45 protein-coding genes are annotated in these 57671 nt (G+C 63.2%); 33 read left to right on the top strand and 12 right to left on the bottom strand.

Features of this window, described 5'->3' with window-relative positions; translation table 11 throughout:
- Nucleotides 1-371 precede the first annotated feature (371 nt).
- The 3 genes from G1C97_RS02420 (at nt 372) to G1C97_RS02410 (ending at nt 7405) form a co-directional block, all read left to right on the top strand.
- Complete coding sequence (locus tag G1C97_RS02420) at nt 372-4550, top strand: InlB B-repeat-containing protein (protein WP_169240365.1); 4179 nt, start codon at nt 372-374, stop codon at nt 4548-4550.
- A 481-nt stretch (nt 4551-5031) separates the two neighbouring features.
- The gene (locus G1C97_RS02415) at nt 5032-6003 is read left to right on the top strand and encodes a class C sortase (RefSeq protein ID WP_169240364.1); all 972 of its coding nucleotides are present in this window, start codon (nt 5032-5034) and stop codon (nt 6001-6003) included.
- A 403-nt stretch (nt 6004-6406) separates the two neighbouring features.
- Nucleotides 6407-7405 (top strand): hypothetical protein, encoded by a 999-nt coding sequence (locus tag G1C97_RS02410; RefSeq protein WP_169240363.1) that lies wholly within the window; start codon nt 6407-6409, stop codon nt 7403-7405.
- A 916-nt stretch (nt 7406-8321) separates the two neighbouring features.
- Here G1C97_RS02410 and G1C97_RS02405 read toward each other — a convergent pair.
- The gene (locus G1C97_RS02405) at nt 8322-8939 is read right to left on the bottom strand and encodes a hypothetical protein (protein WP_169240362.1); all 618 of its coding nucleotides are present in this window, start codon (nt 8937-8939) and stop codon (nt 8322-8324) included.
- Nucleotides 8940-9179: 240 nt separating this feature from the next.
- Between G1C97_RS02405 and G1C97_RS02400 the strand changes: the two genes are divergently transcribed.
- Both G1C97_RS02400 and G1C97_RS02395 read left to right on the top strand, forming a co-directional pair.
- Nucleotides 9180-10244: a hypothetical protein gene (locus G1C97_RS02400; RefSeq protein WP_169240361.1), complete on the top strand. Its 1065-nt coding sequence runs from the start codon at nt 9180-9182 to the stop codon at nt 10242-10244.
- Between the two features lie 1302 nt (nt 10245-11546).
- Nucleotides 11547-11771: a hypothetical protein gene (locus G1C97_RS02395; RefSeq protein WP_169240360.1), complete on the top strand. Its 225-nt coding sequence runs from the start codon at nt 11547-11549 to the stop codon at nt 11769-11771.
- Between the two features lie 249 nt (nt 11772-12020).
- Here the strand turns inward: G1C97_RS02395 and G1C97_RS02390 are convergent, their stop codons facing one another.
- Entirely contained in the window at nt 12021-13037 is a 1017-nt protein-coding gene (locus G1C97_RS02390) for a hypothetical protein (RefSeq protein ID WP_169240359.1), read from the bottom strand.
- A 186-nt stretch (nt 13038-13223) separates the two neighbouring features.
- Here G1C97_RS02390 and G1C97_RS02385 point away from each other — a divergent pair, with 186 nt between their 5' ends.
- Nucleotides 13224-13448: a hypothetical protein gene (locus tag G1C97_RS02385; protein WP_169240358.1), complete on the top strand. Its 225-nt coding sequence runs from the start codon at nt 13224-13226 to the stop codon at nt 13446-13448.
- A 156-nt stretch (nt 13449-13604) separates the two neighbouring features.
- On the opposite strand, the gene G1C97_RS12075 is transcribed toward G1C97_RS02385, so the two are convergent.
- Nucleotides 13605-15737 carry a tyrosine-type recombinase/integrase gene (locus G1C97_RS12075; protein WP_205832495.1) on the bottom strand — a complete coding sequence of 711 codons (2133 nt, stop codon included), beginning with the start codon at nt 15735-15737 and terminating at the stop codon, nt 13605-13607.
- A 1564-nt stretch (nt 15738-17301) separates the two neighbouring features.
- Between G1C97_RS12075 and G1C97_RS02375 the strand changes: the two genes are divergently transcribed.
- The 4 genes from G1C97_RS02375 (at nt 17302) to G1C97_RS02360 (ending at nt 20149) form a co-directional block, all read left to right on the top strand.
- Nucleotides 17302-17676, top strand: coding sequence for a hypothetical protein (locus tag G1C97_RS02375; protein WP_169240357.1), 375 nt, complete (start codon nt 17302-17304; stop codon nt 17674-17676).
- 303 nt (nt 17677-17979) lie between these two features.
- On the top strand, nt 17980-19056 hold the full coding sequence (locus G1C97_RS02370; protein ID WP_169240356.1) for a hypothetical protein: 1077 nt from the start codon (nt 17980-17982) through the stop codon (nt 19054-19056).
- 345 nt (nt 19057-19401) lie between these two features.
- Complete coding sequence (locus tag G1C97_RS02365) at nt 19402-19584, top strand: hypothetical protein (protein WP_169240355.1); 183 nt, start codon at nt 19402-19404, stop codon at nt 19582-19584.
- 139 nt (nt 19585-19723) lie between these two features.
- Nucleotides 19724-20149, top strand: a complete 426-nt coding sequence (locus G1C97_RS02360) for a hypothetical protein (RefSeq protein WP_169240354.1) — start codon at nt 19724-19726, stop codon at nt 20147-20149.
- 104 nt (nt 20150-20253) lie between these two features.
- Here G1C97_RS02360 and G1C97_RS02355 read toward each other — a convergent pair whose 3' ends face one another.
- On the bottom strand, nt 20254-22155 hold the full coding sequence (locus G1C97_RS02355; protein ID WP_169240353.1) for a hypothetical protein: 1902 nt from the start codon (nt 22153-22155) through the stop codon (nt 20254-20256).
- 1263 nt (nt 22156-23418) lie between these two features.
- Between G1C97_RS02355 and G1C97_RS12205 the strand changes: the two genes are divergently transcribed.
- Nucleotides 23419-23601, top strand: coding sequence for a hypothetical protein (locus tag G1C97_RS12205; protein ID WP_240950983.1), 183 nt, complete (start codon nt 23419-23421; stop codon nt 23599-23601).
- A 156-nt stretch (nt 23602-23757) separates the two neighbouring features.
- On the opposite strand, the gene G1C97_RS02345 is transcribed toward G1C97_RS12205, so the two are convergent.
- The 4 genes from G1C97_RS02345 to G1C97_RS02330 all read right to left on the bottom strand — a co-directional run bounded on the left by G1C97_RS02345 (nt 23758) and on the right by G1C97_RS02330 (nt 26940).
- Nucleotides 23758-24564: an Abi family protein gene (locus tag G1C97_RS02345; RefSeq protein ID WP_169240352.1), complete on the bottom strand. Its 807-nt coding sequence runs from the start codon at nt 24562-24564 to the stop codon at nt 23758-23760.
- 85 nt (nt 24565-24649) lie between these two features.
- Nucleotides 24650-24805 carry a response regulator transcription factor gene (locus tag G1C97_RS12465; protein ID WP_169240586.1) on the bottom strand — a complete coding sequence of 52 codons (156 nt, stop codon included), beginning with the start codon at nt 24803-24805 and terminating at the stop codon, nt 24650-24652.
- Nucleotides 24806-25093: 288 nt separating this feature from the next.
- The gene (locus tag G1C97_RS02335; RefSeq protein ID WP_240950982.1) at nt 25094-26278 is read right to left on the bottom strand and encodes a histidine kinase; all 1185 of its coding nucleotides are present in this window, start codon (nt 26276-26278) and stop codon (nt 25094-25096) included.
- Nucleotides 26254-26940, bottom strand: a complete 687-nt coding sequence (locus G1C97_RS02330) for a response regulator transcription factor (protein WP_240950981.1) — start codon at nt 26938-26940, stop codon at nt 26254-26256. Before G1C97_RS02330 ends, G1C97_RS02335 begins: the two co-directional genes overlap by 25 nt.
- A 69-nt stretch (nt 26941-27009) precedes the next feature.
- Between G1C97_RS02330 and G1C97_RS02325 the strand changes: the two genes are divergently transcribed.
- The 7 genes from G1C97_RS02325 to G1C97_RS02295 all read left to right on the top strand — a co-directional run bounded on the left by G1C97_RS02325 (nt 27010) and on the right by G1C97_RS02295 (nt 37569).
- Nucleotides 27010-27606 (top strand): hypothetical protein, encoded by a 597-nt coding sequence (locus tag G1C97_RS02325; RefSeq protein ID WP_240950980.1) that lies wholly within the window; start codon nt 27010-27012, stop codon nt 27604-27606.
- Nucleotides 27603-28493, top strand: a complete 891-nt coding sequence (locus G1C97_RS02320) for an efflux RND transporter periplasmic adaptor subunit (RefSeq protein WP_169240351.1) — start codon at nt 27603-27605, stop codon at nt 28491-28493. Before G1C97_RS02325 ends, G1C97_RS02320 begins: the two co-directional genes overlap by 4 nt.
- Nucleotides 28490-29173 carry an ABC transporter ATP-binding protein gene (locus G1C97_RS02315; RefSeq protein ID WP_169240350.1) on the top strand — a complete coding sequence of 228 codons (684 nt, stop codon included), beginning with the start codon at nt 28490-28492 and terminating at the stop codon, nt 29171-29173. Before G1C97_RS02320 ends, G1C97_RS02315 begins: the two co-directional genes overlap by 4 nt.
- A complete protein-coding gene (locus G1C97_RS02310; protein ID WP_169240349.1) occupies nt 29170-30339 on the top strand; it encodes an ABC transporter permease in 1170 nt (389 codons plus the stop codon). Before G1C97_RS02315 ends, G1C97_RS02310 begins: the two co-directional genes overlap by 4 nt.
- Nucleotides 30340-31429: 1090 nt before the next feature.
- Nucleotides 31430-33049: a hypothetical protein gene (locus G1C97_RS02305; protein ID WP_169240348.1), complete on the top strand. Its 1620-nt coding sequence runs from the start codon at nt 31430-31432 to the stop codon at nt 33047-33049.
- A gap of 352 nt (nt 33050-33401) precedes the next feature.
- Entirely contained in the window at nt 33402-35252 is a 1851-nt protein-coding gene (locus G1C97_RS02300; protein WP_169240347.1) for a hypothetical protein, read from the top strand.
- Between the two features lie 679 nt (nt 35253-35931).
- Nucleotides 35932-37569, top strand: a complete 1638-nt coding sequence (locus G1C97_RS02295; RefSeq protein ID WP_169240346.1) for a DNA-methyltransferase — start codon at nt 35932-35934, stop codon at nt 37567-37569.
- 287 nt (nt 37570-37856) lie between these two features.
- Here G1C97_RS02295 and G1C97_RS02290 read toward each other — a convergent pair whose 3' ends face one another.
- A complete protein-coding gene (locus tag G1C97_RS02290; RefSeq protein WP_169240345.1) occupies nt 37857-39662 on the bottom strand; it encodes a hypothetical protein in 1806 nt (601 codons plus the stop codon).
- Nucleotides 39663-41243: 1581 nt separating this feature from the next.
- On the opposite strand from G1C97_RS02290, the gene G1C97_RS02285 reads away from it, so the two are divergent.
- From G1C97_RS02285 to G1C97_RS02270, 4 genes are all read left to right on the top strand, one after another.
- On the top strand, nt 41244-43541 hold the full coding sequence (locus tag G1C97_RS02285; protein ID WP_169240344.1) for a primase-helicase family protein: 2298 nt from the start codon (nt 41244-41246) through the stop codon (nt 43539-43541).
- 385 nt (nt 43542-43926) lie between these two features.
- Complete coding sequence (locus tag G1C97_RS02280) at nt 43927-44820, top strand: hypothetical protein (protein ID WP_169240343.1); 894 nt, start codon at nt 43927-43929, stop codon at nt 44818-44820.
- Between the two features lie 140 nt (nt 44821-44960).
- A complete protein-coding gene (locus tag G1C97_RS02275; RefSeq protein WP_335341323.1) occupies nt 44961-45095 on the top strand; it encodes a hypothetical protein in 135 nt (44 codons plus the stop codon).
- 168 nt (nt 45096-45263) lie between these two features.
- The gene (locus G1C97_RS02270) at nt 45264-45548 is read left to right on the top strand and encodes a hypothetical protein (RefSeq protein WP_169240342.1); all 285 of its coding nucleotides are present in this window, start codon (nt 45264-45266) and stop codon (nt 45546-45548) included.
- 26 nt (nt 45549-45574) lie between these two features.
- Here G1C97_RS02270 and G1C97_RS02265 read toward each other — a convergent pair whose 3' ends face one another.
- Both G1C97_RS02265 and G1C97_RS02260 read right to left on the bottom strand, forming a co-directional pair.
- The gene (locus G1C97_RS02265) at nt 45575-46777 is read right to left on the bottom strand and encodes a histidine kinase (protein WP_240950979.1); all 1203 of its coding nucleotides are present in this window, start codon (nt 46775-46777) and stop codon (nt 45575-45577) included.
- Complete coding sequence (locus G1C97_RS02260; protein ID WP_240950978.1) at nt 46753-47511, bottom strand: response regulator; 759 nt, start codon at nt 47509-47511, stop codon at nt 46753-46755. Before G1C97_RS02260 ends, G1C97_RS02265 begins: the two co-directional genes overlap by 25 nt.
- Before the next feature lie 88 nt (nt 47512-47599).
- Between G1C97_RS02260 and G1C97_RS12200 the strand changes: the two genes are divergently transcribed.
- The 11 genes from G1C97_RS12200 (at nt 47600) to G1C97_RS02205 (ending at nt 56517) form a co-directional block, all read left to right on the top strand.
- Nucleotides 47600-48079, top strand: a complete 480-nt coding sequence (locus G1C97_RS12200; RefSeq protein WP_240950977.1) for a hypothetical protein — start codon at nt 47600-47602, stop codon at nt 48077-48079.
- 11 nt (nt 48080-48090) lie between these two features.
- Complete coding sequence (locus tag G1C97_RS02250) at nt 48091-48576, top strand: hypothetical protein (RefSeq protein ID WP_240950976.1); 486 nt, start codon at nt 48091-48093, stop codon at nt 48574-48576.
- Between the two features lie 134 nt (nt 48577-48710).
- Nucleotides 48711-49844 carry a glycosyltransferase family 2 protein gene (locus G1C97_RS02245; RefSeq protein WP_240950975.1) on the top strand — a complete coding sequence of 378 codons (1134 nt, stop codon included), beginning with the start codon at nt 48711-48713 and terminating at the stop codon, nt 49842-49844.
- Complete coding sequence (locus G1C97_RS02240) at nt 49841-51535, top strand: glycosyltransferase family 39 protein (RefSeq protein ID WP_169240341.1); 1695 nt, start codon at nt 49841-49843, stop codon at nt 51533-51535. The genes G1C97_RS02245 and G1C97_RS02240 overlap by 4 nt, the downstream gene beginning before the upstream one ends.
- 191 nt (nt 51536-51726) lie before the next feature.
- Nucleotides 51727-52050: a hypothetical protein gene (locus tag G1C97_RS02235; protein WP_169240340.1), complete on the top strand. Its 324-nt coding sequence runs from the start codon at nt 51727-51729 to the stop codon at nt 52048-52050.
- Between the two features lie 87 nt (nt 52051-52137).
- On the top strand, nt 52138-52764 hold the full coding sequence (locus G1C97_RS02230) for an RNA polymerase sigma factor (protein ID WP_335341322.1): 627 nt from the start codon (nt 52138-52140) through the stop codon (nt 52762-52764).
- A 6-nt stretch (nt 52765-52770) separates the two neighbouring features.
- Entirely contained in the window at nt 52771-53598 is an 828-nt protein-coding gene (locus G1C97_RS02225; RefSeq protein ID WP_169240339.1) for a hypothetical protein, read from the top strand.
- Nucleotides 53599-53731: 133 nt separating this feature from the next.
- Nucleotides 53732-54358 carry a hypothetical protein gene (locus tag G1C97_RS02220; protein ID WP_169240338.1) on the top strand — a complete coding sequence of 209 codons (627 nt, stop codon included), beginning with the start codon at nt 53732-53734 and terminating at the stop codon, nt 54356-54358.
- Nucleotides 54301-55137, top strand: coding sequence for a murein hydrolase transporter LrgB (locus tag G1C97_RS02215; protein WP_335341321.1), 837 nt, complete (start codon nt 54301-54303; stop codon nt 55135-55137). The genes G1C97_RS02220 and G1C97_RS02215 overlap by 58 nt, the downstream gene beginning before the upstream one ends.
- A 52-nt stretch (nt 55138-55189) precedes the next feature.
- Nucleotides 55190-56065 carry an ABC transporter ATP-binding protein gene (locus G1C97_RS02210; protein WP_169240337.1) on the top strand — a complete coding sequence of 292 codons (876 nt, stop codon included), beginning with the start codon at nt 55190-55192 and terminating at the stop codon, nt 56063-56065.
- Between the two features lie 53 nt (nt 56066-56118).
- Nucleotides 56119-56517 carry a superoxide dismutase gene (locus tag G1C97_RS02205; RefSeq protein ID WP_169240336.1) on the top strand — a complete coding sequence of 133 codons (399 nt, stop codon included), beginning with the start codon at nt 56119-56121 and terminating at the stop codon, nt 56515-56517.
- A 58-nt stretch (nt 56518-56575) separates the two neighbouring features.
- Here the strand turns inward: G1C97_RS02205 and G1C97_RS02200 are convergent, their stop codons facing one another.
- A complete protein-coding gene (locus G1C97_RS02200; protein WP_169240335.1) occupies nt 56576-57385 on the bottom strand; it encodes a DNA-binding protein in 810 nt (269 codons plus the stop codon).
- Nucleotides 57386-57671 lie beyond the last annotated feature (286 nt).

Genomic DNA, 57671 nt, shown 5'->3' with positions numbered 1-57671 from the left:
ACTCCCAACCCGCAACAGGGCAGGAGGCCGGGGCTCCGCCCGTTCCAGAAGCAGCGGAACAAGAAGCACAAGGAACGGGCGCGGGTTCGGACGAACCGACGAACCCGCATGGAACGGAGCACGCCGACAAGGGATGGGGAGGAACGCGGCGCGGGTGGTCCGGGATTAACGCGAGAACATCCCGGACCACCCGCGCTGCTCCTCATTGGCCTTCTTCTTCTCGGTTGCGGAGATTCAGGACCACCCGCGTTGCTCCTCTCCCTCCCCACGGCTGTTGGTGTTGCCGTGGTGTTGTTGTTCCTTCTCCTCGATAGTGCGCGCTTGGGATTGGCCGCGATATGGGTTACGTGGGTCTAGTTGGAGGATTCCGTATGGTTGATTGGGGTGGGGCTCGTTCGGCCCCTGTTAGGTTCTTATTGGGTGCACTTGTCGTGCTGGGTCTTGTCTCGGCGTGCGCGTTGCCGGGGGTAATCCGTTCGGCGAGCGCGGATAACCCGGATTCGGGTATCTCGACGGCGTCTGTGGATTGCTCGCCGAACATCACCATGGGGGACGCCAACGCGCCGCTGACCGGCGGGGCGCTCGTCGCGAGTGATTACCGCGCTTGGGGAATGAATCCGGATGGTTCTGTTAATCAGGAGCTGAGCGGGTTCACCGGGAAGATCAAGTGGATGGTCGGGTCGAATCCGAACTCGGATGCCGGGGCCTTGCTCGCGACCGAGGATGGCGTGTACCGGTATGATGGCTCGGTGAACTCGAACGGTGGTAAGGTCGTTCCGGTTCTGGATGAGAACGGCAAGCCCATCACGAACGTGAAGGGTCTCGCTGGGTCCTGGCCGTCCCAATACGGCTCGGTGGTGTACACGACGGATAACCGGCTGTACCTGCAGAAGCCGAACCGTGGGGACGTTATGCGTATCACGGGTTGGAGCGGGACCATCAACAACGTCACGGGCGGCGAGGTCATCGATGACGTCGGGACCGGGGCGAGCAGCAAGCCTGCGGGGTTCATCCTCGGCACCACGGATGGCGCTTGGCTCATCAGCGCCGATGGGGTCCTGAAGAAGGTCAACGGCATCAGCGGCAATACCGTGGTGCATGGCGACTTCCCCCTCGCGGATGGGGCGGTGAGCGCCGCGCTCGTGAACGGCAAGCCGTACCGCGTGAATAGCGATGGTTCATCCTCCGCCGTGAAGGATAGCTCGAACGGCACGTACACGAACGTCATCGGGACGGGCTACCAGGGCACCGGCGATGCGGAGTCCGGGTACTTCGCTTGGGGCCCTGACTCCGGTCTGGTGTTCGGTTCCAAGCCTGGCTTCGAGGACCTTGTGGGTTCCTTGAAGGCGCCGACTGATTCCGACATCACTGACAAGACGATAGTCGGCGCCACCGGCACGAGCCCGTTCGTCGGCTTCCTCGTCCATGGGCACGACTGGGCGGACATCGTCAAGGTCCAGCTCAATAATGGCGTGCAGATATCGACCGAGCGGCTGAGGGGGCTCAGCGGCGAACTGTCCAGCTCAGCCGGCAACCTGCCCAGCATGGAGGGCACCACCGGCAGCAGTGGTTATGGCGGCAGCATCATCGCGGGTTCGGACGGAGCGTGGGTCATCGGAGCGGACGGCACAACGTACAAGGTCGACGCCGAGGGGTCGCTCACGGCCGCCCATAGCGCGTCGAACCCGAGGGCGAACAACTACGGGGCCCTCGTATACGGGGCGAAGGGCGCATGGTACGTGAAGCCGGACGGCTCCACCATCAAGCTCGCCATTCCCGAATCCTGCCCCGTGGTCCAGTTCCGCAACCCGGATGGTTCGACGGTGAAGGACACCGCCGGCGCCACGATCAAGGACCAGACGCTCCAGTCCGGGCAGACCGCCACCGAACCGGACCCAGCCCCCAAGGCGCCGACTCACAGTTCGTTCTCCTACTGGTCCCTGTACAAGGACGGCAAGGACCCGAACACCGGCAAGGATTCGAAGTACGACTTCTCCACGAAGGTCACGCAGGACGTGACGCTGTACGCGCAGTACGCCACGGACAAGGTTAGCGTGCAGTTCCGCAACACGGATGATTCGACCGTCACCGGGTCGGACGGGTCGGCGATACCCGACCAGTCCATCGATTACGGGTCCGCCGCCACGAAGCCGAGCGACCCGAAGCGTGATAACTACGTGTTCGGCGGCTGGTATACGGACAAGACGCTCACCACGAAGTACGACTTCACGGCGAAGGTCGAGCAGGACACCATCATCTACGCGAAGTGGACCGCGACGAAGAACTGGGCCGTGAAGTTCCGCAACGTCGACGCGAATGGCAACGAGACCAGCGTGGCCAACACGTCAGGGCCTATCCCGGACGAGAGCGTGGTGGATGGCGGAACCGCCACCAGACCATCGCCAGACCCGGACCCGGCCTCGGATAACAGGACCGGCTACGCGTTCGAGGGCTGGTACACGGACAAGGCGCTCACCACGAAGTACGACTTCACGACGAAGGTCACGCAGGACGTCACCATCTACGCGAAGTGGGCGGAATCGAAGCCGCACACCGTGAAGTACCGTTGGGTGGACGCGAAGGGCAACGAGCACACCATGCACGGATGCCTTACGGATACCGGGTCGGGTTGCGCATCCTTAACCACCACCATCGATGACCAGACCGTCAATGACGGTGACAAGGCGACGAAGCCCTATTATCCATCGGATGGAGCAGACGGCACGGACCAGGGGATAATGGCAAGCTATAAGTTCAACGGATGGTTCGCGGATAAGACCATGAAGAACCGGTACGACTTCGATGCGCCAGTCACGCAAGACATCACCATCTACGCGCAGTACGTGCTCGAAGACCCAGGCGAATGCACCCCGACCATAGTCAGCGCATCCGCCGCCAACGTGCAGAGCGGGACCGGCGTCATCGCCAGCAACAAGCAGGTATGGGTCGTCGGATGGGCCGGCCGCACCGATTCGGGCATGAAGCCGATACGCGAACTCACGGGCTTCACCGGGACCGTGCAACGAGTCATCGGTGCCGATGCGGATAGCGGCGTGCTCATCATCACGAGCGACGGCGTATGGGCTACGACCGGAACAAGCACGACCGCTACGCAGGTCAAGGACGCGAGTGGAACATCCCTGCCGTCACTGAAGGGCGTATCCGGCGCCTATCCCGCCACGCATGGCGTCCTCGCCTACACCAGTACCGACGCATGGTACGTCAAGGGAACATCCGCGACGAGAATACCCGGCATCAACGGCGCCATACTCAACGCGACCGGATGGGACGACGACGCGAACGGCGGCAACTACATCATCGACACAACCTCCGGCGCATGGATCGTCAACAACGCCCGTGCGACGGCTATCAGAGGAACGACGGGCGACATCCGCGACTCCGGACCCGCGCCGCTGACCGGTAACGATCGCAGCCTCGTCACGGGTTCCAACGGCGTATGGATAGTGCAGAGCGACGGGACGGCGACCCAGCTCAAGGGAGTGGCCGGCTCCGCGGACTATAAGGTGAACGGCCGCGGATACATGGGCGGGACCAACTACGGGTTCATCCTGTACGGCGGTTCGAACGCCACGCTCGTCGTAGACACGAACCCGGCGAACGACGCACTCGGCAACATATACAACACGCCCAAGTACGCCACGGTCACCGGCACAAGCGGCAACCTCATCGGCGCGGACGGTAACGGCCCGTTCTCGGACGGCCGCTCCGTGGTGTACGGGGGAAGCGCAACAAGCGGATACGCCTACATCATCGGAGGAAGCGGGGGAAGCACGTTCTCCGCCCCAACAGCGATAGTAAGCACGCTCTACACAAGCAGGAGCGGCCCGGTGACCGGCATCCAATCCGCCTCCCCATACCGTGACGGAGGAGTAATCACCACCAGTCGGACGAAGCACGACAGCTACACCAACACCGACTACACGACAAGTTCCGTCGGAATGTTCACCGGGTCCGGCGACTTCAGCTGGATGCCGGACATGTTCCTCCCCGCGAACGACAACAACATCTCGTCGGACGGCGGAACGCGCAAGGCCTGGTACATCAGCGGAGTCATATACGGCAGCTCCGGCGCGAAGCTGTTCTCCTCGGACCAGCAAGGCAACACTTCGGCCCCATCGGTAGTCCTGCCGAGCGAATGCGTGACGGTACAGTTCCGCAACACGGACGACACCACGCCGGTGGGCTCCGACAACCAGCCGATACCAGACCAGCAGGTCCACAAGGGCGGAACAGCCCACGACCCGTACCCCGAACCGGTGCTCGACAAGAACAAGTTCGAAGGCTGGTACACCGACAAGACGCTCACCACGAAGTTCGACTTCACCACCACCATCGACCACGACACCATCATCTACGCGAAGTGGAGCACCGAAGGCACCACCACCCCGCCGGTCCGCGTGCTCGCACAGACCGGCGGCGCGAGCCTGCTGCTGCTCCTACTCGCGGCAGCGGCGGCGATAACACTCCACAAGACGGCCAACACGCTCAGCAAGCCGCAGGCCGGGAAGGAGCCGCAACATAAGCAATAAGCCAACGCTCCCAACCGAGCACCAACAATCCACAACAAGGCTGGCCCCGACCGGAACAACACCGGCCGGGGCCAACCCGTTCAGAACGAACCAGCAACCCGACCACACGGACCACACAACCAAGAAGACGACAAGACAAGCAACGCGGGTGGTCCTAATTCTCCCGGCATAGGACCAACAACGGGGAAGGGAAGCAATAGGAACCGGCGCGGGTGGTCCGGGATTAACGCAACGAATAACCCGGACCACCCGCGCTGCGTCGTTGGCCTGCCCCGTGAAGCGTCGTGGGGCCGCGTCGAGCGTGTCTTGGGTCGGCTTCGTCGTATGCGCCGGGCCCACTACCTGTCCGTTGACTGTCTGCTTGGCCCGGTTCCCTCGCCGGTTAGATACCTCATGTATGAATGCGTGGCCCGCGCCGCATCTCGGGCCGGTGATTGTGAGTGATTGGCCCGGTGCCGGGCCTAGTTGATTGGAGGGGAACATGACTGTTGGTGCTGCTCGCGCCGGGAGCGTGGGCGTCGGGTCCGCGCGTCCCGGTGGCGTCTCGTGGGTGAGGTTCGTGTCGTGGCGCACGTGGCTCGTCATCCTGATCGGCGTGGTGATGCTCGTGATCGGCCTCGCGGTGGCGATATACCCGCCGCTCATGCAGACCATCAACGAGTCGAGGCAGGCGAGCGTGAGCCAGTCCGTGGAGGAGCACGTGCAGGGCTGGCCGTACCCGAAGGCGGAGGACATGTTCAAGGAGGCGCGGAAGTACAACGAGGACCTGTTCAAGTCCGGTCAGACGGAGCTCGGCACGGACGTGCGGGACGTGCTCGGGGCGTCCAGCGCCACCGCGGCGGATGACGACGACCCGCTCGCGAAGCGGTACGACGACGAGCTGAAGGCCGGTTCGGATGGCGTGATGGGCAGCATCGTCATCCCGAAGATCAGCGTGAACCTGCCCATCTACCACGGCACGAGCGACGAGTCCCTCCTCGCGGGGGCGGGGCACACGTTCGGCTCGTCCCTGCCGGTGGGCGGCGAATCCACGCACTCCATCATCGCCGCGCACCGCGCCCTGCCTGACAAGCTCATGTTCACGAGGCTGGATGAGATGAAGGTCGGCGACTTCTTCCAGGTGAAGGTCATGGGCGAGACCCTCAGCTACCGCGTCGACCACATCTGGGTCGTGAAGCCCGACGACTTCACGCATCTCAAGATCAAGGAGGGCGAGGACCGGGTCACGCTCGTCACCTGCACGCCATACAGCATCAACACGCACCGCCTCCTCGTCAGCGGCGTCCGGTACACGGCGGACAGCCCCAAGCCCGACTCCCAGAAGGATGACTGGGCGATGCTTGAGAAGCTCGCCCCCGTCCTCGCGACCCTCGCATGCCCCACGCTCCTCATCATCAGCTGGACCATACGACGCAAGCTCAACGACAGGCACCACGCGAAGCACAAGGCCTGACAAGCACAGGGGGAGCGCCACCGCGCAAGCAAGGAGGAAGAAGAACACGACGCGGGCGGGGGATGATTCCTCGCGAGGCCGAGGGGCAGGAGAAGAAGGACAATGAAGAAGCGGCGCGGGTGGTCCGGGATTATCATTAGAACAACCCGGACCACCCGCGTTCGTGTTCTCCATCTTCTTCGTTGCCTGGTTCCCCCGTCCGTCTTGTTGTGCGAGGCTTGTTGTGTGAGGGGCGCCTGCGCTTGGTTCTCATTCAGGGTGCGCCCGCGCCTCGTTCCTCCTTGCGCCTGGTTCCTCGTGCGTGGTGGTCGAACGTTCGTCCGATCATTGACGCATGACGAATGGCGAGGCGCGGCCGCCGAGGCGGGCGTTGGATTGGGAGCATGTTGCTCAGGAGCTCTGGTTGCCGGACATCTGGCAGTACTGGGTCACGGAGGACACCGTTCCGGGTTCCAGCGCGCCCGAGAGGTTGGAGCAGAACGCGGAGACCCAGTTGTACGCGAACGTCAATGACTGGGTGCGCGGGCACGCGCACATCCTGCTCCGTAGGGTCCTGAAGGCCATCTACAGGACCCGTGCCGATGCCATTCATTACAAGGGACCGGGGCACGTGTCCTGGGAGGCGTGCTTCATGGTTGACGTGCTCAGTACGGTGGACCGCCTCGCCGACCTTCCGCCGGTGGAACTCGACCAATCGGACGGGCTTGCCCTGCGCGGCATCAGGCAGTCCCTGCATGAGGGATGGGAGAAGATCCTGAGCGGGCACGGCCTGTGGAACGTTCCCCGCCTCCTCGACAGATGCGTGTACGCCGTGACGGACACGCACCCGAACCTGCGCTTCATCCTCACCGAGCCGCTGCTCAGGACGAACCCCGCGATAACCGACGAGAAGCTCCGCGAATGGTGCACCATCGACAACATTCGACGAATCTTCTACTACGCCTATCCCGAACTGGACGACGTGGGCTATTACCGGTACACGCCCGAGGAATGGCGCGACCCCGACTACGACGGGGAACTTATCCGCCCGATAACGTACCCGATGTTCGACGCGATAGCCAACGCCGTTGCGGCGGGCAGACGCCCCGAGGTCCCGCTGCTGGACCTCCTCGCACGTGAGGGGATACTCGTGCCGAAGCAACTCGACAACATCACCAAGTACGGGCAGGATGCGTTCGACGCGTACGGGTACCCGCTCGGAGATAACGAGGCCGTTGACCACTACCGGTCCGACCCATCGGAGCGGCGCCGCGAACAGGCGAAGCAGCAGCACGAGTACCGCGAGGCGGGCAAGGGCAGGAAGCCGCCACGCCGCAGGGCTCCAGGCGCGCTCCCCAAGGACGACCACAAGGGAAGGAAGCCCCGCAGGCCACCACGCCGGGGCAAGCCCACCGGAGCCTGACGGAAGAAGAACCACCAAGCGAAGCCGCAGGGAACCAATCACACGGACGAAGAACACGGCGCGGGTGGTCCGGGATAATCAGAACATTCCGGACCACCCGCGCCCGTCATATGCTCCTCTTCTTCTCCGTGTCCTCGCGTGTGACGCACGCTCGTCGCGTAGCTCCTCGGCTGGCGGTGTGTGGGCTTGCCAGGCCCCGCAATGTTCTGCTGTATCCGGATTCGACACTCGCGACCAGCAGGTGCTTGTGCTCCATGGTCATGATGGACGGTGGTCCCCGTGTTCCCTCCATTCCGATGCGTGGTACGCCCGGTGGCCGGGCAGGTGCGGATCCTGTTCTCCGGCGCCCATCCTGAGCCGGGCGGCTTCGCTACTCACTACACGCGCGGGCCACACTGACGCCCATGCCGGGACGGCGGGAATGCAACTACGGTCGACATGACGCGTCATAGCCATCATCCCTCATCCATCACTCAACGGAGCCGAGCGACAGGAAGCACACAGGCTGAATGGGGTCGGGGCGGGAACCCCGGAACCAAGCCAATCCGACGCAACACGCGCCGAACCAAGCACACGCACGACGGGCCGGAACCGGAGGGAACAACGGCTACGCGAGTGACGGTACAGGCGGTACAACGGAACCGGCACCATCAGGCGGACGGATGGCGAGCGCGTCGAGCGGATGGGCGCGCGGCTGGCCGAACCAAGTGGAGCGGGGAGGGGGGAGTGGAGGAGAAGGAATGACGCTGCGCGGGTGGTCCTGAATCTCCGCGAGGCCGGGGAACGGGGTCGGAAGGCCGGTGAGGGGCAACGCGGGTGGTCCGGGATATCGCCGGAACAACCCGGACCACCCGCGCCGCTTCTCGTTCCCTCGGCTTCTCACCACTGTGGTCCTGGTTGGAACGACGGGCCGTTCCTATGACCGTGCCTGCATGATGATGCGGTTCGGCGGTTGGATTGGCGGTTCGTAGTCGTCGGGGAGGCCGAGGGCGGCGAGCGCCTGTCGTGTTGTTGGTGGTGTGTGGTCGGTCTCTTCGCTGGCGTCGTTGCCGCTTGGCTGTGTGGCGGTGTCGGGTTGCGTGAGGGCTGCGAGGCCGTGTTCGTGGATGGCGAGCGCGGTGGCGGGGTCGAGGGAGCCGTTCCTGACTCGTTGGGCGAGTGCTTCCGGTTCGGTGTCGGTGAGGCTGGTTCTGGTGAGGCGTGAGTCCCTGTCCATGTTGCGGATGTCGCTGATGGTCATGTTGTTCCAGATGACGGGGTCCGGGGCGCCGGCGTTGTGGATGAGGCGGAGCGTGTGGTCGAGTGCCTGTCCGAGGCGTTCGTAGGTGTACTCGCTGATGATGCTGGCGTACGCCTTGTCGTACTCGCCGGTGTTGGGGTTCTTCGCGGTGAGGCCGGCGTCCCTGAGGGCGTCGTGGATGAGGAGCGCGAGGGCGGTTCCGCTTGGTGCGGAGCGGCGCATCACGTCGGCGTTCGTCTGGATGGTGCTTCTCAGCTCTCCCAGTCCTCGTCTTGTGTCGTTGCGGATGGTCATTGTCTGTTCCTTCCTGATTGGTTCTTGGCGGGTTCCTGTCCTGCCGGCTTGTTCCTGCTGGTTGCCTGTACCGCTTCGCGTGCGGCTTGTACCGTTCCCGCGTAGCGGGTCCGGATGGGCTGTGAGGGGTGGTGGGGCCGGCGGCTGGTGATATTCGGTTGTGTTGGTTGACCGGCGTGGCCGGTCGTGTCGTGCGTCGGCCCGTTCGGGTCGGCGCTTGTCGTTGCGGGGTGGTGCCTTATGGACGCCGGGTTGGATGTTCGCTCCGGGTTGGATGCGCTGAACGGTGAGGTTCGCCGGGGCGCGTTGGCGCTCGTCATGGAGCGTGGGCTTGGTGATTGGTTGGTGAGGCTCGCCCACCGGACGGTGGAGAAGCCCTCCGCCCGTGACGCCGAGCTGATCCGCGTGATGAATGGTTCGGACGACTTGGCGGAGCGTGAGGCGGCGTTCCGCGAGTACTACGCGGAGTGCCGTCCCCTGTACATGCGCCGCTCCGTGCCCGGCAACGGCAGGGGCAGACGCCCATGCGACGTGCTGCTCGCGTTCGACATCGCGGCCGGGCGTGAGCCGGCGCTGGTCGAGGCGGACCTGACGGACGGGGGCAAGTACTCGCGGGCCGCGACGCTGCGCGACCTCGGTCTGCTCACGCCCCGGCTGCTGGAGGAGTGGAGGCTCCTCGGCGGGGCGCGCCCGGCGGATTCGAGTGCGCCGGTCCATGGGCCGTACCGGCCGAGGCGCACGCAGGGCGGGGTCCCGACCGGCGTCACGTGGGACGAGGCCCCGGCCCCGGTTACGGTGACCGATGACATGCATGAGCGGGTCGGCGCGTTGAACATGGAGCTCGCCTCCTACGCCCGCGCCGCCCTGCTCGACGACGACCGGCTCGGCACCGACCTCGCCAAGGCGCTTGCCGGGACCGGCGGCCCGTCGGGTGCGGATGTGAGGGACTCCCCGCTCATCGACGACATGAACCACTCGCCGTTCATCTGGCAGCGCGAAGCCGCGTACCGCAAGTACGTGGACCGGCACCGCGCCCGGTTCGACGAGACCGCGGCGAGCATGAGGGGAACGAAGCGGAACCCACACGACAAGCTCGCCCTCTTCGACATCGCGACGCGGCGCGTGGACGCCATCGACGAATCGGACCCGGCCCGCAGCGAATACCTGCCCATGCTCGTGCGCCAGACGCTGCTCACCGGCGCGGAGGCGAGCGCGATACGCAGACGCGGCGACGCGTGCATCAGCCCGGCCGGCTGCATCGACCTGCCCACGGTGCGGAGCGGCTCACCGGCCCGCGCCAGGTGAGCCGTGGCCGGCGGCGGCTCAATCCGACAGTGTCTCCTCCCCGAAGGTGCTCGCACATTATCCTCAACGGCGGTCATCATCCATTCCAATCCCCGGCCCCAACGGCCGGACGTAACCTCGGCGGCCCTACTCCCGACTGGGAACCGGCCGCCATGACAAGACCCAAGCTACGCGAGGCGGGACGCACCGGCCACAGGCCCCGGAACCCCGATTATGAAGAACGTGTGAAGACGCGAACCACCAGCACCACAAGCACGCCAAGGCAAGCGAACAACGGGATAGGCGGGAACCACGGCGGCAAGGAGAAGCAATAAGAAGGAGAAGAAGAACGGACGCGGGTGGTCCGGGTTGTTCGCGATAATCCCGGACCACCCGCGCCGCTTCTTCATTCCTTATTATTAGGGGCCTTATTATTGGGTCCCTCGTGCCGGCTCCGATCGTCGACGGTGGATGTTGGAGGGTCGGGCGCGGAGGCATCGTCGCCGGTCCGCGCCCGTCCCCGTTCGAATGGGATCTAACCGCCGCACCTGGCCCGTAGGGATATTCGACTGTCGACCGAACCGCGAACTAGTCTTCCGCGCGGGGCGGCCTTCTCCACGCGGGCCCCGAGCCGGCATCAAGCCGGACCGGGGCCCCACGTGTCTGCGGAAGAGGCCGGGCCACGGGCCGGACCGGCCGACGATGACGATCACACCGGCGCGACGAGCAGGGCCGGCGCCCGTGGATGAACGGCGAAGATGAAGAAGAAGGACGACGGGGATGGCGCGGGTGGTCCGGGATTATCGGGTGCCGTGGTTCGATGGTCGGGCCGCGTCACGTGTCCGGAACGGGGGCGCCGGGGCGGTGTCGGGCGTGATTCGGGCGGGTTGACAGCGTGGTGGTGGGGCGTTATAATGCACGCACCCAATGAAGGGTAATTCGCAATCCAATCACGGGGAATCGTCGGCCGGATAATTAGCCGATAACATACCTTATGTGTGGTGTGCTATTATGTTCGGTTATGTTCGCTGAATCGAACATGCGAATCGGGGGAGCGGGACGCGTTTCCGACGTGCGACACGCCCGGGCGGAGGCCGAAAAGCGAAAATAAGCCAAGGGCATAACCAACCAATCACCATTGACAAAACAGCAGCTGAGTGCTACAAGCAACCCGCACGTGAGGGGTCGGATGAAGGACTATCCAGTGGACGGGCACCGGCCGCCGGCCGCTCCGCATCGGTAGCATCACACAAGCGGACCGACTGTGATGGGCAATCCGGCCCTCGGGCCGTTCGGTCATACGCATAGTGAATCTGGAGCGTGATGGTGATGACGATACGCAACGGCCACGGTCGATGGCACATCAACAGGGACGGGGACGCGAAGCGCTGCACGGCCACGAATGGTGACTGCCCCTACAAGCGGCACTACCCCGACGAGGCCAGCGCGATGCGCGAGGTCGAACGGCAGCAATGGGAGATACACAAGGACGACCCGCTCCACACGCTCAAGAAGCGGAACCGCAGGCCACGCACCACGACCCGCTGACCACACGGGCCGAACAAGCGACGATATGCAGACCACGCACCGGGAGCCGAGCGGGACCGGTGCCACGGCCAAGCAGCCGCTCACTCCTCTTCTCGAAACGGAAGAACGGAATCCAAAACGGGGCCGTGCCCCTGACCAAGCCATGAGTCAGGAGCACGGCCCCTACCTATCCACGGGGAACCGAAGACAAGAACAAGGGACCACCGGCGCTAAAGGAAAGATGAAGTCAGCGCGGGTGGTCCGGGATTTTCATAGGGTGGGGCCGGGTGCCGTTGGTGCGGTGCGCGTGGCCGTTCCGTGCTCGGGTTCCGTGGCTATGGTGGCCGGTCCGTCGTAATCCACGTTCACGGAACCATCGTCCCTGATGGCCATGCTCGTGTAGTCAAGCAGCGTCAGTGCTTCGCTCCGCTCCAGCGTGCGGGGGTGGAGGGTCGAGCCGTCGAGGGCCGCGAACCGTTGGATGGCACGGTCCGTGTTCGGGATGATTATCCCCATGGCACGCAGCACCGGCAGGTCCCCGTTCACGAGGGCCTCGCGCATCAGGTTCGACTCGGGGTCGCGCGCGACCGGGTTCAGCAATGAGCGGTACCCGGCTATCTGCTCCGCGTAGGTGCGGGCGGCGAATCGTTGGACACCGGTGCGGGGAACCGTATCCAATACCCCTTCACGGCTCAGTCGGAACCGCAGCTCACGGTCGGTCCAATCAGCATCATCCATCCACAGGGAACCGAGACGGTACGTGGAGAGGATGGCCGCGCTCGACTGGTCACGGGCAGCCGCGCGCAGGGTCAGAACCATGAGCCGGGCCGAGGCGCGCGTCAGCATCGACGCTTCAGGCCCGGCGTCGCTCAGCAGCACCTCCAGCAGGTCGGCACAGGCCATCGGCCCGTGAAGCGCGAGCCGGTCCATGAGCATCGACTCCGTGGGGGAGGGGCCGGCCGCGTAATCCGAGGGAACGAACCCCGCGTACCCCAGCGCGGCGACCACGGAACGGTAATGTCCATCACCGACCCAACGCTCCACACGGGCCGCGGCATCACGCATCACCAGCCCGCGCAGGTTCTGCAAACCCATCGTCACGCGCACGCGCGGCTTCGGCTTGCGACGATACGAGTAACGGGACCAATCCACCGGCCCCGCGGCGATAGAGGCATCAACGGCCTCGCGCAGCGTCGCGTAATGCTCACCGCACCGGCATGCTACCCAATCCGGCTCGCGGCACGGCTCCACACCGTTCGTCAACGGGTTCAGATGATACAAACGCACGACGGCCTCCTCGCAAAAGCGATCAGATCATCCCAGATCCACACGGGGACACGCCCGGGAAACCAAAAATAATCCCGGACCACCCGCGTAACGTGTTGATTCCTCCATACCGCGGCGGCCACAAGGGTTCGCGGTCGTGGATATGCGGGTGACTGCTGGTGCTCGTGCCGTTGGAGGGAGGCAGTCATGCGTGGTGGTGGAGTGTGGGGTGTCGTGCGCGACACGCTCATGGTGATAGCGGGCCTCGGCCTGCTCGTAGCGTTGTGGTCCATCTTCGGGAACCCCATCGAGGTGGTGAAGGCCGGTGCGAACTGGGTCATCTGGGCCGTGAACCAGGTGGCCGACCTCCTCACGGGCAGCGAATGGTTCGTGGATACCGTCACCACGGACCCCGCGGCCATGACCCCGTGATTGACCCAATAGGTAAGGAGTGCCGGGCGGTGCTGGTCACCGCTGGATGAATGGGAAAAGACAAAGGTTTGCGCGGGTGGTCCGGGATTATCGTTGACCACTGCGCGCTCGCTGGTGAGGGGCCGGGGTGATGGTTATCCCGGCCCCTTCATTGCGTCAGAACTCGAAGCCGGCTGATGGGATGGTGCTTTGTGCCTCGTCTATGAGGTGGATGTACGTCTCTATCGTGGTGGAGATGTCCTTGTGGCCGAGTTCCTTGCTGATGAGCGTGATGGGTACGCCGCTCGCGAGTCGTATGGACGCGCTGTAGTGACGCAGTGAGTGGTGGGTCCATCCGACGCGCGGGGCCTTCCATTCCTTGCCACCGACGACGGGCACGGTCATGCCGGTATACGTGTTGTGGTTCGGTGGCCATGGGTTGTACTTGGTCGCGAGTTCCATGCGCTGGCTCACGTAGTCCATGACGGGGTTCGTGAGGAGCTGCATGCGTTTCTGGTTCGTGTAGCCGCCGGTGCCGGGTATGAGCTTGCCGTGGCCGCTGGCCCTCCAATCCTCGCTCATGCCGACCTTCAGGCTGTCCGGGTCGTTCGTGGGCCGTCGGGTCGGGAACATGAGCAGCCTTGTGAATAGGGCAAGCTTCGCGGAGAGCGATCCGCCGGCGGCGCGGTTCAGGGTCGGTGTGTTCCACAGGTCGATGAGCCACTGGAGCATGCACCAGCCGAGCGGAGTGTAGCCCTCGGCCCAGGCGTAACCCACCTCCTCGCGCGTGGAGGACCAGAACGATTCGTCGTCCTGCGTCCTCGCGTGTGGTGCGAAGCGCTGCATGCCGTCCATACCCGCTATCTGCTCTCGTAGCGGCCTCGGGTCGTCCTCGTACTGCCACGATGGCAGGTAGTAGGGCATGTGGACCCAGCGGGTCTTGTCATCCATCTCGTTGTTCCACTTCGGCCGGCCGAGCCGGTAACCGGAACCGGCCTGCGTGTACTGCTCCTCGATGTGGATGGCACCGTACCAGCCCCTGCGGCTCTCCGGTGGTTGCCGGCCGTCGAACCTCAGCGCGTCATCCGTCTCCTCGTCCCAGTTCTGGATGTGCGCGTCCACGAAGAGGAACGCCGCCTGGTCGGGTGTGAGGACGTTGCCCACGCGAAGCGCTATCTGCTCACCGACGCGGGTACCGACGCCGGCCCCCATCGCGAGGAACGCGGTGAGCCTGCGGTACTGCCGTGCCACGTCCTCGTTCGCGCGTTGGTATGCCTCCTCGGTTCTGATGAGCGGCCCGGTGATGCGGGCTATCCGCTTATCCTCGGGAATCCCCATCCTCCAGATGTCATCCAGCGGGTTGCAGCCCGTGGGGCCGTCGAGCGGCTCGTTGGTCCAGCCGCTCGTGGTCTGCTTCTCACCGCTCACCGTGTCTATCCACGTGGTGTACTCCGGCACCTGGCCGGTCCCGCGTCCGGTGAGCAGCTCATGTGCCGCGTGTGCCGCCGCCTCGCGCTGGGTGCGCATGTCCATCTCCTCGTCAAGCGGGGTCACGTTCATCGTGGAGGCCGTGAGCGTGATGAGGCACGCCACCCAACGCGTGGAGGGCACGTCCTCCTTCTTCACGGTGACGTTCGTCGTGCTTTCCTCGCGACGGTAGTTCGTCACGACGGGCACTGGTTTCGCGTAATCGTCGCCGGTCCCCTCGATGCCGTACACGGAGTGCGCGTAGTCGAAGAGACGACGGACCTCGCTGCGCAGCCGCTTCTGAGCGGCCGGGCGTATGCCGGCCATGTCGATGCGCGCGAGGTCGCTCGGCACCACGTCGCGTATCTTCTTGTCACCGATGACGAGCCACACGCGGGTCATGGCCTGCCGCTTCTGGCTCGTGGTCCCGGACCCCCACTTCGGATGGTCGCCGGCCCTGACGTACTCCTCGTACACGTCCTTCACGAGCGGGTTCTTCGGGGTTCCGTGCACCGGCCCCTTGGGTTTCCGGTAGCCGAGCTTCTCCGACGCGGTGTTGTACGCGTCGTCCTCGGTGCCGCTGACCGTCGTGGAATGCTTCTTGCCGGCGGCGTCGATCCACCAGACCCTCCAGTACGGGTAGCTGCGCGTCGGTGGGTTGGCCCAGGCCTGCTGGCCGATGAGGGGCACGCGCTTGTTGTTCCTCCTGCCCGTGCCCCTGCGGGTCGTGGTCCTGCCCGGTTCGGTGGTCTGAACCGTGGCATCCGTGCCCGTCACCGGCTCCGCGTCGTCGCTGCCGCTCGTCCGTGCGGCAGTCGGCTTCTTGCCGCTCCTCATCCTCATCTCCGTGCTTCGTTGCCCCGGCTCCTCCGGGTTCTCCACTCCAGAGACTAAGCCCATCAGCGCGGCCCTGCCGATCGGGTTTTCCCCGTTCTTCTGCGTGCCCGTCACCGCGGCTCCCGGCTCCGCTGGCTCGGGTTCCGGTGCGGTGACTCCGGGCCGGGTTATACTGGTCCTAAAAACGGTAGGAATGATGATGTCGGCACTCTGCTGGTCGTGGTGCTTCGGCTCCGTGTCTTGCGGCATTTCTTGCTCCTCACCGGAACGACCGCGGATTTTGCGAAGTATTTTGCGAAATCGGGTCACGGTGGGGTTGGAAACGGCTTGTTTCCAAGCGTTGGGTTAACTCGACCCCCTTATGGTGGAGTTCAAGTTCAACGTGTCGAAGTGACTCGAATCGGCTTGATTTCAACGTTTCTCGCTATGCGAATCCTGTGCGAACGCACCTCAATCATACATCCTGTGTGACTTCGCATACGACATGAGGCGTGTCGCACCAAGGGGTCCCGCAAGGATTCGCACAGGAACTCCATGACAGGAAGGCCCGCCCGGAACCACACCGGGCGGGCCTTCGCATACCCGGCGGAACCCAACCGGCAGTAGGCGGGGAGGGGAACGTCGAAGTTCCGCCGCGACTACACGGAACCGCTCCTGTGCGAACTCGCTCCGACAGGCGAGGGGAACCCGCATCGGCGTGCCGGACGCCCGACAGGCGCGCCGTGCCGAACGGAACCGCGCGAGGCGCAGCCGCCACACCACGAAACCCAAGCGGCAGTAGAAGAGGGAGGACCAACGTCATGCACCGGGGCGCCACTCGGGCACGGAATCCGCCGACACCGCACGGCGCGGCTCCATGACCTTGTGCAAAGTCACACGGCCACGCTCCGTGCGACTTCGCACAGGAGAAGAACGGCACCGGAGCCGACCCCGGTGTGAGGAATCCAAACAAAACGCAAAACCCCATCAGGAACCGCAGGGAAAGGCGGGACCCGGCAATCGGCCACCACCGAGAAGCCTCCAGGCCACTCGCTCCGCGTCCTGCCTCCTCGCGATTCCGATTCCCGGTGGGCGTCCGTACCGCTCTTGCGCGCCCATCGTCATGTATGGGCGCGGCGGGACGGCAGCCGATGCCGTTCCACTCCTTCCTCGCCCGGATGGGAGTGAATGGATCCGCGAGCATACGTGCGGTTCGCACAGGAAACGAACGGTGCGAAGCCGGGCGCGGGCGCGGATAATCCTTGTTTTTCGCATGGGGGCTGGTTCTCCTGTGCGACTATGCGTGGCTGGTGGCGTTGCCGGTTCGTTCCTGTTCGTGTGGATATTGGCCTTGTCGAGGTTGACAGGTGGCCGACCGGGCTTGTTCCGGAGGAAGTGGAGCATGGCGAGGGGAGGATCCCGGCGCTTGGCTGCGGCGGAGGGGCGGCGACGCCCCGATCCAGCGCGACGACCAAGCCCCGCGCGGGTAGGAACGACATGGACGGCCCCGCCTCGACGCGGACCGGCGGCCGGAAGCTGCGCTGGAACGGCATCCCGCCGGATACGACAACACGAACAAGGACGAGTTCATATGCTCGTACTGGATTGGCGGAACACGGGTGATGGCATCGCGAACTCCGACGACCCAATGACCCTGCCGACGTACGACTGGGCGAACCGACACTACGGAATCTACGGGAAGCGAGGACTGACCATCATGCGCATGGACGAGAACGGGCGCGAGTGGCTCACCACGGGCGAGGCGGCGGCCATCGTCGGGATGTCCCGGCAGCGGCTCGACCAGCTGTACCGCGAGGACAGGCTCGACGCGACGGTCGAGGTGGACCCCGCCACGAACCACCGGCGCTACGAGCGCAGGAGCATCGAGACGTGGGGCTACCGGTGGAACGCCGAGCAGGAGCTCCTGCGCAGGCGCGAGGCCGAGGCCCGGAGCCGGGCCAAGTGACGGCGTGCAAAACGGCGAGGGGCGGCACCATTCCCTCTTCTCCTTTCCCGTTTTGATGGTCAAAGACCATCAGCGTCAGTCCTTGGCTTCTCCACCCCGCTGATGCAGTCATCACTTGTGCCGCGCCCCTTCCTTCTCTTTGGTCTGCTCCATGGTTCATGCTTCGCTCGTTCTCCGTGGCGGTTCCCGCTTGTCGCTTGTTCGCTGCCCGTGCCGTGCGATATTGCCTTGTCAGAATTGACAAGGGCGTTGCGTCGGGTCGGTGAGCCCGACCGGCGTCCGAGGAATGATGCGGGGGAAGAGATGAAGCGTGCGGAGGTGCTTGGCCTGAGTGGTTCGTTGTTCCGGCCGGAGGACCATGAGTGGGTGGAGCCGTACTCGTACTCGCGTGCGAACGGTCTCATGGAGCCGGTGCCGCTTGACGTTCCGATCGGCGAACCCGGTCTCGTGCTGCCGTACTCGGGCCTCATGCTGCTGTGCCTGACGTGGGATGATTCGCCGATGCGCGAGGCGCGTGCGGCTGCGAGGCGCACCGGTCTCAGCGAAAGGCTCATCAGGCTCGCCGGTGTGAAAAGGTTCCCCGACACGACGTGGAGGCTTGGCCTGTACGTTCGTCCGGAGCGTGAATCATCGGGGAACCCGCTGTACATCGATGCGGCGGGGTTCAACAGGACCGTGAACGAGGGGAACCTCCCCGGTGCGGAGGAGAACGTCCTCGCGTGGGACCGTGCTCACCGTCGTCCCGTCAGCGACGAGATGCCGGTGGGCATCCAGCCACGCTCCTACGTGAAGTGGCGCGACGAATGGGAGCGCATGATGAACGGCACAACCGTGCCGGGCCTCAGGGTCACGCTTGACAAGAAAACCATGCGCGACTGCCAGGCCACGAGCGTGCCGCGCGCCGCGTACCTCCTCGGATGCGGTCCGTTGGACGCGAAGACCCGGTACCCCGAGGCCCTCGCCATGAGCGAACTCCTCCTCATCACCACCGTGTACGAGTACGACCCGCTCATCGCCACGAGCGCCGACGAGCTACGCGAGGTGCCCACCATGTTCCTGCCGCAGGTGATTGACGCATGGGTGGCGGCGGATGATGCACGCTACCAGGCTCGACGCGAATACCAGCGCGTGACATCAGCCGCCACGCGCACCACGAGGAACCAGACGCGCAATCCGAAGCACACCGGCCTGTTCAACAACCCGTCCACGCCAGCCGCGCGGCCATGCGTGCCGCCGAACAAGGCGCACGCGCCACGCAACGCGCCGCACAGGGGCAAGCTCCACACCGCGCCAACCGCCAGCGACCTCATCGTCAAGGCATGGCACCCCGACGATCAACGAACGAAACCGACGGGACCAGACGTGCACGACCGGGAATGAGGCCGGAGGGGAACACAGTACGAACGCGGTGCGGGTGGAGTGGGGAAATAAAACCAGCCCGATTCACAAGAACCCGCACCACCCGCGCCATTCTCATTCGTCCCTCGGATTCCGCGGCTTGTGTGGTCGTGGGGATATTCGCCTGTTGACGAAACCAACCCGTCTCGTGCGTGACTGGTTCATACACGGGAGGGGCGTGATGGGCGTGGGGAGGGGAGACGACGTGAGCGCCAGTGTGGAGCTGCTCCGTGGTCTGGGCTGGGTGCGCTTCACCGGGGCGCGTGCGGATGGCGCTTGTGTGAACGAGTCGTCCGTGTCATGCCGAACAGTGGCGCGTGGAGCCTAATGCCGCGCGCATTCGGCCTGCTGCTCCTGCGGACCGTGGTGGTCCGCTGGTTCGAGGAGTCAGTCGACGCGCTTGGCAACACCAGGTATGACGAGGACGCGGTCCGTGCCGTGAACTTCCGTATCCCGTTGGCGACGCACTGCACGGGATGGAGGAAGCATGGCACGAAGACGATGACGTGAGCAACGACAAGGAGCGGAGCATGGAGAGCAACGAGCAGAGGAATGACGAATCCGACTATGAACCAATCAGCGACGCGGCTACGGACCCGCTGGATGACGGCGACGTCGTACTCGACGAGGAGCCGACGGGGGAACGCTGATGGACGAGGACGCATTGAACGACGCGATCCGGTATGCGGCGGAACTCGACGAACTCGAAGGCATTGAACAAGCGACGTTGAACGAGCAGGGGCTCGAACGCACCGACCTCGAAACCGGCACGCCAAGCGTCGGGGCCATTCTCGGCATCGTCGATGCCTCGAACGACAGGCATCACACCGGCCATCCCATTCAGGAATGGGGACCCGTCCTCGCCGCACGACCCGAACTCCACACGTGGCTCGCCAATACGTACCGGCTCCTCAACGAGTACCACTACGACGAATGCTTCGAGGTGAAGATGCTGCGCGAGGAGAACGACGAATACTACGAAATGCCCGCGAACCTCCGGCAGATCATCCGAGAAGCCTACGAGGCATACAGGAACATCACGTTGAAGGAACAACCACCGGTAGCAACCCGGTGATGAGAAAACTGAGGGGAGGAACAAGAGCGACCGACATGAACGGCTCAATCATTCGGTTCCTCGCCCCCCTGTGCCTGTGCTTCGGCTGTTTGCTTCTGCGCGTGTCAGTCGAGGAATGATTCGCCGGGCGCAGGCAGGTGCTCCGCCTCCTGCGCGGCGCGCACGTAGTTGAAACCGGATCCGTTCGCCTCGCCGTTCGCGGCTCCTGTCTGAGCGTTGACATTCGTGTTCGTGTCAGGCGTCGGCACCGGTCGTGCCGGTGCGACCGGTACCGCGTTGTTGCGGTTCGTGTTCGTCGTGCTTCGCTGCATCGTGTGGAACGCGACCGGTATGCCATCATTCACCGGCTGTGCTTCCCTCCGCCGCGCCGTGCCCTGCGGCTGGCGTACGATGCGCCGGAACCTGCGTTCGCCCTCCACCGGTTCCACTGGTCGTGCGGTTTGCTGCGGCTGCGGTGTGTTGAAGATGTTCCCGTCCATCGCGTCGAGCGCGTCCACCGGTGAATCATCCCGCACCTGCACATCGACGGGCATGGTGGGCGTCGGTCTGTTCCCGGCTGACCGTTGCGTCTCCGTGCCGGTTGGCCGAACCGGTCGTGCGTGGGAAGTGTTGGTGTTCCCGGTGACGCGCGCCGTCTTCTCCGCCTCGATGCGTCGGTTCTCCTCGTATTCCTCCACGCGGATGGGAGCGCCGCCGGGTCGGCGCGGCGTGTACCGCTGCGCGGTTTCCGCGTCGCGCTGCGCCTGCTTCTTCGCGGAGAGAGAGCGGCGAATGGATGCGGAGCGCTTCCTGTTCTGCGCGATGCGGCGGCGACGGTTCGCGTTCACCGCGCCGCGATTCATCAAGGATCCGATGACCACGTCGGCGCCGGTGGCGTACGACTTCCCGTCCTTCAGGTGCGCGTCTAGGATGACCTGCGGGACGAAGAACGGCGCACCGCCGCCGCTCCAATTCGCGAGCCATTCCTGCACCTTGGAGCGTGCCTCCTCCAGCTTCGCTCGTGTCGTGCTCGTCGTCACGATCCAGATGCACGCCGAGTACGTCACCTCCGCCTGAGGGGTGCAGAACCCGAGCATCGTCCGCTCATACGCGCGCACGTCCTTCGCGGTCCGTTCAAGCTCGATGGCGATGGAGCCGCCTGGGCGGGCAATCACCATGTCCACGCAATGATCCGCGAGGCGAATCAGCTCGCGTTCAATGTCGGGGTTCATTCCGACCGCCTGCTCGTAGCCGTGCCAGTCAAGGAAACGATGCGCGCGCGTATCGAACCAGTAGTCCTTGTTCATCAGCACCCAACGCCAATAGTCGTTGTAGCTACGCTCCTCGGGAATGCTCGACCACGCCTCGTACGCGCCGGACGGTTCACTGATGGGCTGCTCCGCGCAACGCTTCAGGTATCCGCTGATGAGCCTCTCGCGCGCGGTGAACAGTTCACGCTCCGGCGTCGTGTACTGGTTCCGCTTCACCTCGTCGTTCGCGGTCTGCTCGATGAGTTTCATCACCTTGCCCCACACTGGACGGTACTCATGCTCGGCGATGAGATCCGCGTCACCATTCAGAATCTCCTCGCGCAGCCGCTCCCACTCGTCCACCGCGAAGCATGACTGCTTGTCAAGATGCAGGTAGTCGTTGTTCGGGGAACCGACCTTCAGCACGTCCTCGTCATACGCGAGAGCGCACTGCATCAGCTGCCCCGCGATGCTCGACAGCATCACCGTATGCGCACGCACATCCACCTTGCTGTACTGCAGCGGCGAATCAATCGCGCGGCTCGTCTTCGAAGTCGGACCCCAGAAGAACGCGGAGCCAAGCGCGCCGTCACCGGCACCGTTCAAAGTGACCAGACCGCGTTTCCCTAACGAACGGAGACGTTGGCCATACCGGCCGTTGTTCGCCATCGAAGTTCCGCCCGCAAGACGGACGGCGGAACGAGTGGACACGGACTGGAAGCGATTCACCGCGTCCAGCATTCCCCTGTCCATAGGGGTCAAGTAGTTCGCAACCATGGGAAACCTCCACGCAACAGCACGAGAACAGCGCCACGCGGCCGGAACCGAATCGACACAGGCGAACGACAAGCCGCATGACATAGGACGACAGGGCAATATCGCGGATGCCCCAAAACCACCCCGAACGCCCCGACGTATGGCACGCACATCGTCCTATGTCACGGAAAACTCCAGTAGAACCCCGGACCCCAAAAAACGTGAAAATGACCGCCAAACCCCCGGACCCGCGGAAACAAGCCAAAAACAAGCCAAGAACCAAGGGACAGCAGGGTCCGAGGACTCCGAAAAACACGCAACACAACGTTCAAGACCACACGCGCAGAGCACATGCTTCATTGGGAATTATGAACCAATCACGCCAAGGCGGGGACGGCAATCGCCGGACTACAAGGAACGAACCTCCACCACTCGCGCCGCGCGCGGCAGTACAACAGCCAGCCGCACCGGCGCGTGGATGAGCAACACACAACCACAGGCAGAACAACAACCCGGTCGTCGCACGGGCGCGCCGATCCTCACTCCGTCCCGTCACTCCGCCAAGAAACACACGGCGATACACGCGCCCCGTGGACCCGCGTGGTTCCCCTTGACCCGCACGCGACAGCGCTCAAGGGAAACCGGGAAGCGGCGGCACACGCTGCTACACACCGCTTGCTCGACCGACCATCAGTACCGGGGGAGGAATACGCTCCGCGCCCCCGGCGCTCTCCAGCCAATCCTCGGGACGAGGACGAGCGTCACGATGACCAAACCCGCGAGCACGATCGGTGCTCGCGGCGTGGTGAGTAGTGAAGCAGATCGTCCTACCCCGTGATTGAATGGCAACCCGTACAACGGATCAGTCAACCCGCAAACCATGCGAACAAGACCACACGACTGGGAGGCAACAGCAAAAGGAACAACAAGGTGATGCCTGGCGCGGGTGATTTGGGAGTATCAGTGCCGGGACCATCGGGTTGTCGTTGAACATGCGGTTCGCATCGACGCGAGCCGCCTCGCCACGTGGCGTCACTAGTAGGGTCGTATGATGCGTGCGGTCTGGCGCTCGCCGCGCGGCTGTGACTGGTTCCTTTTTTCTTTTTCCTGGCGAGGGGTGGAGTGGTGACGCGAACCCGGATCGCGTGGTGCCTGGTCGCGTGCTCGTGGCAGTGGCCGAGCAGCAATGCGCATGGGGATCTGCGCGTGTGGCCTTGAATGATTCTCTCGTGATGGTCTATTCGGGAATCCCGAACCACTCGCGCCGCATCATCATTGGAGAACTTGGCCATCCGCGCTGCGTCTTGCCTTGCCTTGTTTGTTTCTGCTTTGGGTTTGATCGGTTGGGGCATACTGACCACATGGCTGTTAAGCGGGGCGGGATTTGCCGGTTATGTGATTCCGGTCGGTGTGGTCGTTGCCACGGCAAGTGTATGGCTGCTGCTCAAGGCGGTGAAACGTGTCTAGTACCGAATCGCCAATCAGAAAGATTCACTTCTTAATCGGAAGCAGAGCTTTCTGGTCGAAACGTCAGGATTGAGGCCTGCGACAATCCGTTGTTGGCTTTTCGCGGTGTCATACCTGCATTCTGAAGCGATGCTTGAAGAGAGTGGCGACTGCCGTCTACGCATTGGGTTGCGGTTCGTGTTCGAGCGCGAGTTTCATCTTGCTGTTGTCCATCAGCCATGTGTACAGGTCGCGGTCCAGAATCATCGCCAGATCGAAGCACGCCTGCACCGCGTCCGCCAGTGTGATGCGCCGGTTCTCGCCCGGTAGCGGGATGCCGTTGACGAGCGGCTCGTGGTGGGCGACCCTGTTGCGCAGGGCGTGCACGGTCTTGACGATGTTCAGCGCGTAGCTCCTCGTCCATTTGGCGTTCGCGTCCAAGGCGTGCCGGCGCCCGCCGGGGAAGGCCTTGACGATGCCCTTGCGCCAGAGGTCGTTCTCGTAGTCGGCGCTGCCCTCGTCCGGCCAGTGAGCGTGGATGGCTCCGCCGTTCTCCAGCAGGTTGCGCCAGAATCCGAACGTCAACGCCGCGACGAGATGCCCGTGCGTGTGCCGTTTCTTTTGCTGGACGGTGAGATGGCCCCATGCCTCGCGGATCTGGCGTTGGGTGCGGTCGTCGAAACGGAGCCCCGCCATGTACCAGTCCGCGGTGCCGGACTGTTCCAAGGAGATGAGTGACAACTGCCGGTCCATGTGGTTGCGCAGGGCGACTTCGAGGACGGCGATGTCTCCCATGCAGGCGCTGGCCATGTCATGGTCCCACAGGTACAGTCGCAATGCCGGGCATGAGCGCCGCCGCGCTTCGGAATCGTAGGATGCGAGCCGTTCGTCGGTGATGCACGCGCGCAACGCCCTCTCCTGCGGGCTTCCCTTGCGAGGAGGCTGTGAGAGGAAAGCGGGTGCTAGGTTTGACTGTCGGCTCATGAACCATTATCATATTCCATGAAATCCCCCAATGGGCCTCTCCGGACGGTCTTCGACTGAGCCGTGATGCACTGGGGGTTCTCTTTTATTCAGTATTTTTACTCGGATTGGGATACCCGTCCATTGAATGCCGCACAGCCCAGACTATGAGCCGCACGCGGTTGGTTTGGCCGGTTTTTCTGAGGATGTTGCCGATGTGGGTTTTGACGGTGGACACGCTGACGCCCAGATTTGCGGCGATCCGGTCTTGTCAGGGGCTCAATCGCCATGCTCATGTCCGCCATCCTCAATCGCCGGACTGTTGGCGAGCGCCATTCCCGCGCCCATCGTCATCCGAAACCAACCGGCGCAGGGGCTGACGAGCTCACGGCTTCTCGTCGTGTATGGTCGTATTCCACGGGATGTGCAGTCACGGCGATTCATCCATGAAGCCGCAGCTATCGTACGTTCTGCGATACGCTACGTCGTCTGGTCTGACACATGGACTGAAGGGGAGTCCGTTCCCCTAAACAGGAGAAACAGACCCTACTCATGTTTGATATGTCCGAGCGGCGCTGCTATCGGTCTGAAAAAGAGGGATGGCGATTTCCGCATTCCACCCATCGGCGTTGTCCGTGACGGTGAATGTTCCGGATATGGATTCGATGACGGTTCGGTATCGCTCGAGACCGCTGCCGAGTCCGATCTGGGTCTCGTTGTTGTTTCTCGCATCGCTTGCCGAGATGATGACGTGCTGCCGGTCGAAGGAGATCGTGACGGCGTACCAGGCGTCGGGGTCGGCGTGCTTGGCGATGTTCGCGTAGAGTTCGTTGAGCAGCCCTTCGAGGAGGTCGAGGATGTCATCCGCCAGCGGGTGATCGAATGTCCCTAGGATTCCGTCGCCTTGGAATCCGAGGCTTTTGAGTCGTCGCTGCTGTGTCTGGATGATGTCTTCGAGTCGTTCCCGTTGCTGCTTGGCTTTCCTGCCGGCCATGTCTTCGTTTGTCTGGCTGATATGGGCGATATCGTTCGATTCGTCGGCATGTTCGAGTTGCCGTATCACTTGGTGGGTATGGTCGAGCGCGGTTTCGGCGATGGCGCGCAGGTCGGCGAGCCGGAGCTGGTATTGGTTCTGGTCAGCAGGCGGGTCGTCGTGGCTGGCCTGGTCGATGCGCAGAATCATGTAGGCGAGATCGTTGCTGATGGTGTCGTGCAGATGCCGTGCCGTGCGTTCGCGGTCAAGTTGTCGTCTGAGCGCCGCGGTCGCTTGCCGTTGGGCCAGCAGCAGGTTGAGTCCGAATCCCAGTGACAGCGGGCACAGGCACATGACGGTCATGCCGACGATGTTCGATGCGGTGAGCTGGTTCTGCGTGTTATTCACGGTAAGGGCGGCGAAGGCGATCAAGGAAGCGGAAGCGCCGAGGCGGGGTTTGGTGAACGAAAGCACCGCGATGGATGTCAGCGCGGCGATCATGATCGTCGTCAATGGCGAGAACAACCATAGCAGCGCGTACCCGGAGACCGCGAACAGCAGGCAAGAAACCCATGCCGGCGCTATTCCGAGCATGGCGCACAGGACGGCGACAATCAGCGAGATGCGCACGGTCGACCATGACAGCAGGTTCTGGGATGAATACACGCCCATCTCAATGAGAATCGCCGCCGCGAGGACCAGTCCGATCGCCAGTATGGCCGGATGACGTATGCGGTTCAGAGCAGATCGTATCGGGCGCATACGGCGAGAGCCTCCTTACGGTCGGCGGCATGGAGTTTACGGCATGCCCGGTTGACGTAGGTGAAGACGCTGCCCCTACCCACGTTCAGGAGCGCGGCAATCTCGTCGGTGGATAATCCGTGCGCGTAGAGCCGCAGCACGTCCCGCTCCCGCGAAGACAGCGACGGCTTGTCGGATTCCGGCAATCGCGTTCCGGAGACGCGTTCGGCGTTGAGCTTCAGATAGGCTTCCTGCGCTGTGGGGAATCCGCTGCCGGGGACAGGTTCGCCCTGCGCCGCGTATCGTATGGCCTGCGGGAGCTCCTTGATGATACGGTCCTTGGCTATCAGGCATTGCGCGCCCGCCTCGATCACGTCCTGACGGTATGCATCAAGATCGTAGGAGGTGATGCACGCCAGACCGATCGCCGGGGTGCGTCGGCGGATTCTGGCGCATATTTCCGCGCCGGTGATGCTGCCCAATGCCATGTCGCTGACCAGCACATCGGGTCGCGTTCCATTGGTCATGCAACGCTGCAACGCCACCGCCGGCGATGTGGTGCTCCAGATGACGTGGAACCGTGGGGAGAGACGGCTCGTCATCATGGCTATGGCGTTGAGGGCGAGCGAATCGTTGTCCAGTATCCCGACGGCGATGACCCGCAAGTCCGATGTGTCTGTCATGGCATCCATCGTATGCGCGTCCCATGCTCCTCGCCGTATCGTTGTCATGCGCGTGCATGACATGCCTGCATGACAGTCTTTTGCTTCTGGATCGCCTTCCGTGGGCTAATGGTGGATGACGGCTACGTGATCGCACGAAGGAGCATGATGATGAAACCGTGGATACGATGCAGGATCGTCGTTCTGACCGCAGCGATGCTGCTGCTGTCCGGGTGCGGGGCGGCCTCGAACGGCGGCGCTTCGGGCAATGGCGGCATGCTGACTTGGCAGCAGGCGAACGAGGAATACAAGGCGACCGTCGAGGACTTCCCCTTTGCGTTGATGAACGGCGACCAGTTCCCCGCGAACATGCCCAAGGCACAGACCGCATCCTCACTGTACGCCAAGGGCAACGGTGAGGGACAGGCGTACTCCTACTGGCAATGCTCGGTGGAACGCAACATCCTCGAAAACAGTCAGACCGACACGGAAACAGCCCGGAAGTCCCTCAAGCAGCTGCGCAGGCTGCTGGACACCGACTGGTTCAAGAACTACTACGAGGACAAGGACGGCATAGTCGAGAACGACGTGATCGGCAAGTCCGAGCTCGGCGATTATTCGACCATGAGGGACTTCTACAACACGGACTGCGCGTGGTACCGGCAGGAGAACGGACTGGCGCAATGAGCACGACCGCATCGTTCAAACGCCTACTGGCATGCGTTGCGGCCACGACGATGTGCATGTCGATGGCGGCTTGCTCGTCGCCGCAGACGCCGTCGTCCGGCGCGTCCTCCACGGCGAAGCAATCGGCATCCACGGTCAAGGTGCGCAGAGGAGGCATCACGCCACTGGCTTCCTCCTCCACCAGTGTGCAGGTGGCTCCTGTTTTCTCGCTTACGGCTCCGGTGAAAGGCTGGTTCCACGCCGAGGCTGGTCAGGGAACATACGTGCATGCGGGCGACCTGTTGGGCACCGTCGGAGACCAGCAGGTCAAAGCCCCGGTCGATGGCGTGATCGAAACGGTCACGCAGGACAACGACGTGGCCGTCAACTATCCGCTGTTCTCGATACGGTACGGCGGCATGAGCGCCAGCGTGGACGCGACTGCATTGCTGGCGACCATCGGTTCGGACCAGACGCTCGCCGGCCGGTTCCAGATCACCGGCGCGCAGGGTCCCACGGACTGTACGGCGATCGTGGACGACGGCGTCGCCGCGTCGGACTCATCGGGAGAGGCCGCGGCTGGATCGGCGACGACCGCGCAAGGTGCCGCATCGACGCGCGCGATGCAATGCCTGTTCCCGAAGGACGTGCAGGCGCACCCCGGGCAGAACGCCACCGTGGTACTGACCGCGCCCGCGATCGAGGACGCGCTGATCCTGCCCGTCACCGCGGTGGCCGGCCGACTCGGCTCCGGCCAGGTCAGCAGGCGCGACGGAGACTCGTTCACCACCGTGGACGTGAAACTGGGCGCGTCGGACGGCACCTCGATCGTCATCCTCGACGGTCTCAAGGAGGGAGACTCGGTGTCAGCGACGGCCCCGAACCTCGTTCCCGGAGCGCAATCATGAACGGCGCGTCCCTTATCCGCTTGAACCATCTGAGCGCCGAAGTGCGATTGCCCGGCGGTGGCCGTCTGACGACGGTGAACGATGTCAGCGCATCCTTCGAGCGAGGCACCTCCACCGCCATCGTCGGCAAATCGGGGTCCGGCAAAACCAGTCTCGCCTCCATCATCGGACTGCTCAACGCCGACTACAACGGAACGCTTTCCTATGACGGGCGGGACTGCGCCGCATGGAACGACGCCGACCGGTCGCGCTTCCGCTGCCGGCATATCGGCTTCGTGTTCCAGAACTACTCCCTCATCCCTCATCTGAGCGCGTGGGAGAACGTGGCCCTCCCGTTGCAATACCGGGGAGGCATACCCATGCGGACGATCAGGAGACGGGCCGTGCGCATGCTGCATACCGTCGGGCTCGAAGATCGCGCGGACAGCATGCCGTCACGCCTGTCGGGAGGCGAACAGCAGCGCGTGGCCATCGCCCGCGCACTGGTGGGCGACCCCGACCTGCTGATCTGCGACGAGCCGACCGGCGCGCTCGACACCGAAACCGGAGACATGGTCGCCGCCATACTGTTCCGACAGGTTCAGGAACTCGGGGTCACGCTCATTCTTGTCACGCATGACCCGCAGCTCGCCGCCCGATGCGAACGCCAACTGACAATCGACAGGGGGCGACTGTCATGATCCGTATGATCGTCAAGGACCTGCGCATCAACCCGTTGCGCACCGGTCTCACCGCCCTGTCGATGTTCATCGGCATCGTCGCCCTCATCGCCGGCGTCCTCGTCGGCACGCTCGGCCGCGACTACCTTGAAGCGGTCAACGCGCGTCTGAGCGGCAGGACCCCCACCTATAGCGCCATCATCGACGTGACATCGGTGGCGGGCATGCAAACCACCATGACCCTGCAGGAACGACTCGCGCATTTCGAACCGGGAAGCGCATCGGCGCAATACCACCTCAATGACCTCGCCATATGGGCTTCGTCGGGTGATGGCGGTCTGGAGATACGCCACGTCGCCGTCACCGTCACCGATGCCGAGAGGACAAGAGTCATGCCCGCGCCCATCATCGAGGGCGCATGGCTGACCGCAGCGGACAAGCCCGCCACATTGGAAACCGTGGTCAATGAAAACGCCCGCCAATACGTGCATGACGGCACCATAACGCTTGCCCGGACCGGGAATCCACAACAGGTACCGGCGCGGGTGAACGGCGTCATCGTCGACGGGGCGGACGAGCCCGTCATCTACGTCAACGCGGCCGCGCTGCAACGCTACTGGCCGCAAGCCTGGACGCCGGATGGGCTGACCATCCTCGTTCACCCCGATGCAGGCGTGGACGACCGTCACGCCAAAACCGCGTTGGATGACCTGTTGGCCGACGTCGGGGCCGGCAGCGTATCGTCATGGAACCGTTCAGACAACGCCGACGAGTACGAGCAGGTCATCGACTTCCTGCAACTCGGCGTCATCGTCACCGCGATGCTGCTGCTGGCGGTATCCGCCATAGGCATGATCAACATCGGATTGGCCGGCATCGAACAACGCTCGCACGAACTGCTCATCCGACGGGCACTGGGCGCGACCAGAGCCAGCATCGCCGCACAGGTCATCGGCTCATCCGTACTGCTCAGCCTTATCATCGCACTCGCCGCGGTGCTCATCTCCGCGTCACTGGTCTGGATGGTTCCATGGATGATGCCCGCCGACTCGCCGCTGGAACCACCGGCGTACCCGTACACGGCGGCGATGATCGCGGCAGGCGCATCCGTCGCCACCTCGCTTATCGGATCCCTCGCCCCGGCCATCAAAGCCATACGACTACAACCCGCACTGGCACTGCGCTGATTATCGGATGGCGATTATCGGGCTGAGTAAAAAAGATGGATTTTGAATCCGATGTTTTGAATCCGGCGCGGAATCGTGCCACGATCTTTGACACTGCTTCTGTCTACTCCGAGCGCCAGGGCGCGGTGCGTCACGTTGTGCTCGGGTGTGGGTTCTTCTCGCCGAGCCACGGGCGTGCCGGGGTATGCTTGGTGGTGTCCGGCATGGCAAGTGTTGGGACAGTGCATACTGGTTGGGGCGTGCTTCAGTGACTTCACGGTGGGGCGCGCTCCTTCCTTTTCTTGCTTCTGGCATCATGACGGTGCCTGGTTTCTGGGTGCTGCTCCACGGGTAGCTGTCCTACTTCAGGCGTGTGGAGGAGAGTGGAGACGGGTGCGATGGTCTGAGCGTTCCCTGTTGCTGCCTGTGCCTGTGATGGATCAAAACCATTTGCGTGGCGTTTTGGCTTTTTCTTGCGTGTTCCCGCTCACGGTGCGGCTGCGGCCTGTCGTGGTTCCTTGCGCTTGGTTCCTTTGCTGTTCGGCTGCGTGGTGGGTTGCTTCTATGCGCAATGCTGCGGTGGTCTGGATATGTTTCTGACGAATGGTTGGTTGTTTCGAGCAGGTGGGAGGAGCATCATGCTGAGGGGAATCATTCTGGTGTTGTTCGCGGTGCTGGGTTTCATCATTGCGGGGGGCTTGCGGCGTGGAAAGTGCTGGACGTGGTGCTTGGGTTCCTTGGCGCCGGCGGCCTCCCGGCTCGTGCCTGTCGTCCTCGTGGTTCTTGGTGTCGTGTACCTGCGCATCGATGCGCATCGTAGGGAGGCGAGGAAGGCGCCGCGTCGGGTTGGGGTGACTTGCCCTGATTCAGGTGCGTGGGGTCCGCTCCTGACGCACGTTGGTTTATTGCTGCTACTCGTGAGGGGCCAGAAGGCATGAGGACTGGCGGGGGATGCTGCGAATGCCCGTGTAGCAGATCAAGGCAAGGCGCGGCCGCGGGTGGTGTCGGCTTTCCTGAGCCTGAGCACCGGTGTTGTACCTTGTGGTTCTTCTTGTGGTGTGGTTCGTGTGTTGGGGGCTGCGCCGTGTTGTTGGGATGAGGAGTGGTTGTGGTGCTTTGGTGGAGTGATGGTGACTCGGGTCGTGAGCCGGTTGTGGATTGGAGGCTGGCTCTTTCCTCTTGGGAGGGCTTCCGTCTCGTGTACCCGGCGTTCGTGGTTCGGGGTTTGCTTCGTGCGGTTCGTGGTGTGGAGCCGGGGTATGAGGCTCCTGAGGCGTTGCCTTTGGAACTGGTGGTGGAGGATCTGGTTGACGAGTACTTGTCCCGCGTGGATGGGTCCGCTTCGGATGAGTGGTTCATGCTTGACCCGGCGAGACTGGAGCGCGTGGTGCGCGTCATTCCCTGTCGCGTAGACCTTGGGGATGATGGGAAGTGGCGGCGGTTCCGCGGTGTGGTGCTCAATGCGGCGCTTGATTCGGTTCCTTGGGATGTGGGAGATCCGGTCGGTGATTTGACGTTCGTTCTGCTGCGTGACGCCGGACTGTGCCTGGACTGGCACGTTTCGCCCTCCGACGTACTGGGGCTGGAGGGTGCCCCAACGCTTGCCGTCGCTCCGGTGGTGGTCGAAGCCGCGAGACTGCTGCTGCGCGTGGGACTGGATTGCTGGGCCGGTGGTTTGGATTCCTGGCATGGGACGGCGATGAGTATGGCTCCGAGCGACGCGGCGTATGTGGGTTCCTCGGAGCGTGACTGGCGTTCCCCGTCATGGCTGAACGGGTTGGTTCGCTCCATGCCTGCCGGTCTGTCGCGCACATACGTCGATGCGTGGCGCGACCTGTTCCGAGTGCTGCGCCACGTCGGCGTGTACCGACGCGACCACCACGGAAAATGGGTCCAGGCCGGACCGAAACCCGCACCACCGATCAGCGAGGATGCCCTCGCCGCGATGACGGTCGCGTGGGAAGTGATGCTCGCGCTGGCCGATCCGGCATCGGGCCCGTCCGGGAACGGGCGCGAGGCGAGACTCGTGTCGCGCGAGCTGGATGAGGCGCTTGGCCGGTTCACCGTTGACGAGGGACTGCTGCACCGGGTGAGGCTCGCCGGGTTGTGGCGCGCCGTCAGCTCGCTCATCGTGAATCATAGAGCGGAACCGGAACGCATGAGCGGAACCGAACTGTACCGCCGTATGCGCACACTCGACGCGCTCGGCTGGGAAGCGTGCCCGACCGCCGAGACGCTGGATTGGCTGGCCGAACGATTCGCCGGAACCGACCGGCAAGGTGAAAGCCGTATGGTGGATGAGTGCGGGATCCTCCTCGGCACATACGGCGGCTTCGAGGACTCATCATCCGTCTGCCTTGCGCAGGCCATGCTCCTGAAGTACGTGCTCGAATCATTCCCGGACCACGGCGGATTCAGACACAGCGGCAATGACGTGCGCGCCGCACTGGTATGGGGCCTTGGGTACGTGTTCCCGACCATCGATGCGAATGGCCACCGCCGCAGGGTGCAACTGGACGGGAACACGGACTGGTGGAGATGGGAGGCAATCCGCGCGGCGCGTGCGGCGTACCTACGCGGCTCGGGCACCGGCCCCGGCGCATGGCTGGAGCACCTGAAGGACCACGCGGCACCGACCATCACGAGTGACCCGAACGGCACGCAACGCACCAGCACCGACCCCGAAGCACCATGGGCCGTCACCATCCCCGACGACACGAGGCCAGCATAGCGAAGCGCCGCCACGCGGCGAGGTGACGACGCCCATCCATGCGTGATCGGCGAATGAGCGAAGCACACGATGACAGGCAAAGAAGCACAGCGGATAGGACACACGACGGAGAGCGCTGATGATCTTGGTTTTCGACGAGGAGATCCAGACGGGAAGAGCCAAGCCCGCCCGCGACTGCATTTTGCCTTGCTTCGTCGTGCTGGTTGTCCGCCCGCTACTTGCGTGGTGTTCTGTGCTCCTCCGGCCCGTGTTTCGCGGGATATTGCTCTTCCTGATTGTTGTGCTGTTGTGGTTCGCCCTGCTGGTGTCTGGTCGCTTGCCGGGGCGTTCCTGTATCTATGTGAGGAACTGCATGGCGGGGAATGGTACTGGGGTGTACCACGTGAATGCGAATGGTGATGTGGTGGCGTGCGCCGCCCATGCGCGCGCCTGTCCGAACGGGGGACCGCACTTCACGTCGATGGAGGAGGGACACCGGTTCGTGGAGGAGCGTCTCGCGCGAGAGTACGCCACGAGCCGTGGGAATGCCCTGAGGAAGACATACCGGGTCGGCGAGGACGCCGACGTGCATGATGCGCTCGCCGATGAGGAGCGTGAGCGTGGCCGCGTGCGGAATGATTTCCTGAGGCGGATCCGCGCGGCGCGTGCGGGGAGGCGTGACGCGGTGGAGCGCGGGAATGGGAAGCCGAGCATCGATACGCCGCAGGGGTTGTGCCGGTACGCGCTGGACGTGATGGACGGGTATGACCGTGAGTTCCTGAAGCGCACGGGTGATTGGGATGAGTCGCAGTTGAGGGATTGTCCGGCTGAATGGATTCATCAGTTCGCGCTCTCATACGCGCCGAGGTACAGGGAACTGGACCTGCAGGCGAGCCGTACGGCACTCATCTACGGTGCGGAGGGCAGGTATGGTGATGGTCCCGTCACGGATAGGGAGCGGCGGATGTTCGCGGGTCTCATGCGCCTCGCGTATGTCACGAAGGCGAACGTGAGCGCGGGCGTGTGGCTCCGCTTGAACGATGAATGGAATGACAAGTGGGCCGACCCGAACGAGAACCGCGAGCAGGTGGCGCGGACCCTCGCGAGGGTCGGCATCGAGGCGCGCGTGAACGGCCTCGCGAAGCGGTACGCGCGCGGCGAGTACGCGCATCCGTTCGACAGCGTGCTTGGCGAGGCGCAGCGTGGCGTTCGCTCCGTCATGCCGGAGGAACGGTTGAGGGACGACGTGCTCGTGGAGCGGTCTCCGCTCCGGTCGCGCATGGCCATAAGCCTCGCCTCGCTTGGCCGTGAGGACGTGGAGCAGCGGTTCCCGCTCGACACCACAGGCATGGAGCCGGAACTCGCGAAGGTGATCAGGCGCGCGTACTGGCAGGTGTTCATCAAGTTGGACGAATCGCGCAGGGCGGGGGACTGGAACCGGTTCTCCGACCAGGCGCTCATGCTCCGGCGCATCATCGGCGTCAGGGACAAGGATGATGATTCCCCGCTTGACCTGCGTGACGACCAGTCATGCCTCGCGTACGCGGCGGCGATGGCCGGTGGCTCCGTGAGCCCCACGACCGCAGCTATGCCCCGCCTCCTCGACTGGCAGGACCGCGAGGAGAAGCGCGAAGCCGAGGACAAGCAGAGAAGAAGAACGACCACCAACCATGCCGCGATTCCTGATGCACCGAGCGATGACGGTGACGTGCTCATGCGCGTGGAGGAACATCTCGAACACGCAGATGCCGGCCGTAGAGAGCCGATACACAGTGAAGATCGCGGTGAGAAGGAGCCGAGCGGATCTGCGTACGACTGGAGCGAGGAGGACGACCTCCTACCCGGAACGCCCACGAGCGTTGCGCAAACCGCCAATGCCGGAAGGCAAAGCACGGGGAACAGGCGACCCCCGATGAGGAACTGCACCCCGGGTTACGTCGAACCATCAAACGGAAACGGGATAGGGCACGAAACGACGCACGGGGGAGCGGCTGGCATCAAGCCGGAGGGGAATGGTGGCCGCGCCAAGGGCATGTATCACGCGCTCCGATTTGTCAGCCGCAGGGCCTCCTCGCTCCTGCGCCGGGTCCCATCCCTCATTCTCCCGTGGCTCAAGCAAGACGACGCCGCCATCCGCTCGTGGCGGCAATCAAGAACCATGACGAGGAACGGGAGCAATGGGCGGAAGCCCATCAACCAACGGTCGCGCGCACGCGCAAAGTGAGGGCAAGGAAAACCCAAGACCATCCGTGACCGGTATCGTCCTGATTCACCGAGCGCATTGTCGGTCACCACAGCGTCAGCTATGGCCCTTCTCCTCTTACTTGATTCGGGGATGACCACTGCCCCGGCGTGATCGTGCCCTCCACTGTTCGTGTGGTGGTGCAGTCGCATTCCGGTGTCGCGCGGATATGTGTTTCCTGCCAGGTGACACCCAGCCGGCGCGTGGTTTTTCTCTTTGTTCTCTTTCTGCCACGCGCCCTCGTTGCCTCCGAGCAGGCACGCCCCGGTTCGTTTGCAGCATCACAGTAGGGGCTGTCGCTGGGCCATGATGGCGACCGCCCCTCGTCATGATCGGAGCACTACACGGCACGCGGCGCTCCCTCGCCGGTGAGGATGGGCGCGAGTAGTGGCCGCCAAACAGGCGCTGGTGAGGAGGGCAGGACGCTGCGCTGGTGGCCCAAGAAATCCGGTGCTTCTCCTTTTTCTTGATGTCGTGTTGTTCGTAGCTAAACCCTTGTGCGAATTGGTGTTTACTGCTTCTCTTCACAGTAGCATCACAATGTTTGGAGAACCGTTGAAATGGGAACGTTTGGTTGAGAATACCTTGGTTCTTGTCAGACGGTCATGGACATCCGGCACAGTGCCGGGGAGGCCTTCTGACTGGTCCCGAGGAGGTCCTTTTGATTCGTGCCTACTACCCGCTGTTCGCTCTTGACGCCGCTTTCCCGACGAAGGTCGAGAAGCGTGGCGTTGCGCTTCCCAAGCTCGTTCGCGGTGACCATCGTTGGACGGCTGGCGTGGAGGGCGTTCCGACTGGCAGGTACGCACGAGTCGCTCTGACTTGGCTGTGCACGGTCGTTGTGGCGCGTGACGAGAAGGCCGTGGATCCGGTGACCGGTCGTGTGAACCCGCGTCGTGTGTTCGCCTTCATGCGCGAGGTATGCGAGGAGGGTCATGGCATGGGCGGCAACCAACGTCGTATGCTGCGCCTCGCGCTGCGTCAGCTGCTGGGCTGCTCCTTCGGTACGAAGCGCGGCGGCGAGTGGCATGAGGTGCGTGTCGCTGAGCCTAGTGATGATGGCCACCTGTGCCTGACCGGCGAGTTCATGGACATGCTGCGCGAGAACGTGGTGCTGGATTGGACGGAGGTCGTTCGTATCGGCTTCCCGCTGGATTTCGACGCATACGCGATGTCGATGCGTGATGAGGATGGCGTCACCGAGTCTTGGGAGGACCTCATGGGCAAGACCGGTCAGTCGGGGACCAAGTCGCAGATGCGCCGCACCTGGCGCGGCATCATCGAGCGTCTCTCGGCGAGGGGCATCCTGCAAGGTCTGGCCGATTCGGCCAGCATCATCCTCGCCCCGGCGAAAGAGTCGTTCGCGAAGCTGCGTGGAGCGGTGGAGCAGGCTTGGGAGCGCGTCTTCCCGGCGAGGGGCGTGCGTCACGCCATGCCGGGCGCGCGCCTGTACGAGGGCGATGCCGAGCAGGTGCTGCGCACGTTCCCCGAGTCGAGCGTGGACTGCGTCGTGACGTCCCCGCCGTACTTCGACGAGCGCAACTACGGCTGCGGCAAGCTGGAGGTCGGGCATGAGAACACGTTGGGCGAGTATGTGCAGCGACTCCTCCGCGCGTTCCGTGAGGTGAGGCGCATCCTCTCGGATGACGGCACTTGCTGGGTGAACGTAGGGGACCGGTACTTGAAGGACCGCGACGGCTCCAGCCTCGCGAACATTCCCGCGCTTCTCGGCGAGGCGTTGAAGCATGATGGCTGGTTCCTGCGGAACGATATCATCTGGGAGAAGACGCGCAGTATCCCGGATTCGGCGTCGAACCGGTGCGCGAACCGGATGGAGCACATCCTGTTCCTGACGAAGACCGCGAGGTACGTGTACAACCTTGACGCGGTGCGCGTGCCCCTCGCGCCCTCCAGCGTGAAGCGCCTCGCGGCGGACATCGAGAACGAGGCCGGGTCGGCGCGTGCGAATGATGGGCGGAACGTCATGAAGGCGGTGGGGAACCCGGCCAAGGGGCGCAACCAGCTCAGCATCTGGCGGTTCTGCCCGAGCAATGACAGGCAGGCGCACCTTGCGATGTTCCCTCCCGAGTTGCCGGGTAAGGCCATCGTCACGGGCTGCAAGAAGCATGGCGTCGTGCTTGACCCGTTCAATGGATCCGGCACCACGGGCGTCGCCGCGAAGGCCCTCGGCATGAAGTACGTCGGCATCGACCTGAGCGGGGAATACCTCGACATGGCGGAGAAGAAGATCGCCACGCAGTACTGGGACCCCGCGAACCTGGAACGGGTCGAGTGCTGATGAGCAGGGGCGGGTCGGGGCATCCGGCCACGGAAGAACGTAGGCCATTCGCGACCGCTTCCATGCCTCATCCTGTTTGTTTTCCCTCTCATTTGGGGCGGCGTGCTTGTGCTTGGCGCAGGAATGCCGCTGCGGTGATTGGCTGGTGTAGGTCGTGGTGGTCTGCTCGGGAGCGGGAACCTGTAGCGTCTGCAAAAACTTGTGGTTTTTGGCTTGTTTCTTTGCAAACCGCTTTGAGCTCCGCCCGTCGTGACGCCTCGCCATGGTTCGCGGCGCAGCTCCGTTGGTCAGTCGGTGAACCAGGGGTTGTCCTTCGGGACCTCGATGGTGAAGTCCGGCAAGTACTCCATCCCAGTCGCTGGGGTCTGTGGTGGTTTGTTCCTCGTGTCCCTTGTGCTTTTCGGGACGCCCGTGGGGTTCCCTACGCGGGGGGACCGGTGGTTCTTCTTCCGTTTCTTCGCTTTCTCCGCGATGTACTTCGCCTCGGTGTCCTCCGTGGTTCTGGTGTGCGGATCCGGTTGGAACCTGTTCCTCCGCGGAAGGTTCGAGTTCTCCTTTCGAGCCTTCCTCTTGGCTCGTTTCCGCTTCATTCTTCCCTTCCTGACGCCGCGTTCGAACCATTCCTGTTGCGGTGTTGGGCGGAAGAACACGAATGCGGTTCTGTCCTCCGCGTCGCGTATGCCGCCGGTGTCGGTGAAGGCGTACCAGCCTCGCCGCATGATTGACTCGTAGATGGGGCTGTGCCCTTCGTCCTTCGGCCTCCGCCAGAGGTTCTCGTCCGTTTCGGCGAGGCCGGGTACCTTGGTGCGGCTGCTTGTGTATACGGCCTCGTTCATTCGCATGTACGTCGCGAGGTTCACCATGGTGAAGGTGACTGGGGCAACGAGCCTGATTCCGGGGTCCTGCCCGGCGCGTCGTTTCCGAAGCGCCTCGCGGAGCTGGTCCTCGCTCTTGTCCCACGCCTGCTTGGGGATGTAGTTCATGTATCCCCATACGTCCGTCTCCGGCATCGCGTAGAAGAGACGCCTCCTCAGCGTTTCTGCGGTGATGCCCGGCATTTCCTCCACCTCATGACGGTCTCCCAGCACGTTCCTATCCTCGTCGGTGAGGACGTACCCCATCCGATGCCTACTGGTTGGATCGGTGTCGAGGTATCCGCGACGGAGGACCGTTTCCTTGTACTCGTCATCGGTGTCGGCGCGAATCGACTTGTGCAGCTCCTCCGTGTTCTCGTAGTCCGTCCATTCGACGTTGCGGAACTGCAACTCCCAGTCGGACCAAGTCACGAACGGCTCGTAGAACAGGTCATACGTGATGTCCGTGTTGCACTGCACGTCGAGTGATTCGGTGAGGTCCCGTAGCTCGTCGAGCCAGTCCACGAACCTGTGCCAGTCCGGCATCGGGGCGGGGACTGGTTCCATCTTCGTGTAGTCCTCGTTCCAGCGATTGCGGTACCTGCCGTATGGGAGGACGCCGAGCGGTGCCTTCAGCGCCTCGGCGCGCCACTCATCGAAGGCATCGAGGATTGGCTTTGCTTCCTCGTCGCTGAGTCCGGCGTTCCGGTATAGTGTTTCGAATCTTCCGCGGAGCCGCATGAGTATCACGGCGGCTCGGCCACCTGGCTCATACTCGGACTGCCCGACCTTCTCAAACGGGGACAGGATGGTCCCCACGAGTTGCACGTACTGCATGTTCCAGTTCAATCGATACAGGTTGACGACCCACATCTGTTCCTGCGGATTGTCCTCCGACCAGCGGTATCCCGATGCGCGGGCGGCTTTCGCGTCGCGCTTCCAGCGGAGATCGCTCATTGGGACCCCGATGTGGGTCGGTACGGTGCCGGGCAGTTCCCTGCGCAGCTTCGGTGCCGGTCCTGATCCGGCTGCTTCGTCGGAATCCTCGGTTTCCGGAGGTGTGGGCACCACTATCCGGTCGGTCTGCAGTTCCTTCAACGCATCCTGAAGGTCCCCGCCGCCGAGGTCCGGATTCTTCGTCGTTGCGGCGGTCTGCTCGGGGACGTCCTTCGAGATGCTCCCCAGCACGTTCTTGTATGCCCGGCGTGACCACATCACATCGCTTTCAAACTGCACCAACTGGACCACCTCCCGGAACAAGACCCATCATCCCCAACACTCAAGACCACCCGCGAACGCGCCAGTCGTTGCTTCCCCTGCCGTCGGCCAAAGACCACTCGCGCCAGACCTTGTCTTGGTTCGTGCTCGACCAGAGACCACTCCTTGGCCATGCCTCGCCTTGCCTTGCCTTGTCCCTTGCCTTTTTCGTCAACCACCACCTGCGACTAGCACCGGCTCTGAGCTGCGCGGCGGGAAGGGGAGGGGTTTGCGTTTGTTCGGTCAGGCTTTGCCTTCCCGGGGTCTTCTCGCTCTCCTTTTCCTTCGCTTCCTTCGCTTTGTTTTTTCTTTGCCTCCGGCGGTTCGTACCGTCTGATTCGTGGTTCGCCCTTGGTTCTTCGCACCTTTGATTGCTCGGGTCCGTTCCCCAAAAAGCGAGGAACAGACGTCTCGCGTATCGTCGGTTCGCTTGTTCTTGGCATGTTCCAGTCTGGCCCTTGAACTGAGCCAGTTGGGCCGGTTCTTCGACTCGGCGGCGTGATTCTCGATTTTTCTAGCCCTATGGCCCAGAACCGATTGTTGGTTGGCTCATGCCCAAAACCCTTGTGGGAGTAAATCTGAGAGGCAATTTGGCCTGCGGCCCACTACTCCTAGCCGATTTTTTGTTTTTGCCTTTTGCGTCGCAAAAACAAAATTTTGCTATAGGGGTTGGGCCACGGGCCACGGGCAGACGAGGCATAGGCGTGTCTTCTTCTCGCTTTTTTTGGGAAGAGGAAGGACTGGAGCTGGTTACAAGCCGAGGCGGGGCTGGCACGCATGACGATCAATGAAGGAAAGCGATCAAAAAACAAGCGAAGGGAGCGCGGAGAAAAGCCCGGCACGGCGAGGCCGGGCCGAACAAACTCCAACCCCTTCCCGCGCTGCAGAGCGGTCGGCCCAGAGCCGATTCCACGATGCGAAGAACCAAGCCACGCGCCGCGCATCGGAAACGCAAGAACCGCTGAGCCGAATGATCATCGGGAGCAAGCAGTCGCTACGCGTCGACACATAGTTCAATCCCAGTTCCAGCCCAGAGCGTCAACGAAACGGCGAATACGGGCAGCGCCACAGCGATCAGGGAAGGAGCAAAAGGCGCGCGGCGCGGGTGGCCTACGACCATCGATCCGCATCACTCGCGTTTCATCCCAGACCACCTCTCGCCGGTTTTTCTATCCGTTTTTCCTCCTGCGCGATATTCTCTGTCTTGTCGCCTTTCAATCGACAAACTTTGGGATCCATCCAGGTTCAGCTCGTCCGGTGCTTGCGCCGGCGTGTGGATGGGTCCCCTTGCTTTTTGCGCGTTTTTGTTTGCTTCGTGATGCTGTCCTGGCTTTGCATCCCGTGTACGTCCAATCCGTTTTTCCCTGTATTTGCAACGGCCTTGGTCGTTTTCGTCTCGCGCTTGATAGCAAGTATAGGAGCGATGCTCCGCCACTATTCGGGGCCGAATGAGGCAATCCACGATATTTCCTCGGCACAAGGTTCCGGCTCGATGTCGGAATGAAGTTTTTCGCAGATGGGGCTGAACTCCTGTCTTGCGAAGTGGTTGAAAGGTATCGACCCATGGCTATGAAGCTGGCTCCGGGTTGGAGCAAGGAATACGACTGCGCGACTCTCCGTATAGAGGGCGTTTCCGACGATGAGGCCGAGCGCATCGTTCCGGATGAGTTGCTGAGCGTGTACCCCACATCGAAGACGGTTCGTCTGATGCAGAGCATCTGCCTGTACCGCACGAAAGAGAAGATCCGTGACGGTTGGGGGATTGTGCGTGACAACAAGAATGTCTACTGGCAGATAGGTCTGGATGACCCGGACCTGCGTTTTGAATGGGCACCTCAGAACAAGGACAAGGGCGTTTCGGTGAGCGGCTCATCGAAGCGCGGCTTCCGGAAGAAGGAACGGCTCGCCGAGGACTACAACCAGCCCGCCTTCATCATCGGCGCGCTGATGCTTGGCCGGTACGGGTATCGTGCCGAGGCCGCAATCGGGGGCGTGTCCGAGGCGAAGGTTGTCGAGAACGAATCATCCGTGATAGGCACGAGTGTCGCGGATTTCGAGAAACTCGTGAAGAATGACGAGAAGTACCGCAAGGGGTTCAAGCAGGTGTTCGGTGAGGACGCTGAGCCTGATGACGAGCCGGACGAGGATGACGTGAAGTTGCTCCTCGCCGCGAGGAAGTACGGCGTGTACAAGCTGTTCGGCGAGAACCGGATTGGTGCGATGCGCCCCGAACTTGCGGCTGGCCGCTTGCAACTCGGTGTGGATGAGCTACAGGCCATACTGCGCCTCATGAGCCAGGTGGAGGGCGTCCACAACGTCCTGAAGCTGACCCGCTTCCTTGTACGGGAAAACGGGAAGCCCGCGATGCACGTGGTTTCTGGCGACGGGTCACTGGATGACATCAAGCTCGGCCCGTTCGAGGACCCGCAGCAGGACATCCTCGTGCCTACCGGTGGCCTCGCACTGAATCAGATTGCGCCGCTCGTGGGGCAGCGTCCATTCGACCTGTTGTGCATGTCGCTGGTATGGCCCATGGTGTGCCAGAACGACGAGGGCGGGTACGTGCTCATGAGCGACGACGGCGGCACTGGCAAGTCCATGTTCGTCAAGGGATTCACGCGCATGTTCCACTCGATAGCCGCATCGGGCATCAAGCTGAACGAACTCATGAAGGGTGGCTTCGAAGCCGGCCTCCAGTACATGAACCTCATGGGCAAGGACTACGCGATCGTGGAGGAGGCGGAGAAAGTCACCTCGGACTGCATGCCGCCGCTGAACGAGCTGACCACTGGGAATATGCAGATCGCCCGCTGGCACGGCGGCTCGCAGGCCTTCTGGTGCCATGTTCTGGTGATACTCACCACGAACAAGCCGGACGAGATGCCGGACATCAATGCGGTGGGTCGCCGTCGCGTCACTATCACGCTTCAGAAGTCGCCGACCGAGGAATGGCACGCGCCGATGCTTGATGGTCGGGGCAAGCGGATGCAGTACACCGACACGCGCACTGAAGCCAAGCAGGTGCTGAGCCGGTACGACTACGTAGCCTCCACGGACTACTGCCTCGCCGAGATGCTGTGGCATGGGGTCAAGCTCCTCCGGGAACGTCAGGCTCAAAGGAAGCAGGGCTTCGAGGGTATGCTCGCCGAACTGTCCATGGACGACCAGTCGAACGCCGCGAACGCCATCACCCGACACGACCCGGAGGTCACCGAGCTGATACGGACACTCCACGACGACCAGTACGCGCGTGACCTGATGAACGGGGTCTCGAAGGATCCACAGACGGGTATCGTCGCCAGCCCGAAGTTCCCGGAGACCATGCTCCCTCACCTGACGAACCGCGAGGCGTTCCTCGACCAGAACGGTATCTCTTGGAAGCGCGACAAGAAGAACGACCCGCGCCGCACTCTCGATGGGAAACGCCAGCGTGTGATTGCCCTCAATCCCGACAAGCTGCGCAAGGCGTGGGGCATGGTTCCCAGCAAGCCGAAGGTTACGGGGGACCTGACCATGGAGCAGCTCATCGAGCGCATCAACGGGTATCTCATGGACAGGTGCGGTGCGGGATACACTGCAGAACTCGTCACCAGCGACACTCACAACGTCGAGCCTGACACGACCCAACTGCTGTTCCACGCGCCGAACACGAGCATCTGCCTGACCATGGCGGCGGAGGTAAGTGACGGGAACACCATCTCACTGCCGGGCTGCAAGGTGAACCTTACCGATTCGAATGGCAAGGCCATCAAGGCAGTGACAGACATCGACGGCCTCGCCGGTCTCCTCCGCACCGCGAAGAAGGGCGCGTCGTACGGCGAGCCGATACCCGAGCTGAAGGAAGCGATCAGCAACGACTGACGAGCACTCAGCACAACGCAGACCACGTGCGCCGCACCTTGTTTGGCCCGTGAGTGGCACGTCGTGCTGGGTTCCTCTGGATATGATTCGAGTGTCCCGCCCCATCGGGGCTTCCTTCTGGGTCGCCCGGACCAACTCGCGTCTGCTGTTTCACGGAACTTGCGGGCGGCCCTTTTCACGTTTCTTTTCACGGTTCCGTTCGTTCTCGGACTCTCGTTGATAGGAAGAACTAGGAGCGGGGAAACCAGCTCCGTGCAAGGGGAACTGAATGATGCACGGGAGAACTGCAATCTTTTTCCTGGCGACGATACGGCAATGGCCGTGTCGGTGGAACAGTTGGTCGGTTTTGGTCTCCGGCCCTCTGCCAAAGTAGAAGGAAGCAATCATGTCAAAGAACATTGGTGAGTACCGTCTCAGCGACGTGCTGGCGAAGGCGCCGACGAACGGCAAGAGAACGGTCGCGCAGGTCGTTAGGCTGAAGCCCGAGGAGGGTGACCAGTTCATCCCGGTGAAGCCATCGTCGGATGCTGGTCTGCCGAAGCTCAGTTCACTCATCCCGTTCGGGGTGCAGGACCGTACGATGCCCGGGACGAGCTTCGAGGCGGCGGGCCTTCTCGCCATCATGGCGAAGCGGTATCTCGGCTCCGGTTTCCTCGCGCTTCCCGTCTCCACACAGATGGGGATTGAGACCTATAACCGCATCGTCATCACGCGCCGCAACAAACCGGTACTTGATGTGCTTCTCACCACGAGCGACGAGCCTGTGGAGAACGGCTGGGATTGCTTTGACGCCTCACTTGCGATGGTGCACCTCACCACGGAGAAAACGCCGGTCGCTTGGGAGGATGTCCTGTATGGCGTCAGGAACGGCAAGAAGGTCGGACAATGCTCCACGCCGGGGTACGTGCCTTTCGATGACCTCGCGCCGGTCGACGAGACCAAGGAGCGTGACTGGGGCGAGCGGATCAACAACGCCACGAAGCAGTTCCTCGGCGACGAGTATGCGGCGAGCCTCGAAACGTACCCGAGGGACGGATCCCCGGACGGTAACGTCACCGTGGACATGCTCATGTTCACGTGCAGCGGCAAGCCCATCAGGGGTCTCGAAGCGCTCCGAGACAAACGCGAAGCGACCGGAGCCGCCTACATCATCATCGGCACCGGCACGGCCCACGACGAGACCGGTGACACCACGATTCAGAAGGTCATCGAAAATCTCCCCGCACACGCGAAGGAACGGGAGGAAGCCGAGACCCTCGCCGCCGAGATTGACTTCTGATGCCAACGCTACAAGCGCAAAACACGAACGGGGCGCCCCGCTAGCCGTGTACCGCCTCGTCAAGGACGCCACCGGATTCTCCTCACTCCCCGCGCCGCAGGTTCGCCACGGCCGCGTACATCACCTCCAACGGCAACGTCATGGCCATCAAGGAACTGCTCGGCCACGAAAGCCTCGCCACCACGCAGGGCTACATTACCGTCAGCGGCCGCATGCTGCGCACTGTCATCGAACAAGCCCGCGGATACGAGGCGCGAGGAACGGGAGACGGATAAAGAACCTTCACCGGCAGTTATGCCCGCAAAGATCACAAGTATGGAAACGCACTCTGACGATTGATAATGCGATGCAGCTGTCATGCGATTGCTTGACAGCATGTTATCCCGTCGGCCGTTCTTGGATTGAATGGATATAGCGACGAAACCGAGTTCCAAGGAAGGGAAATGATCGCAATGGAAAAGTCCACTCATAACACGTCGGTACAAAACGACGGCACCAGACGGCTGATCGTGATCCTGGTGTGCGCATCCATAGCATTGCAGGCTCTCGCGTTTGCGATCCCGGAAGACGTCTTGAGCCTGCTCTGCCGAGCCGTCGGAGTGCTACTGCTGGTCATGGCGTTGATCGCCGCTGCGAAAAGCAACGGTCAACAAAAGCCTCTCCTTGCCATAGGAATTGGCGTAGCCGCAGGTCTGGTGGCTGTCGCTCTGGTGATTGCGCTCCTGTAACCCAAGCCGCTGAACCTACCGATGGTTCACAGCTTGTTTGGGATGGTGGCATCTAGTTGCCAGTGTCGCTGTTCCGTGTGGATGGTGAAGCTGCCGCCGGCTTTTTCGATGATGGTGCGGTAACGGGCGAGGCCGCTGCCCAATCCAAGCTTCCCGTCATGCTCGGCGATGGTGTCGCTGACGGAGATGCGGATCTCCTCGGCATCGAAGCTGATGGAGACGGCGTACCATTCGGACGGGTCAGCGTGCTTGGCGATGTTCGTGTAGAGTTCCGTCAGCAGGCCCGTGAGTAGTCGCATCATGCCGGGGGAGAGCGGATGGCGGAGTTCGCCGAGCAAGTTGTCGCCGGTGAAGCCGAGCGATTCGAGTTTCGCCTCCTCATCGTCGATCAGGGATTGCAACTCCGCCTGTTGCACGGCGGCGTGATCTACGGCCGGTTCCAACGGAAGTGTTGTCGTGCTGCGCGGTTCCGACGGTTGTGATGATTGCGACTGTTGCTCCGAATGTTCCTCAAGCGAGTCGATGACCGCGTGCGTGTGGATCATGGCGCGATCGGCCGCATCGCGTAGCTCCCGGAGCTGCCGGCGGTATTCATGTTCGCTGTTGGGCATGCCGTTGGTCTCGGCGTGGTCGATGCGCAGGATGAGATAGGCGAGATCGTTGCTGATGGTGTCGTGCAGGCTGCGGGCCGTGTCCTCGCGTTCCTGCCGGCGGCGCAGCAGATACGAGTCATGGTCACGCTGCCGCATCATGTGCAGCAACAGGCCGGTCAATAGCGGGAAGCAATAGAACGCGAGGTTCTGCAATGTCGCCACCAGCAGTCGGCCGCTGCCGGGTTCGACGCCGAACGTGGTGGAGATGAGCAGCATGCCGGTGGCGATCGCACCCGACCAAGTGTCCAGATAGGCGAGGAACCCGGTGCAGGTGATGATGACGGCAAGCGGCGTGATCATCGGCATCGCCAGCATGAGCATCTCGCCGGCCACGAGCGCCGCCCACAGGAACCATCGCGGGCGGAACATGCCGCCGATCAGACCGACGAGCATCACCAGAACCAAGACAAGATGCTGCACGCTCACCGTCGAGGAGGCATCCGCCGTGGCCCGGGCCATGTATTCCGCGATGAGGGCCGCAGCCAGCAGCACGCAGACAACAGCGATGACCGGATGGTCGTCGCCCGAACCGACTCGTCCGATAAGCCGGTTTACAGCAGATCGTATCTGGCGCATGCTTCCAGCACCTCCCTGCGGCTGGCCACGCCGAATTTCTCGGCCGCCCGGTGCACGTACGTGAACACACTGCCCTTGGTAATGCCCAGCCGGGCCGCGATCTCATCGGTGGTCAAGCGCTGCGCGTACAAGCGCAGGATGTCCTTCTCGCGCGCGGACAACGAGTCCTTCATGTCATCGGACATCCTCGCCGGCACCGTGCCGGACAGCAGCGCATGCGCCGATGCCGCGTCATGGAATCCCAAGGAGGCCTGCGCGGCGGTTGGCTTCCCGACGGCCGCCCGACGCACCGCGTCGGCGATGTCGGTTTTGAGCTGTTCCTTGGCGAGCAGTCCCTGCACACCGGCTTTGATCGCTTCATCCCGGTAGGCGTCCGTCGAATACGAGGTGACGCAGATGACGCCCACCTCGCTCGTCCTGCGCCGGATGCGCCGGCACACGTCCGCGCCGGTGATGCCGCCCAACGCCATGTCCAGCACGAGCACGTCCGGCCGCGTATGCGCGTTGTGGCAGTGCTCGATCGCCACCGCCGGCGACCCCGTGCTCCACACGATGCGGAAATCCCGGGACATGGCCGCGATCATCGCACACATCGCATCCAACGCGAACGGATCATTATCCAACACGCCGATACGGATCACGCCCGCCGTCTCCGGCTCGCTTCTAAGTCCCATAAAGCCCACTGTACCGCCGGTGACCATTGGTTTCCCGGCATGAAACGGCATCGCTGTCATGCGATTGCTTGACATGACATTGCGCTTGCGGAGCGTGCTTGGATTCAATGAGATTTGTTGGTGCGCGACGAAGGCTAGGAGGCCGCGGATGGGAAACCGCATATGGAAAGATGATGGCCGTGTCGGAACGATCATCGCTATTGCGTTCATCACGGCATTAGTGGTGGCGGGATTGTGGTTCGGATGGGCGCGATACCAAAGCTATAGTCCGGTTTTGAATTTGTCGCAGAGGTTCTCGATCTCATTTCCCAAGGATGCGAGGGCAATCGTCAGTAAGGAAGAGGAGAGTTTTCACGGAGACGGGTACAGGTACGTGAAGATCACTGCCGACCCGGGAAAAGCTAATGGCACCATTCTGGACGGCAGGGAGTACTCCAGTGGTCGATTGTCCCGGGAGAACATACGTATAGTCAAGGAAACGAATACGACTCTGCAGTTGGATCTGGGAACACAACTTGATGATCTGTACGATCAGCCTCATAGGGAGATAGACAACGAGAACGGTACGCTGATTATCATCCGTGATGCTGATTCCTCGGAATGGCATTTCTTCGAATGCCTGATTTGAAAGAATCTTCCATGAAGGATCTGCTGATTATCGACATGCTGCCCACGTATGGGCTGGTGTGCTACCTGCTGGTCAGCATTTGCGTCACGCTGGCGTTCCGCGGGCTTGCACATGCGTGCGGGGATCGACGGCGACTGTGTTCCGCCGTCATCGCACTGCTGATCGGCTCGCTATCCGTCGCTTTGCTCGCCGGCTGCGCGTACACCATCGCGATGCCATACGCACAACCGGACATGGTTGATTTCTACCGCACATACCGTCCCGCCGCGTTCGTGTTCCTCACGGGACTGTTCTGCGTGCAGTCCGTGTTCGGCGCCGCGACCGTGCAAACATCCCGTAATCGGCATAATACCGGCAATGGATCCGATCATGCTCACCAATGTGAACCGTCTTGCCGGCATGACGATGCACATCGCTCCGGTCGAACCACGGCGGTTCACGGAGAAGGCGCGAAAGCCAGCGTTCAGAGTATCCCTGTATCGTCCCCCATACCCTGAACAACGATTAAGGGCTGAATCAGGGGCGATACAGGCATGTTCCGCGATTCGGTGAACGCACACTGGAATCGTATCGGACGCAGGTCGCATGGCAGGCGCAAGGCGGCGCCAGCCGCGGGGAAGAAGGCAGTATCATGGGCAATCAGCAGCATCCGCAGCAGTGTCGTACCGCGCATGCTTCTGCGGAACGCGAATCCCGCAATATGGTGGATTCCGCGGGCGGCGCGTGTCCTGACAGGCAGGTCACGTTGTCCGTCGTCGTGCCTTGCCATAACGAGGAGGCTTGTCTGCCGTTGTTTCTGTCGGCCGCAGCACAGGCCGTTCGTGAGATCATCGCAGCGTATCCCGGTACGACGGCCGAACTGGTGCTGGTCGACGACGGTTCCACGGACGGCACCGCGGTGCTGCTGCGACGAGCGGCGGCAGGTGACGACGGGCGCGCCGCCTTCCCGTTCGTGGTTCGTTGGCTGTCGCTGTCGCGCAATTTCGGCAAGGAGGGCGCGCTGCTCGCCGGACTGGATGCCGCGCAAGGCGATGTCGTGGCAGTGATGGACGCGGATCTGCAGGATCCGCCGTCGTTGCTGCCGCGCATGTTCACGATGCTGGCCGATGATCCAACGCTGGATTGCGTGGCGACGCGGCGCACCACGCGCGCGGGCGAACCGCCGGTCCGTTCCATGTGCGCTCATATGTTCTATCGGCTGATGAACGCCATGTCTCCGGTCGTCGTGCCCGACGGTGCGCGTGATTTCCGTATGATGCGACGCCGGGTCGTCGACGCGCTGACGTCGCTGACCGAACGCAACCGGTTCTCCAAGGGACTGTACGCATGGGTGGGATTCCATACGGCATGGATCGACTATCCGAACACGCGCCGAGCCGCGGGCAGGTCCAGCTGGAATTTCTTCGCGTTGGTCCGCTACGCAATCGAGGGGCTGATCTCATGCTCCACGGTGCCGTTGGCCGTCGCCTCGTATATCGGGTTGTTGCTGTGCGTTGTCGCGTTCGGCGCGACCTGTTTCATCGCGGTGCGCGCGGCCATGTTCGGCGACCCGGTGGCCGGTTGGCCATCGCTCGCGTGCATCATCACGTTCATCGGCGGACTGCAGCTGATGTGCCTGGGCATCATCGGACGGTACCTGGCGAACACGTATCTGGAGTCCAAGCGCCGGCCGAACTACATCGTGCGCGACGGCAACATCAACGTTCGCGATGCCGGCAATACCCGTTTCGACCATCCGGCACATGACAGGGAGATGCTGTCATGATCACGACGAACCGCAAGACCGCCGGTCCATACGTCGAGCACGCCGGCGGACGCGCTGACGACAGCAGTGCCGGTTCCGCCGTCGCCATCCACCACTTGGTTCCCGTTCCCGTGTTAGTCGGCTGCTGTGCTCTGGCGACGACCTTGTTGAGCTGGCTGATGGGCCGCAATCAGTCGTTGTGGTTCGACGAACAGTATTCGTTGATCCTGGCGAGCCGACCCGTGCGGGAGCTGATCGCGCTCACCGCTGTCGACGCGCATCCGCCGCTGTACTATCTGCTGCTCAAGGCATGGATGCCCATCGCCGGCAAGAATGTCACGCTGATGCGGATACCGAACTGCGTGTGCCTCGGCCTTGCCGTGTTCGTGCTGGTCATGCTGATGCGCGATTTGTTTGGCGACCGCGCCGCAGCGGCGTGCATGCCGATGCTCATGTGCGGTGGTTTCATGTTGCGCTACGGCTACGAGTTGCGTATGTATTCGCCGGCGATGCTATTGGCCGTGGGCGGTACGGCGATGCTGCTGCGCGCGGCCGGTGTGATCGAACCGCGTGGCTGCCTCAAGCGAGACATGACCGACGGGCGCGATAATCAGCAGGACGGCCTTCACCCCAAAGACGGATATTGCCGCACCGCATGGTGGGCCGCGTACGCCGTGACCGTCACGCTCGGCATGCTGACGTTGTATCTGACCGCGTTCGTATGGTTGACGCATGCGATCTGGCTCGCCGCCCGATCGTGGCGTATGCGGAGTCTGTCCGCGTGGCGATGGTTATTCGCCTATATCGCGTCGGTCACTCTGTTCCTGCCGTGGATGCCGGCGTTGCTGGGCCAGCTCGGCGGGAGCTCCGTTCTGCCTCCGGTTCGTCGGCGCACGAACATGTCCGGCGTGGCGAACGCATTCGACATCATGCTGCTCGGCATGACGGAAACGGAACTGCCGTCGATCATCTCACTGCTGGTCGCGGCCACGATGACGCTAATCGTCGGCATATTCGTCGCAGCATGGCTGCCTGCACGGCAACAGTCAGTCGGAACACTGGCCTCGCAACAATCCGCCGAAGCTGCATGGCTGATCGTCATGCTGTTCGCCGTGCCGACGACGCTCCTGATGATCTGGTCCGCTGTCAAGGAGCTGTCCAGCGGCGGCTACGGTATGTTCTCCGTACGCTATCTGAGCGTGATCGCACCGTTTTTCTACGCCACGCTCACGCTGGCGTGCGTCATCGCGTATCGATTGCGCGGCCGTCGCGCGGCGCTCGTCTACGTCGTGGTCCTTGCGATGCTGGTTGCAGGGACGATCGTGTACGGCGTGCGCGGCAACCATAGTTTCGACCGCAACGATACGCCCGGATCGGCCCAGCTCAGCCAACATGTCGTCTGCTCGGCCGAGCGACCGGCCGTCGCACAGGACGAGTACACGTACATCGACGCGTACTGGTACTACCGCGACTGCCCGTACTACTACTTCCTCGACGCCGACGACGTTCCCACGCGCGGCGGATACGCGCCGCTGCACGATTCCACCGCGCAACTGAGAACCATCGACGATCTCGATACGGCTCGATTCACCTTGTTGTCATGGACGACGACCCGCAACTACGACAGGCTTCTTGACACCGCATCCGACCAGTGGACGCAAACCGGCGTCATCAAACGTGACGCGAACGCGGCCATCGACTACCGCCGATAATCGACTCTTCCGGAATGAAGAATCCTATGGGGTGCCTTTCCCGGGTGCTACGGGAACGTGGATGGCGAAGAGGCCGTAAGCTTGCCAACCGAGATTTGATGTCATGCGATCGCTTGACATGACGTTGCCGGTGATGGGGTAAAGCGCCTCTAATGGCGGTATCGGTTCGTTGCTTAATCCGGGGAGGCGTTATGGGTCATCTGCTAATTATCGACATGCTGCCCACGTATGGGCTGTTGTTCTACGTATTGGTTTCGGTGTGCGTCTTGGTGCTGCTTCATGGTCTGCGCAAAACGTCTCCGGACCAGCGCCGGCTGCGATCTGTCACGGCTGCGACGTTGGTTGTTTCTTGGGTTTGCGCCCTGTTTGCCGCGTTGGTATACGTCATGGCAGCGCCGGCGTCGCAGCCTGATATGACGGACTTCTATGTCATGTACCGGCCGGCTTCGCTGGGTGTTCTCTTGGTGCTGTTTCTTGCGCAGGTCGGGTATGGCATCAGGGCCATACGGCGATGATCGTTCTGCCATGCCGGACGGTGCTGATTTTGCGCGGGCGGTGTGGTGAGACCGTGAACCATTGGCGTGTTCCCTGCTACGTATTCAGTGAGTTTGCGGGATGTGCCGTGGAAGGAGCCGCATATGCAGGATGACATGACCTCGCCCGGTGGGGAGGTGACGCGCGACGAGGATCTGCTCGCGCGGGTCGCCTCCGGGGACGAGCGCGCCTTCGAGACCCTGTATGGACGGTTCGCTGTGGCGGTGCGGGCGTTCGTGCGTGCGCGCGTGCCGGATACCGGTATGGCCGAGGAGGTGTGCGCCGACGTGTGGCTGGGCTGCTGGCGGTCGGCGAGGGCGTTCCGCGGCGACGCGAAGGTGCTGTCATGGCTGCTGGGCATCGCGAAACGCCAGATCACCATGCGCGTGCGGCGCGCGCGCCCGAACGTGACCGCGTTGGACGACGCGCCCGAACCGCGTGACGATGGCCCGAGCCCGGAGACGGCCGTGCTGTCCGAAACGGGCATGGATGATCTGACGGCGTTGCTGCGCCGTCTGCCCGTCGAACTGGTGGAGACGGCGACGTTGGCGTGGCTGCACGGCCTGCCGTACCGGCAGATCGCCAGCCTGCTGGACATGCCGGAGGGCACGGTCAAATCCCGCGTCTCGCGTGCGCGCCGTCTGCTGCGCGTACAACTCAATCAGCAGGATGATGCGGATGGAAAGGAACGGTGAACCCCGATGACCAATCATCTTGACGAAACGACCGGCCGCTTGACGGACGATGAGGCCGACGAGCGTCTGCTCGCGGCATTGGCCGCCGTGGAACGATCCCGTTCGGGAGAAACGCCTCCCGCTACGGCGGTGATGGCGCGCATCCGCGCATCGCGGTCCCCGCTGGACGGGCCCGCATGGTCGTGGGCGCGTAGCCTGAGATTGTTCATGCTGCTGCTGGGCCGGCAGATGAGGGTGGTGCCGTGGCAGGTGGTGCCGGCCACGCTGGCGTTGATGGCGTTCGCCGGATTGGGGGCGCGGTTCTTCGCGGTCGGCTGGGGGATGACGGTCGTATCCCGCGCGTTCTGCTCGATGGTGCTGGCCGGCGTGTTGCTGAGCGTGACGATGGCGTTCGGTGATTCCCGCGCGGACATGATCTCGTCGGCCACACCGTTGGGTCCGGGGGCGGTCACGCTGGTCCGGCTGGTGTTCGTGCTCGCCTGCGACATCGTGTTCGGACTGTTGGTGACCGCCGTGATGGGCGTGCAGGGCTATGGGATGTTCGGCGTGCTGCTGGTCGGATGGCTGTCGCCTTTGCTGCTGGTCGCCGGCGTGGGCGCGATGCTCGCGATCCGGTTCTCCACGGGCGTCGGCTTCGGCGTCGGCCTGCTGCTGGTCGCCGTGATCCGTACGGACCTGCTCGGACTCATGGGCCTGCCGGCCGCGGGCTGGATCGACATGACCCGGACATTCGGACAACTGTTGCTGGCCGTCACGGGGCTGGTGGCGTGCGCGGTGGCGGTGGCGTGCGCCGGACGCTTGTCCGAGGCACGCATGACGGCCACGGCCGTCTGAACGGATCGAGGTCGATGAGTCGCCGGTGGTCGTTCGGCGTGTCGCGTGAACCATGCGGTCGGCGACCGCTACCTATCTGGTGACGGACGATAAGGAACGGCCGTCGAACTTTCGGACTTCAGGGAGGGACGGCATGTCGGGAATGATTCGCGCGCAGGCCAGGCGCATCGGCCTGGGATTGCTGGCGGCGCCCGCGGTCTGCGGGATTGCTGTTGCGGTCGCCGGCATCATGGTGTCCGGCGTGTGGTCGCGTACGCAGACGTTGACGGTGGTGAACTGGCTCGCCCAGCTGATGGTGATCGGCTCGGGCGTGTGCGTGGCGGTCGCGTTGACCGGCGACCCGCTGGTCGAGGCGAGCGAGTCCACGCCCGTGGGCTGGCGGCGCGTTGAGACCACGCGGTTCGTCCTGACGGCCGTGTCCGGTCTGGTCGGCGCCGTGCTCATGTTCGCGCCGTTGCACGTACTGGGCCTGTGGCCGCAGGACCTGGGATGGGCGAGTCTGATCGCGCCGACGGGCGCGGTGCTGGTCGTGGGGACGGCCGGGTTCGCGGCCGCCGCATGGTCCGCGTCCGCGCAGGCCACGGTCATGGCGGTGGTCGCGGTATGGATGTTCCTCGCCCTCCTGTGGGACCCGTACGTGCTCGACCCGGTCGCGCAGCGCGGCATCCCGCTCGCCGCCGCCGTGATCGCCATTGGGGTCGCGTGGCGGCTGCTGGGCGACGAGGAACGCAACGTGACGCTTGCGAGGAGGGGCATATGAGCATGCGCATCGGTTTCCCGCGATTGGTCCGCGTCCACACGATTATCGTGTGGCGGCAACGCTCCTTATGGGTCGCGGCCGTCCCATTGGCCCTGTTCGCGCTCCTGCTGGGCGTGATCTCCCCGGCCGGCCCGCACGACCACGGCGCTGGCGATCTGGCGTTCATGGCCAAGACGATGGCCATGTTCATGCCGATCGCCTACATGGCCGCGTTCACCGACTTCCATACGCGCCACGACCGGCTCGGCATCGGTCAGTTGGAGGACTCCACACCCACACCCGCGCCCGTGCTGGCCGCGGCACGCACGCTCGGCGCGTTCCTGATCCTCATCGCCCCGTCGCTCCTGCTGCTGGCCTGCGCCGGCGTCACGCAGACCCTGCACGGCTCGTGGTGGGCCGTCCCGCAGGCGCTGGCCGCTGGACTCGCGATCACCGGGCCGGCCGTGCTGACCGCGATGAGCCTGTCCTCGCTGCTCGGCGCGATCCTGCCCATGATCGTCGCGCGCATCGCCGGCGTGCTCGCATGGTTCGCGCTCGTGTTCTCCTCGCCGATGCTGCCCATGCCGACCGTCAACGGCACCATCCTCAACGTGATCGGCGACGCAATCGGCGCCGGATGGTTCGGGCTCAAACCCGTCTACCCGGCCGCGGGAGGCGTCCTCGCGGTCACCGGCACGCCCGCCAACGCGACCGTATCCCTGATCGCGCAGCTCGCCGCCGCCATACTGCTCATGACGTTGGGCGGATGGTGCTCGACACGCCCGCGCACGGCACGCTGAACGACACCGGCGGAACCCTCATCGGAAACATCGACACGGGAAAGAAGACATCATGTTCATCTCCATCAGCCACCTGACCAAGGACTTCCCGAGGAAGCCCCGCGCGCTGGACGACGTGACCTGCGACCTGCCGCACGGCATGGTCGGCCTGATCGGGCCGAACGGCGCCGGCAAGACCACGCTCATGCGCATCCTCGCCGGCATCATCCGCCCCACGTCGGGCCAGGTGCTCATGGACGGCCACGACCTGAAGGACGCGAGGACCCGCCGCGCGCTCAAACGCACGCTCGGCTACCTGCCGCAGGACATCGAACCCTACCCGCAGCTCACCCCGCTCGAATTCCTCGACTACGTGGGCGTCCTCAAAGGCATCGACGACACCCGGGGGCGCATGCGCCAGGCACGCGAGCTCATCGACCGGGTCGGACTCACGGACGTGGCCGACCGGCGCATCGGCGGCTTCTCCGGAGGCATGCGCCGCCGCGTCGGCATCGCGCAGGCCCTCATGGCGGATCCCCGGCTCATCATCGTGGACGAACCCACCGCCGGACTCGACCCCGAGGAGCGCATGCGCTTCCGCACGCTGCTCGCCGGCCTCGGCGGCGACCGCACCGTGATCCTGTCCACCCACATCCTCGACGACATCGCCCAGACCTGCCCATACGTGTTCGTCCTGCGTCAGGGCCGCATCCGCTACGACGGGCCGACCGAACAGCTCACCGGACACGCCGCGGGCCGCGTCTGGCTCACCCAGCCGGCCAACACCCCGCCACCCGCCGGCATGATCGTCGCCAACGCCGTCACCACCGCACGCGGCGTACGCTACCGCGTCATCACCGACACCCCGCCCGCCGACGCGCAACCCATGGAACCCACATTGGAGGACGGCTACATGGCCCTCATCGAGGAACACCCCGACCACCACTGACGGCCGGAGAACCGGCAACCAAAACACCGCCGAACACGACAAAGGAAACCAGCATGACCAACACGACACACGCCATCCGCTCCATCACGGCCACCGGCCTCGCCGCCATCATGGCCCTGAGCCTGACCGCCTGCATGGACGGCATCAAACACCCCGAAAACTACCCGGCCGACGACAGCAAAACAATCACCGCGACCAGCAACCCGCAGGACATCAGCGCCGACCAACTCGGGCACACATGGCCACTCACCGTCGACCACGGCACCGTCAGCTGCACGCACGACGCCAAAGGCGACCCCGTCATGCGCTTCACCGCACCCGACGGCACCCAATACGCCCTCAACCAGACCAGCGACAACAAGGACCTGCCCGACATCGACCAACTCCTCGCCAACGGCAAATCTACCGGCACCCTCACCAGCTTCGCCTTCACCGTCTGCGACGTGAAATGACGATGTCGGAATCATCGACGAAAGACCGCAGGGCTTCTTTCCGAACGATCTTGTGGTCTTATAGTCCGGTTTCCCGAGGCTCGTGTTCAAGCACGAGTCTCATCTTGCTGTTGTCCATCAGCCACGCATGCAGGTCGCGGTCCAGGATCATCGCCAGATCGAAGCACGCCTGCACCGCCTCCGTCAACGTGATGCGCCGGTTCTCGCCGGGAAGGGGGATGCCGTTGACGAGCGGCTCGTGGTGGGCGACCCTGTTGCGCAGGGCGTGCACGGTCTTGACGATGTCCAGCGCGTAGCGTCTTGTCCAACGTTCTCCCACCGCACGCGCATACTGGCGCCCATTGGAGAACGTCTTGTCAAGTCCCTTGCGCCACAGATCGTTCTCGTAATCGGCGCGCCTCTGGTCCGGCCACTTCGTATGAATCGTGCCTCCGTCCTCCAGAAGGTTGCGCCAGAAGCCGAACATCAATGAAGCAACGAGATGACCATGCGTATGAATTCCGCGCTGTTGCGGGGTGAGATGGTTCCATGCCTCGCGAATCTGGTATTGGGTGCGGTCGTCGAAGTCGAGCCCCGCCATGTACCAGTCCCCGGTGCCTGCCTGTTCCGAGGAAATGAGGGACAGCCGCCGGTCCATGCGGTTGCGCAGGGCGACTTCGAGGATGGCGATGTCTCCCATGCAGGCGCTGGCCATGTCGTGATCCCACAGGTACAGCCGCAGCGCCGGGCATGAGCGCCGCCGTGCTTCGGAATCGTAGGACGCGAGCCGCTCGTCGGTGATGCACGCGCGCAGCGCCCTCTCCTGCGGGCTTCCCTTGCGAGGGGTTTGCGAGAGGAAATCGGGCGCTGGGTTTGACTGTCGGCTCATAACCCATTATCATATTCCATGAATTCCCCCAATGGGCCTCTCCGGACGGTCTTCGACTCAGCCGTGATGCACTGGGGGTTCTCTTTTATTTCTGACAGCTTCGCGACGTGATTCGTTCGATGGATACTCCGTCGGAGTTAGGGTTAATAGACAAAATGTGGGTTAAGTAAAGAAACGTGGGTCTTATCCGCGCGTGTCATCGCGTGGCGTGGATTATTTTGAGCGTCCTGCCCATCCTTTTCTGATGCCGAATCCGTTCTCGTAGGCATCGATGCCGACGGCCGGC

This window comes from Bifidobacterium olomucense, from assembly GCF_012932375.1.
Lineage (GTDB): Bacteria > Actinomycetota > Actinomycetes > Actinomycetales > Bifidobacteriaceae > Bifidobacterium > Bifidobacterium olomucense.
The sequence above is the reverse complement of the archived record's forward strand: the minus strand, read 5'-3'. Positions and strand labels throughout refer to the sequence as shown.

What these genes read in the sequence shown, in the direction of transcription:
- G1C97_RS02420 (WP_169240365.1), top strand. Translation starts at nt 372, where the DNA reads ATGGTTGATTGGGGTGGGGCTCGTTCGGCCCCTGTTAGGTTCTTATTG.
- G1C97_RS02415 (WP_169240364.1), top strand. Translation starts at nt 5,032, where the DNA reads ATGACTGTTGGTGCTGCTCGCGCCGGGAGCGTGGGCGTCGGGTCCGCG.
- G1C97_RS02405 (WP_169240362.1), bottom strand. Translation starts at nt 8,939, where the DNA reads ATGACCATCCGCAACGACACAAGACGAGGACTGGGAGAGCTGAGAAGC.
- G1C97_RS02400 (WP_169240361.1), top strand. Translation starts at nt 9,180, where the DNA reads ATGGACGCCGGGTTGGATGTTCGCTCCGGGTTGGATGCGCTGAACGGT.
- G1C97_RS02395 (WP_169240360.1), top strand. Translation starts at nt 11,547, where the DNA reads ATGGTGATGACGATACGCAACGGCCACGGTCGATGGCACATCAACAGG.
- G1C97_RS02385 (WP_169240358.1), top strand. Translation starts at nt 13,224, where the DNA reads ATGCGTGGTGGTGGAGTGTGGGGTGTCGTGCGCGACACGCTCATGGTG.
- G1C97_RS12075 (WP_205832495.1), bottom strand. Translation starts at nt 15,737, where the DNA reads ATGAGGATGAGGAGCGGCAAGAAGCCGACTGCCGCACGGACGAGCGGC.
- G1C97_RS02375 (WP_169240357.1), top strand. Translation starts at nt 17,302, where the DNA reads ATGCTCGTACTGGATTGGCGGAACACGGGTGATGGCATCGCGAACTCC.
- G1C97_RS02370 (WP_169240356.1), top strand. Translation starts at nt 17,980, where the DNA reads ATGAAGCGTGCGGAGGTGCTTGGCCTGAGTGGTTCGTTGTTCCGGCCG.
- G1C97_RS02365 (WP_169240355.1), top strand. Translation starts at nt 19,402, where the DNA reads ATGCCGCGCGCATTCGGCCTGCTGCTCCTGCGGACCGTGGTGGTCCGC.
- G1C97_RS02360 (WP_169240354.1), top strand. Translation starts at nt 19,724, where the DNA reads ATGGACGAGGACGCATTGAACGACGCGATCCGGTATGCGGCGGAACTC.
- G1C97_RS02355 (WP_169240353.1), bottom strand. Translation starts at nt 22,155, where the DNA reads ATGGTTGCGAACTACTTGACCCCTATGGACAGGGGAATGCTGGACGCG.
- G1C97_RS02345 (WP_169240352.1), bottom strand. Translation starts at nt 24,564, where the DNA reads ATGAGCCGACAGTCAAACCTAGCACCCGCTTTCCTCTCACAGCCTCCT.
- G1C97_RS02335 (WP_240950982.1), bottom strand. Translation starts at nt 26,278, where the DNA reads ATGCGCCCGATACGATCTGCTCTGAACCGCATACGTCATCCGGCCATA.
- G1C97_RS02330 (WP_240950981.1), bottom strand. Translation starts at nt 26,940, where the DNA reads ATGACAGACACATCGGACTTGCGGGTCATCGCCGTCGGGATACTGGAC.
- G1C97_RS02325 (WP_240950980.1), top strand. Translation starts at nt 27,010, where the DNA reads ATGACAGTCTTTTGCTTCTGGATCGCCTTCCGTGGGCTAATGGTGGAT.
- G1C97_RS02320 (WP_169240351.1), top strand. Translation starts at nt 27,603, where the DNA reads ATGAGCACGACCGCATCGTTCAAACGCCTACTGGCATGCGTTGCGGCC.
- G1C97_RS02315 (WP_169240350.1), top strand. Translation starts at nt 28,490, where the DNA reads ATGAACGGCGCGTCCCTTATCCGCTTGAACCATCTGAGCGCCGAAGTG.
- G1C97_RS02310 (WP_169240349.1), top strand. Translation starts at nt 29,170, where the DNA reads ATGATCCGTATGATCGTCAAGGACCTGCGCATCAACCCGTTGCGCACC.
- G1C97_RS02300 (WP_169240347.1), top strand. Translation starts at nt 33,402, where the DNA reads ATGGCGGGGAATGGTACTGGGGTGTACCACGTGAATGCGAATGGTGAT.
- G1C97_RS02285 (WP_169240344.1), top strand. Translation starts at nt 41,244, where the DNA reads ATGGCTATGAAGCTGGCTCCGGGTTGGAGCAAGGAATACGACTGCGCG.
- G1C97_RS02280 (WP_169240343.1), top strand. Translation starts at nt 43,927, where the DNA reads ATGTCAAAGAACATTGGTGAGTACCGTCTCAGCGACGTGCTGGCGAAG.
- G1C97_RS02275 (WP_335341323.1), top strand. Translation starts at nt 44,961, where the DNA reads ATGGCCATCAAGGAACTGCTCGGCCACGAAAGCCTCGCCACCACGCAG.
- G1C97_RS02270 (WP_169240342.1), top strand. Translation starts at nt 45,264, where the DNA reads ATGATCGCAATGGAAAAGTCCACTCATAACACGTCGGTACAAAACGAC.
- G1C97_RS02265 (WP_240950979.1), bottom strand. Translation starts at nt 46,777, where the DNA reads ATGCGCCAGATACGATCTGCTGTAAACCGGCTTATCGGACGAGTCGGT.
- G1C97_RS02260 (WP_240950978.1), bottom strand. Translation starts at nt 47,511, where the DNA reads ATGACAGCGATGCCGTTTCATGCCGGGAAACCAATGGTCACCGGCGGT.
- G1C97_RS12200 (WP_240950977.1), top strand. Translation starts at nt 47,600, where the DNA reads ATGGGAAACCGCATATGGAAAGATGATGGCCGTGTCGGAACGATCATC.
- G1C97_RS02250 (WP_240950976.1), top strand. Translation starts at nt 48,091, where the DNA reads ATGAAGGATCTGCTGATTATCGACATGCTGCCCACGTATGGGCTGGTG.
- G1C97_RS02245 (WP_240950975.1), top strand. Translation starts at nt 48,711, where the DNA reads ATGGGCAATCAGCAGCATCCGCAGCAGTGTCGTACCGCGCATGCTTCT.
- G1C97_RS02240 (WP_169240341.1), top strand. Translation starts at nt 49,841, where the DNA reads ATGATCACGACGAACCGCAAGACCGCCGGTCCATACGTCGAGCACGCC.
- G1C97_RS02235 (WP_169240340.1), top strand. Translation starts at nt 51,727, where the DNA reads ATGGGTCATCTGCTAATTATCGACATGCTGCCCACGTATGGGCTGTTG.
- G1C97_RS02225 (WP_169240339.1), top strand. Translation starts at nt 52,771, where the DNA reads ATGACCAATCATCTTGACGAAACGACCGGCCGCTTGACGGACGATGAG.
- G1C97_RS02220 (WP_169240338.1), top strand. Translation starts at nt 53,732, where the DNA reads ATGTCGGGAATGATTCGCGCGCAGGCCAGGCGCATCGGCCTGGGATTG.
- G1C97_RS02210 (WP_169240337.1), top strand. Translation starts at nt 55,190, where the DNA reads ATGTTCATCTCCATCAGCCACCTGACCAAGGACTTCCCGAGGAAGCCC.
- G1C97_RS02205 (WP_169240336.1), top strand. Translation starts at nt 56,119, where the DNA reads ATGACCAACACGACACACGCCATCCGCTCCATCACGGCCACCGGCCTC.
- G1C97_RS02200 (WP_169240335.1), bottom strand. Translation starts at nt 57,385, where the DNA reads ATGAGCCGACAGTCAAACCCAGCGCCCGATTTCCTCTCGCAAACCCCT.